The sequence below is a fragment of the Pseudoalteromonas sp. 2CM32C genome (assembly GCF_023161925.1).
Classification (GTDB): Bacteria; Pseudomonadota; Gammaproteobacteria; order Enterobacterales; family Alteromonadaceae; genus Pseudoalteromonas; species Pseudoalteromonas marina.
Genome location: NZ_JALNTI010000002.1, coordinates 461,370 through 519,040, shown reverse-complemented (window position 1 = coordinate 519,040; position 57,671 = coordinate 461,370). Strand labels below are relative to the sequence as shown.

At 37.8% G+C, this 57,671-nt stretch carries 50 protein-coding genes and 1 pseudogene (2 of these 51 cut by a window edge); 24 read left to right on the top strand and 27 right to left on the bottom strand.

Annotated elements, in window-relative coordinates; all coding sequences use genetic code 11:
• Both MTF67_RS06185 and MTF67_RS06180 read left to right on the top strand, forming a co-directional pair.
• Nucleotides 1-335, top strand: partial view of a hypothetical protein gene (locus MTF67_RS06185; protein ID WP_248519011.1) — the 3' portion only. It extends 280 nt beyond the left edge of the window; only the last 335 of its 615 coding nucleotides appear in the window; its start codon lies off the left edge, out of view; its stop codon occupies nt 333-335.
• Between the two features lie 268 nt (nt 336-603).
• Complete coding sequence (locus tag MTF67_RS06180; RefSeq protein WP_210798798.1) at nt 604-951, top strand: cupin domain-containing protein; 348 nt, start codon at nt 604-606, stop codon at nt 949-951.
• Between the two features lie 269 nt (nt 952-1,220).
• Here the strand turns inward: MTF67_RS06180 and MTF67_RS06175 are convergent, their stop codons facing one another.
• The 3 genes from MTF67_RS06175 to nhaR form a co-directional block, all read right to left on the bottom strand.
• A complete protein-coding gene (locus MTF67_RS06175) occupies nt 1,221-2,261 on the bottom strand; it encodes a methionine synthase (protein ID WP_248519010.1) in 1,041 nt (346 codons plus the stop codon).
• Nucleotides 2,262-2,292: 31 nt separating this feature from the next.
• Nucleotides 2,293-3,267 carry a DUF1852 domain-containing protein gene (locus MTF67_RS06170; RefSeq protein WP_248519009.1) on the bottom strand — a complete coding sequence of 325 codons (975 nt, stop codon included), beginning with the start codon at nt 3,265-3,267 and terminating at the stop codon, nt 2,293-2,295.
• A gap of 507 nt (nt 3,268-3,774) precedes the next feature.
• Nucleotides 3,775-4,668 carry a transcriptional activator NhaR gene (nhaR, locus tag MTF67_RS06165; protein WP_248519008.1) on the bottom strand — a complete coding sequence of 298 codons (894 nt, stop codon included), beginning with the start codon at nt 4,666-4,668 and terminating at the stop codon, nt 3,775-3,777.
• 109 nt (nt 4,669-4,777) lie between these two features.
• Between nhaR and MTF67_RS06160 the strand changes: the two genes are divergently transcribed.
• The 3 genes from MTF67_RS06160 (at nt 4,778) to MTF67_RS06150 (ending at nt 6,409) form a co-directional block, all read left to right on the top strand.
• On the top strand, nt 4,778-5,089 hold the full coding sequence (locus MTF67_RS06160; protein ID WP_006793253.1) for a hypothetical protein: 312 nt from the start codon (nt 4,778-4,780) through the stop codon (nt 5,087-5,089).
• A 437-nt stretch (nt 5,090-5,526) separates the two neighbouring features.
• Nucleotides 5,527-6,111, top strand: coding sequence for an alpha/beta fold hydrolase (locus MTF67_RS06155; RefSeq protein ID WP_248519007.1), 585 nt, complete (start codon nt 5,527-5,529; stop codon nt 6,109-6,111).
• A 7-nt stretch (nt 6,112-6,118) separates the two neighbouring features.
• Entirely contained in the window at nt 6,119-6,409 is a 291-nt protein-coding gene (locus tag MTF67_RS06150; RefSeq protein ID WP_248519006.1) for a hypothetical protein, read from the top strand.
• 167 nt (nt 6,410-6,576) lie between these two features.
• Here the strand turns inward: MTF67_RS06150 and MTF67_RS06145 are convergent, their stop codons facing one another.
• Nucleotides 6,577-8,913 carry a S9 family peptidase gene (locus MTF67_RS06145; protein ID WP_248519005.1) on the bottom strand — a complete coding sequence of 779 codons (2,337 nt, stop codon included), beginning with the start codon at nt 8,911-8,913 and terminating at the stop codon, nt 6,577-6,579.
• Nucleotides 8,914-9,047: 134 nt separating this feature from the next.
• Nucleotides 9,048-9,935 carry a LysR family transcriptional regulator gene (locus MTF67_RS06140; RefSeq protein ID WP_248519004.1) on the bottom strand — a complete coding sequence of 296 codons (888 nt, stop codon included), beginning with the start codon at nt 9,933-9,935 and terminating at the stop codon, nt 9,048-9,050.
• Between the two features lie 104 nt (nt 9,936-10,039).
• Between MTF67_RS06140 and MTF67_RS06135 the strand changes: the two genes are divergently transcribed.
• Nucleotides 10,040-10,903 carry an MBL fold metallo-hydrolase gene (locus MTF67_RS06135; protein ID WP_248519003.1) on the top strand — a complete coding sequence of 288 codons (864 nt, stop codon included), beginning with the start codon at nt 10,040-10,042 and terminating at the stop codon, nt 10,901-10,903.
• A 72-nt stretch (nt 10,904-10,975) separates the two neighbouring features.
• Here MTF67_RS06135 and MTF67_RS06130 read toward each other — a convergent pair whose 3' ends face one another.
• The 5 genes from MTF67_RS06130 to MTF67_RS06110 form a co-directional block, all read right to left on the bottom strand.
• Entirely contained in the window at nt 10,976-11,773 is a 798-nt protein-coding gene (locus tag MTF67_RS06130; protein WP_248519002.1) for a class III extradiol ring-cleavage dioxygenase, read from the bottom strand.
• Between the two features lie 104 nt (nt 11,774-11,877).
• Nucleotides 11,878-13,347, bottom strand: a complete 1,470-nt coding sequence (gene rmuC, locus MTF67_RS06125) for a DNA recombination protein RmuC (RefSeq protein ID WP_248519001.1) — start codon at nt 13,345-13,347, stop codon at nt 11,878-11,880.
• Nucleotides 13,348-14,012: 665 nt separating this feature from the next.
• Nucleotides 14,013-17,159: a DEAD/DEAH box helicase gene (locus MTF67_RS06120; protein ID WP_248519000.1), complete on the bottom strand. Its 3,147-nt coding sequence runs from the start codon at nt 17,157-17,159 to the stop codon at nt 14,013-14,015.
• A gap of 423 nt (nt 17,160-17,582) precedes the next feature.
• On the bottom strand, nt 17,583-18,545 hold the full coding sequence (locus MTF67_RS06115; RefSeq protein WP_248518999.1) for a transcriptional regulator: 963 nt from the start codon (nt 18,543-18,545) through the stop codon (nt 17,583-17,585).
• Nucleotides 18,546-18,560: 15 nt separating this feature from the next.
• A complete protein-coding gene (locus MTF67_RS06110; RefSeq protein ID WP_006793244.1) occupies nt 18,561-19,799 on the bottom strand; it encodes an AAA family ATPase in 1,239 nt (412 codons plus the stop codon).
• 775 nt (nt 19,800-20,574) lie between these two features.
• Here MTF67_RS06110 and MTF67_RS06105 point away from each other — a divergent pair.
• Complete coding sequence (locus MTF67_RS06105) at nt 20,575-21,789, top strand: hypothetical protein (protein ID WP_006793243.1); 1,215 nt, start codon at nt 20,575-20,577, stop codon at nt 21,787-21,789.
• A 63-nt stretch (nt 21,790-21,852) separates the two neighbouring features.
• Here the strand turns inward: MTF67_RS06105 and MTF67_RS06100 are convergent, their stop codons facing one another.
• Complete coding sequence (locus MTF67_RS06100) at nt 21,853-22,728, bottom strand: DNA replication terminus site-binding protein (RefSeq protein ID WP_039037341.1); 876 nt, start codon at nt 22,726-22,728, stop codon at nt 21,853-21,855.
• A gap of 582 nt (nt 22,729-23,310) precedes the next feature.
• Between MTF67_RS06100 and MTF67_RS06095 the strand changes: the two genes are divergently transcribed.
• On the top strand, nt 23,311-24,660 hold the full coding sequence (locus tag MTF67_RS06095) for a 3-deoxy-7-phosphoheptulonate synthase class II (protein WP_006793241.1): 1,350 nt from the start codon (nt 23,311-23,313) through the stop codon (nt 24,658-24,660).
• Nucleotides 24,661-24,725: 65 nt separating this feature from the next.
• Here MTF67_RS06095 and MTF67_RS06090 read toward each other — a convergent pair whose 3' ends face one another.
• The gene (locus MTF67_RS06090) at nt 24,726-25,535 is read right to left on the bottom strand and encodes a pyruvate, water dikinase regulatory protein (protein ID WP_006793240.1); all 810 of its coding nucleotides are present in this window, start codon (nt 25,533-25,535) and stop codon (nt 24,726-24,728) included.
• Between the two features lie 154 nt (nt 25,536-25,689).
• Between MTF67_RS06090 and ppsA the strand changes: the two genes are divergently transcribed.
• Nucleotides 25,690-28,062 (top strand): phosphoenolpyruvate synthase, encoded by a 2,373-nt coding sequence (gene ppsA, locus MTF67_RS06085; RefSeq protein WP_248518998.1) that lies wholly within the window; start codon nt 25,690-25,692, stop codon nt 28,060-28,062.
• A gap of 63 nt (nt 28,063-28,125) precedes the next feature.
• Here ppsA and MTF67_RS06080 read toward each other — a convergent pair whose 3' ends face one another.
• Nucleotides 28,126-28,338, bottom strand: coding sequence for a PGPGW domain-containing protein (locus MTF67_RS06080; RefSeq protein ID WP_008131796.1), 213 nt, complete (start codon nt 28,336-28,338; stop codon nt 28,126-28,128).
• A gap of 144 nt (nt 28,339-28,482) precedes the next feature.
• Here MTF67_RS06080 and MTF67_RS06075 point away from each other — a divergent pair, with 144 nt between their 5' ends.
• Nucleotides 28,483-31,530: an FAD-binding and (Fe-S)-binding domain-containing protein gene (locus MTF67_RS06075; RefSeq protein WP_248518997.1), complete on the top strand. Its 3,048-nt coding sequence runs from the start codon at nt 28,483-28,485 to the stop codon at nt 31,528-31,530.
• A 53-nt stretch (nt 31,531-31,583) separates the two neighbouring features.
• Here the strand turns inward: MTF67_RS06075 and MTF67_RS06070 are convergent, their stop codons facing one another.
• Together MTF67_RS06070 and MTF67_RS06065 are read right to left on the bottom strand one after the other, a co-directional pair.
• The gene (locus MTF67_RS06070; protein ID WP_248518996.1) at nt 31,584-32,780 is read right to left on the bottom strand and encodes a cation:proton antiporter; all 1,197 of its coding nucleotides are present in this window, start codon (nt 32,778-32,780) and stop codon (nt 31,584-31,586) included.
• Nucleotides 32,780-33,991, bottom strand: coding sequence for a site-specific integrase (locus MTF67_RS06065; RefSeq protein ID WP_248518995.1), 1,212 nt, complete (start codon nt 33,989-33,991; stop codon nt 32,780-32,782). Before MTF67_RS06065 ends, MTF67_RS06070 begins: the two co-directional genes overlap by 1 nt.
• 139 nt (nt 33,992-34,130) lie before the next feature.
• Here MTF67_RS06065 and MTF67_RS06060 point away from each other — a divergent pair, with 139 nt between their 5' ends.
• Nucleotides 34,131-34,694, top strand: a complete 564-nt coding sequence (locus tag MTF67_RS06060) for a YSC84-related protein (protein WP_006794784.1) — start codon at nt 34,131-34,133, stop codon at nt 34,692-34,694.
• Between the two features lie 152 nt (nt 34,695-34,846).
• Here MTF67_RS06060 and MTF67_RS06055 read toward each other — a convergent pair whose 3' ends face one another.
• The 5 genes from MTF67_RS06055 to MTF67_RS06035 all read right to left on the bottom strand — a co-directional run bounded on the left by MTF67_RS06055 (nt 34,847) and on the right by MTF67_RS06035 (nt 40,539).
• Complete coding sequence (locus MTF67_RS06055) at nt 34,847-35,605, bottom strand: hypothetical protein (RefSeq protein WP_248518994.1); 759 nt, start codon at nt 35,603-35,605, stop codon at nt 34,847-34,849.
• 259 nt (nt 35,606-35,864) lie between these two features.
• Nucleotides 35,865-36,896: a patatin-like phospholipase family protein gene (locus tag MTF67_RS06050; protein ID WP_248518993.1), complete on the bottom strand. Its 1,032-nt coding sequence runs from the start codon at nt 36,894-36,896 to the stop codon at nt 35,865-35,867.
• Nucleotides 36,897-37,035: 139 nt separating this feature from the next.
• Complete coding sequence (locus MTF67_RS06045; RefSeq protein WP_006794782.1) at nt 37,036-38,442, bottom strand: alanine/glycine:cation symporter family protein; 1,407 nt, start codon at nt 38,440-38,442, stop codon at nt 37,036-37,038.
• Nucleotides 38,443-38,560: 118 nt separating this feature from the next.
• On the bottom strand, nt 38,561-39,472 hold the full coding sequence (locus tag MTF67_RS06040; protein ID WP_248518992.1) for an arginine deiminase-related protein: 912 nt from the start codon (nt 39,470-39,472) through the stop codon (nt 38,561-38,563).
• Nucleotides 39,469-40,539 carry an ornithine cyclodeaminase gene (locus tag MTF67_RS06035; protein ID WP_248518991.1) on the bottom strand — a complete coding sequence of 357 codons (1,071 nt, stop codon included), beginning with the start codon at nt 40,537-40,539 and terminating at the stop codon, nt 39,469-39,471. Before MTF67_RS06035 ends, MTF67_RS06040 begins: the two co-directional genes overlap by 4 nt.
• Before the next feature lie 165 nt (nt 40,540-40,704).
• On the opposite strand from MTF67_RS06035, the gene MTF67_RS06030 reads away from it, so the two are divergent.
• The 3 genes from MTF67_RS06030 to MTF67_RS06020 all read left to right on the top strand — a co-directional run bounded on the left by MTF67_RS06030 (nt 40,705) and on the right by MTF67_RS06020 (nt 42,936).
• A complete protein-coding gene (locus MTF67_RS06030; RefSeq protein WP_010556171.1) occupies nt 40,705-41,136 on the top strand; it encodes an Lrp/AsnC family transcriptional regulator in 432 nt (143 codons plus the stop codon).
• A gap of 75 nt (nt 41,137-41,211) precedes the next feature.
• The gene (locus tag MTF67_RS06025; RefSeq protein ID WP_248518990.1) at nt 41,212-41,922 is read left to right on the top strand and encodes an AraC family transcriptional regulator; all 711 of its coding nucleotides are present in this window, start codon (nt 41,212-41,214) and stop codon (nt 41,920-41,922) included.
• Between the two features lie 150 nt (nt 41,923-42,072).
• Nucleotides 42,073-42,936, top strand: coding sequence for an EamA family transporter (locus MTF67_RS06020; RefSeq protein WP_248518989.1), 864 nt, complete (start codon nt 42,073-42,075; stop codon nt 42,934-42,936).
• Between the two features lie 66 nt (nt 42,937-43,002).
• Here MTF67_RS06020 and MTF67_RS06015 read toward each other — a convergent pair whose 3' ends face one another.
• Nucleotides 43,003-43,995, bottom strand: coding sequence for a patatin family protein (locus MTF67_RS06015; protein ID WP_006793500.1), 993 nt, complete (start codon nt 43,993-43,995; stop codon nt 43,003-43,005).
• A 328-nt stretch (nt 43,996-44,323) separates the two neighbouring features.
• Nucleotides 44,324-45,067, bottom strand: a complete 744-nt coding sequence (locus tag MTF67_RS06010; RefSeq protein ID WP_006793499.1) for a siderophore-interacting protein — start codon at nt 45,065-45,067, stop codon at nt 44,324-44,326.
• A 122-nt stretch (nt 45,068-45,189) separates the two neighbouring features.
• Here MTF67_RS06010 and MTF67_RS06005 point away from each other — a divergent pair, with 122 nt between their 5' ends.
• The 3 genes from MTF67_RS06005 to MTF67_RS05995 all read left to right on the top strand — a co-directional run bounded on the left by MTF67_RS06005 (nt 45,190) and on the right by MTF67_RS05995 (nt 47,356).
• The gene (locus tag MTF67_RS06005; RefSeq protein ID WP_008131764.1) at nt 45,190-45,609 is read left to right on the top strand and encodes a MarR family transcriptional regulator; all 420 of its coding nucleotides are present in this window, start codon (nt 45,190-45,192) and stop codon (nt 45,607-45,609) included.
• Between the two features lie 83 nt (nt 45,610-45,692).
• The gene (umuD, locus tag MTF67_RS06000; RefSeq protein WP_008131762.1) at nt 45,693-46,106 is read left to right on the top strand and encodes a translesion error-prone DNA polymerase V autoproteolytic subunit; all 414 of its coding nucleotides are present in this window, start codon (nt 45,693-45,695) and stop codon (nt 46,104-46,106) included.
• Nucleotides 46,094-47,356, top strand: a complete 1,263-nt coding sequence (locus MTF67_RS05995; RefSeq protein ID WP_203987597.1) for a Y-family DNA polymerase — start codon at nt 46,094-46,096, stop codon at nt 47,354-47,356. Before umuD ends, MTF67_RS05995 begins: the two co-directional genes overlap by 13 nt.
• Here MTF67_RS05995 and MTF67_RS05990 read toward each other — a convergent pair.
• The 5 genes from MTF67_RS05990 to MTF67_RS05970 all read right to left on the bottom strand — a co-directional run bounded on the left by MTF67_RS05990 (nt 47,351) and on the right by MTF67_RS05970 (nt 49,310).
• The gene (locus MTF67_RS05990) at nt 47,351-47,806 is read right to left on the bottom strand and encodes a hypothetical protein (RefSeq protein WP_039037356.1); all 456 of its coding nucleotides are present in this window, start codon (nt 47,804-47,806) and stop codon (nt 47,351-47,353) included. The genes MTF67_RS05995 and MTF67_RS05990 overlap by 6 nt on opposite strands.
• 226 nt (nt 47,807-48,032) lie before the next feature.
• The gene (locus MTF67_RS05985; protein WP_039037357.1) at nt 48,033-48,548 is read right to left on the bottom strand and encodes a DUF4240 domain-containing protein; all 516 of its coding nucleotides are present in this window, start codon (nt 48,546-48,548) and stop codon (nt 48,033-48,035) included.
• Nucleotides 48,548-48,739, bottom strand: coding sequence for a YwbE family protein (locus MTF67_RS05980; protein WP_006793492.1), 192 nt, complete (start codon nt 48,737-48,739; stop codon nt 48,548-48,550). Before MTF67_RS05980 ends, MTF67_RS05985 begins: the two co-directional genes overlap by 1 nt.
• A 68-nt stretch (nt 48,740-48,807) precedes the next feature.
• Nucleotides 48,808-49,089, bottom strand: coding sequence for a hypothetical protein (locus tag MTF67_RS05975; protein ID WP_248518988.1), 282 nt, complete (start codon nt 49,087-49,089; stop codon nt 48,808-48,810).
• 8 nt (nt 49,090-49,097) lie between these two features.
• The gene (locus tag MTF67_RS05970; RefSeq protein ID WP_039037359.1) at nt 49,098-49,310 is read right to left on the bottom strand and encodes a hypothetical protein; all 213 of its coding nucleotides are present in this window, start codon (nt 49,308-49,310) and stop codon (nt 49,098-49,100) included.
• A gap of 101 nt (nt 49,311-49,411) precedes the next feature.
• Here MTF67_RS05970 and MTF67_RS05965 point away from each other — a divergent pair.
• The 7 genes and pseudogenes from MTF67_RS05965 to MTF67_RS05935 form a co-directional block, all read left to right on the top strand.
• Nucleotides 49,412-49,978, top strand: a pseudogene (locus MTF67_RS05965) (ion transporter); the annotation flags it as partial.
• An 85-nt stretch (nt 49,979-50,063) separates the two neighbouring features.
• Nucleotides 50,064-51,173 carry a site-specific integrase gene (locus MTF67_RS05960; protein ID WP_248518987.1) on the top strand — a complete coding sequence of 370 codons (1,110 nt, stop codon included), beginning with the start codon at nt 50,064-50,066 and terminating at the stop codon, nt 51,171-51,173.
• The gene (locus tag MTF67_RS05955; protein WP_248518986.1) at nt 51,154-53,370 is read left to right on the top strand and encodes a hypothetical protein; all 2,217 of its coding nucleotides are present in this window, start codon (nt 51,154-51,156) and stop codon (nt 53,368-53,370) included. The genes MTF67_RS05960 and MTF67_RS05955 overlap by 20 nt, the downstream gene beginning before the upstream one ends.
• Nucleotides 53,348-55,216, top strand: coding sequence for a hypothetical protein (locus MTF67_RS05950; protein ID WP_248518985.1), 1,869 nt, complete (start codon nt 53,348-53,350; stop codon nt 55,214-55,216). The genes MTF67_RS05955 and MTF67_RS05950 overlap by 23 nt, the downstream gene beginning before the upstream one ends.
• Complete coding sequence (locus MTF67_RS05945; protein ID WP_248518984.1) at nt 55,209-55,826, top strand: hypothetical protein; 618 nt, start codon at nt 55,209-55,211, stop codon at nt 55,824-55,826. The genes MTF67_RS05950 and MTF67_RS05945 overlap by 8 nt, the downstream gene beginning before the upstream one ends.
• Before the next feature lie 11 nt (nt 55,827-55,837).
• On the top strand, nt 55,838-56,275 hold the full coding sequence (locus tag MTF67_RS05940; RefSeq protein ID WP_248518983.1) for a VPA1267 family protein: 438 nt from the start codon (nt 55,838-55,840) through the stop codon (nt 56,273-56,275).
• Nucleotides 56,272-57,671: the 5' portion of an AAA family ATPase gene (locus MTF67_RS05935; RefSeq protein ID WP_248518982.1), read on the top strand. The gene runs 757 nt beyond the window's last position; only the first 1,400 of its 2,157 coding nucleotides appear in the window; it begins with the start codon at nt 56,272-56,274; its stop codon lies off the right edge, out of view. Before MTF67_RS05940 ends, MTF67_RS05935 begins: the two co-directional genes overlap by 4 nt.

The following is a 57,671-nucleotide window of genomic DNA, read 5'->3' as shown; positions in this document are numbered from 1 at the left end:
ACAACTTGGTTTTGTCATGTAATTTGTGTAATAGTCCTGTTAAAAAAGGAAACTATGACACCGTCGAAGTAAAAAACGTCGATTATAACCTTTGTACATTTAAGATTGTACACCCTTATTTTGATGTGCACTCTTTGCACTATGCATGGACTAACAATCGTGAAAAAATTCTTATTCAAGGAATATCTGATAAAGGGCTAGAAAGTATCCGTGTATTTAAATTAGACTCACTAAGGCACTCAGAAGCAAGGACAAGAATAAAAGTAAATGCATATTTATTAACTATTCCTGGAGGAGCTGATCTTATTGCTAATGCGTTAAATTACAATCCATGAGTCAGGGTATAACAAGGCATTTAAACGGGACTAAAATTGTAGGTTACATCCCGCTTCGCTACACATTATAACCCACAATTTTAGTCCGCTTATTACGGCGTTGAGACTGTAGAATTAATCTTTTTAAAGAAAAACAGCCCGTTTCATAGGTTTCAAATACATTACCTGATGCCGTAAAAGTGCTTAGGTTCGATTACAGGAGCTAGTTTTTTTAATCGTTTTGGATGTTAGACTTATTCTACAGCCTCGTTATGTTCTAGGAGGAACTTTGACAACAGTATCTAAAGAAAATGCGGAACATTATCAGTGGGGCGAGCAGTGCGATGGTTGGCATTTGGTAAAGTCTAAGAATCTCAGTGTAATCCAAGAACGAGTACCTCCTGGTTGTAGTGAGGTGCGTCATCTACATAAGGAGTCAGAACAGTTTTTCTTTGTTTTATCTGGTTGTGCCATATTGGAAGTAAATGGTGAAACTTTTGAGCTAAAAGAGAATCATGGATTCCATGTGCCAAATAACACACCACATCAGTTAAGTAATCGTTCTCAAACAGATCTGCATTTTATCGTGACATCTGCTCCACCAAGTCACGGTGATCGCTTTGAAGTACGAGCATAACACTTAAGCGAGCGTTGCCGTTCTCTGTAAATGGGGTACTTTCAAATCGATAATACCTAGCGGCTCGGTTAGATTTAATTACTTTTGCTAGGTTTATTGCACTCAACCCAACTAATATTCAACTAACTTAAAACCTTTCCCCTATCACCTTTCACCTAAGACCTTTTGCCTTTAACCTCATTGTGTAAACCCCCATGACATTTTGATTAAAAAAACCACACCTCAACATGTGTTAAGGTGTGGCTTTTTTGCAGCAGCTATAACTAAAATTAAGCGACATTCGCTGCTAATAGTTCGTTACGTACTAGCTCTGCACCTTTGCTAAGAGCGTTGAGTTTGCCGTTTGCAATATCGCGGGGTAGGGGGGCCATGCCGCAGTTGGTGCATGGGTAGAGTTTGTCGGCATCTACATATTTAAGTGCTTCGCGTAGGGTGCTGGCCACCTCTTCAGGGGTTTCTATAGTGTTGGTGGCTACATCGATTGCGCCTACCATTATTTTTTTACCGCGTACGAGTTCTAGTAGCTCTATGGGTACATGTGAGTTTTGGCATTCTAGCGAAATAATATCAATATTCGATTTTTGCAGCTTAGGAAATACTTCTTCGTATTGTCGCCACTCGGTGCCGAGGGTTTTCTTCCAATCGGTGTTGGCCTTAATCCCGTAGCCATAACAAATATGCACGGCGGTTTCGCATTTTAACCCTTCTATAGCTCGCTCTAGGCAAGCTATGCCCCAGTCGTTTACCTCGTCAAAAAACACGTTAAAAGCGGGTTCATCAAATTGAATTATATCAACCCCAGCGGCTTCTAGCTCTTTGGCTTCTTGGTTGAGTATTTTAGCAAATTCCCATGCCAGTTTTTCACGGCTTTTATAGTGATCGTCATACAGGGTGTCGATCATGGTCATTGGCCCTGGCAATGCCCATTTAATTGGTTGGCTAGTTTGCTGGCGTAAAAACTTGGCGTCTTCAACAAATACCGATTTCGTGCGAGACACGGGGCCAACTACTGTGGGTACGCTGGCGTCGTAACGGTCGCGAATTTTAACTGTTTTACGGTTTTCAAAATCAACGCCATTTAAGTGCTCAATAAAAGTAGTTACAAAGTGTTGGCGGGTTTGTTCGCCATCGCTCACTATATCTACGCCTGCGGTTTGTTGCTCGTGCAGGGAAATACGCAGGGCGTCGTGTTTGCCATCAACCAGCTCACTACCTTGTAATTTCCACGGTGACCATAAGGTTTCGGGTTCGGCAAGCCATGACGGTTTTGGCAAGCTGCCTGCTGATGAAGTGGGTAATAGTTTTTTCATAATAAATGCTGCCTTAAATTTTGTTGTGTAATTAAGCAATATTTGCTGAGAACTGCTGCAGTACTGACTGATAAGGCTTAATAAAATGCTGCTCGGTAAATTTGCCTTGCTCAACCGCTAATTGACCTCGCTCTGCGCGGTCATACACAATTTGCGTTAACGAATGGTCGTCATTTTTTAAATTCGGTTTGTAACGGCTACCTGCGGCGGCATTAGCGTTATAAATTTCTGGACGATAAATTTTTTGAAACGTTTCCATAGTGCTAATAGTGCTAATTAGTTCAAGGTTGCTGTAGTCGTTAAGTAGGTCATCAAAAAAGTAAAACGCTAACGGTGCAACGCTGTTTGGTGGCATAAAGTAGCGCACTTGTAGGCCCATTTTTTTAAAGTATTGCTCTGTTAACGACGACTCATTAGGCTGATACTCTACGCCCAAGATAGGGTGTAGATTTTCGGTTTGCTGATAGGTTTTGTTATCAGACACGCTTAAACAAATAACCGGTGGCTTTTTAAAGTGCTGTTTATAGGTATTTGAGCTTACAAAGCATTTAAACAACTTGCCGTGTAAGTCACCAAAGTTATCAGGGATACTAAATTGCGGTTTGCTTTTGTTATGCTCAAGCAATAACACACTAAAATCGTAGTCGCGCACATACGATGAAAAGTTATTACCCACCATGCCTTCAATTCGCTCGTTGGTTTGGCGGTCAATAATATTGGTTTTTAATACCTCAATTGACGGAAATGCCTGACCACTGCCTGCAATGTCTAAATCAACCGAAATGATCTCGAGCTCAATCTCGTAACGATCCCCTTGTGGGTTATCCCAACTGGCCAGTGCATTAAAACGATTGTTGATCATTTTTAGGGTATTACGCAGGTTTTGTTGGCGGCTTTCACCCCTAGCTAAATTAGCGAAATTGGTTGTAATACGTGTGTTATTTGACGGATGGTAGTTTTCATCCAAGTTAGTGCTTTTAATAATAAATGTAAGATCAGTGCTCATAGCCGTATCCTTTCAATTTGAGTGGTTACTGCTTTTATTAACTGGTTGTTAAACCGACATAACGGTTAAGCAGTAGTGATGCTTTGCTGAGTTAATGAATTTATACGCGGTATGCAGCATGAAGAAAAACGGGTTTATTTCAGGTAAAACATGAGACAGATTCACGCTTGAGTGAATTCATTAAGTTAGCAATATTGATTAGTTGCTGATGAGGGGTGCAATCCAATTTAGACGTCCAGATCTCTATTTAATAAAGTAAGCTATGCAGTTTATTCATATAAAACCTGAATAATATTCAATGCTTTTAGAATGTGCTTATCGTTTGTACTGGTAGATCTGCTATTTAATAAAGTCTAATTAATTTAATGACTTAAAAGTCACAACCCACGTTAAAAATTTAATATAAAGCTAAATGAGGAAATGTTTATTTTTTAAATACAATTTAGTATTTAAAAATAGGGCGCTTAATTAAACGCATTGATAACCACATGACGAGTAGCGCTAAGCTTACGTTGTTTGAGCATGCTTTATAAATTCATCGTAAATACTGTCTTGAATAAGCCTGTCGGGCGTAAAGGCATAATAATGCTGATAAACATTTTCAATTGTACCAATATAATTAACGTCGTAGTGACGCTCTACTTCGGCTCTTACCGAAATAGGCGCAGGGAATATGCCAAACCCTTGCTCACCTAACGACTTCATTAATGCGCTGTCGTCAACATGGCCAGCTATTGTCATTTCAATCTTGTGTTCTTGCAGCCAATAATACATAGCACGCGCAACGGGGCTTTCTTTTGCAGGCAGCACTAAAGGCTTGTTATTTAAAGATTGCGGAAACTGCTTATGTAACTGCGAATGCCATGTTTTGTTTCCAAAAAGAGCGATTTGGCTTTTGCCTATTTCATGGCAAAACGCCTTAAGCGATAAAGTGGTATCGAGCGGTTTATCGGCTAACACTAAATCAAGCTTATGAATCGCCATTTGTGCAAGCAGTTCATCTTGTTGGCCATCAATACAGTGTAAGTTGGTAATACGGTCGTTATTAATTAAAGGGGCTAGCCACTTTGACACCAGTGATTTGGGCAACACATCTGAAATACCGACCTTTAACGTTCGTGAATAGTGCGTGGTATCGCCTTGCGTGGTTTCGAGCCATTCGTGAGCAATAGCAAACATATCATTGGTGTATTGCTGGGTTACATGGCCAAATTCCGTTAACTGTAGGCCTCGCCCTTGGCGAACAAACAGTGGTTTTCCTAGTCGTTGCTCTAAGTTAGTAATTTGTGAGCTGACCGTTTGCGGCGTTAAATTAAGTATTTTACTCGCCGCTGCAATACTGCCATGCTTACTTACCTGCCAAAAATAATATAAGTGATTGTAGTTGATGTTGGTAATCATTCGAAAATACCTGTCTTAAAGTAAGAAATAATCAGCTTTTTCCTTTGACTCTAAGTTAGTAGATTACAGTCATGCCTGCAACATAGGTACTATTAAAAGGTGTAATTGCATGAAGCTGAAACTTACAGTTAAAAACAAGATAATTAACGCAAGTGAAAAGATGTCGCTTTTAAAGCTGATCAAAACACAATTGGCAAAACATGCTTTAAATATTCGTAAAGTGGAGATTCAAATAAATGATCTTTCGAGTGATCGCCACGGCACTTTACAGCAGTGCAAAATTAATATTCTTTTACCTGGGCTACCCAGTATTAATGTAAATACAAAAGGACGAAGTATGCTGCAAGCGATAAAGCGGGCACTTAAAAGTTTGCAGCACATTCTCGTTAATAAGTATCAACCTTCGCAACCAAGCAGTTAATATCGCACTTGTAGTAGCAAGGATGCTACTTTTTTAATACCTCTCTAATTCCAAGCTGTGTTTAGTATTAAACGATTCAATTATTACCTATTGAGCAGTATTCTTGTTCCTTTAATCTTTAAATCCAGCTGTAACCCCCCCACTATTTTGATTAAAAAGAGAGTGAAATTTCAGCCCCTAAATCCATAAAAACTAGATAAAAAAGTAACTCAAAGTCATAATTAAGCACTAAATTTGGGTTTAGATTAATAAGAAAGTGTCTACCTAATGCCAAACAGATTTATTTACTTGAGAAAATTGAGGTAGATAGAAGATACTGTTAAGGTACTTTGAAATAATAAAAAATGCCTAACTAACGGCTAAAACCTCCTCCACCTCATAGGGCGTTATCTGCTTAATTAAAGTATTAATATTCAAATTTAACTAATGAAGCGAAAATGGAAAATTTCACCAAACTACTAGCAGTTACACTTTATATATTTTCTTTGTCTGGCTGTACTTCAATTGGCAGTTACGTCATGTCAAACCCCGGTATCTATCTTTCTGAAGCACAGTTTATAAAAACAAAACCTAGTGACATTGGCTTTGAAAAACAAAAGTTTTGCTCTTTTAGTACCACTCAATGCATTACATACCTGGCTGCTGAACCTTATCAAGCAGCCGAATTTTCTCAAGAGAGTTCTGTTTATTACAACCTTCATGCAACTGGTAATAATGTAGAAAATACAATTTCACACAGAATGACACCAGATACATTTAATCGTTTTAAAGGCACTGCTTTATTACTTCATGGCTATGGAGGCAGTAAAGAAGCAATGATGGCTTCAGCTATCTATTTTAGAGCGCTTGGTATGAACGTTATTATTCCAGATCTTTTTGGCCATGGTGAATCAACTGAAGCATTTGTATTTGCAACAAAAGAGCACGGCATTTTAAATGAACTGCTTGCTGAACCACTTTTAAATCAAACAAATAACCCGACTGTTGTAGTCGGCCATTCTATGGGAGCACTTACCTTATAAATCGCCTTTGCTTAGTCATTTTTTTCATAGCGAGATTGATAATATTGTTAACCAAGCAATGTTTGAGGCAGGAGTAACCATTCAAGAAACAAATTTATTGCCTAAATTAACTGAGACTAAAAAGCCTGTATTGGTAATTAACTCAGATGTTGACTCTCTATCCCCCCCGGCTTACTTTTCATCTATACAAAATGAGTTAGTAAAAAAAATAACTTTTAATGCCCGCTCTCATTCAAGTTTAATGGTGTTTGATCGTGATGATGTTATCGAAATAGAAAACTGGCTAATAACATGGTGAGCCTTCGCTATTTTAGATGACCTTGAGTGTATAAGTCATTTTTTATTATTGTCGGGTTTTGTTGCACTCTACCCAACTTACGCTTTGTAAACCCCCGCACCATTTTGATTAAAAAGCCGCACACTAATAATTAGTGTTCGGCTTTAGTATTTTACTTTTTAAAGCGATTACTTGGTTAGTAAGTGCTTTTCAAAAAAGTCAGCCATCATAGTATGGTAATGCAAGGTAGTGCCTTTGCCTTCACGTAAGCTATGTGAGCGGTTTGGGTATGAGAAAAACTCAAACTGCTTATTGTGCTTTACAAGCTCGTCAATTAATCGCTCTGAACCTTGATAATGCACGTTATCATCGCCCGTACCGTGAATAAGCAACAGCTTACCAGTTAGGTTTTTAGCAAAGGTAATCGGCGAGGTGTTATCGTAACTCTCTGGGTCTGTATTTGGGTTGCCCGCATAACGCTCTTGGTAAATGGTGTCGTACAAACGAATGTCTGGCACGGGTGCTGAGGCAATGCCCACTTTAAATTTATCACCGTGGCGGAATAACAAGTTAAGGGTTGAACTACCGCCCCCAGAATGTCCCCATACGCCAACACGGTCGGTGTCTATTACACCCCAGCGTTTAGCCATAGCATCTAGGGCGTCTACTTGGTCTTGTACGGTAATTGAGCCAATTTTTTTATAAATCGATTTGCGCCAATCGCGGCCTTTTGGTGCACGTGTGCCACGGTTATCAACCGATGCCACAATAAAGCCTTTTTGCGTTAACAGTGATTTATACAAGTAACTGTTGCCTTCCCAGCGGTCTTGCACAGTAGAGCCCCATGGTTCGCCGTATACGTAAAACACAATTGGGTATTTTTTACTTTTATCCATGTTCTCTGGGAACATAATGTAGCCGTCAAGCTCGGTGCCATCTTGTGCACTTACTTTAAAAAACTCATGCTTTGGTAAGCTTTGCTCAGCCAGCTTTTGTTTAAGCTTTGTATTTTCAACTAAGGTTTTTACATTACTATGATCGCTTACTTTAATGATCTCTTTAGTCGGTGGCGTACCAAATTTAGAGTAAGTGTGCATAGCCCATGAGGCATCTTTTGACATGTAGTAGCTGTTTGAGCCCTCAAACTCAGCAGGTGTTACCCGTACCGGTTTGCTGCTGCCATCAAGCGGTGTGCTGTATAAATAACGCTGACCAGGATCGTTTGGCGAGGCAATAAAATACATCACGTTTTTGTCTTCATTAATGCTCAGCATATCAATAATGTCGTAATTGCCTGGGGTTAGGTCGATAATAGTTTTGCCATCGCGCGATACACGATAAAGATGACGCCAACCGTCGCGCTCACTGTGCCAAATAAAAAACTCGCCGTCTTTTGACCAGTTTGCTTTATAAAACCATTCTATAAACGCATCGTCTTTGTCTTCTAAAATTTTAGTTAGTTGCTGCTTTTGCCAATCAAACAACCACACTTTGTTATGGCTTTGTGGGCGGTTTAAGTCTTGAATCATTAATTCCTTGCCAGTGCCTGCCCAGCTAATACGCGGAATATAACGGTCGCGGTTATCGCCTTCAAGCTCAGCCCAACGGGTTTGTTTATCAGCAAGGCTTACCACACCAACACGCACGGCAGAGTTGGTTTCACCCGCTTTAGGATATGGGAATTTTTTAAGGGTAGGGTACAGATCATCAGTGTTGTTGATCATAGTGAAAAATTTAACGTCACTGGTATCAAGCTGCCAATAGGCAATTGATTTGTTGTCGGGGCTCCAACGAAAACCATCTGCAATAGTAAACTCTTCTTCGTATACCCAATCAAAATTACCGTTAACAATAGTGGCGTTACCATCGGTTGTGAGCGCAGTCACTTTGTTGCTGCCAACCGCTTGCATATAAATATTGTTATCGCGCACGTAGGCTACTTTTGAGCTATCTGGCGAGAACTTAGCAAACATTAACGTAGTTGGCTCAACGTCCTTACCACCAAGTTGCTGTAATTGGTTAGTCTCAAGGTTAAGTAACCAAAAGTCGCCTCTGCTGCGTGAGCGCCAAACTTGCTCGCTGTTGGTAAATACCATCAGCCATTTACCGTCTTTTGACCATTGGTAACTTTCGATTGCAAATGGCTCGTCTGCGCCCTCTGGCAATAGCTTTTCAAACTCAACTAATACTTTACGGCCTGTGCCGTCAGCATTGTAAAATACAATGTCGTTGCCTTTTACGCCGTGCTCTTTTTCGTCATCGGCGTTGTTATCGTCTGCTTTTTCTTTTTCGCTTTCGCGCTCTTCAAGTACGGTATAGCCGGTACCATCGTCTAGCCACTTAAAGTAAGTGCTTCGCTGGGTTTTAAATTCTTTATCTTTATAAATTTGCGCTAGGCTTAATGGGTTATTCACGGTGCTCATCGCTGCATTATTGTTGGTTGTTATGCTGGTACTTGAACATGCTTGCAAGCCTAAGCCCGCAACAATGGCCAGTGCCAAGCCCGATATTTTGATCAGATTCATTGTTATTGTTCCTTGGGTCTGCTGACCTTTATAGATTAAGGCGCTTATTACATTTACTGTAACAAAATAACCTACACAATATCAGCATGCTTAACGCACAAAGCTATGGTTTAAACCCAAACTTTTATAATTAATTACCATGCTGGATTTTTAAATTCATCACTGAGCGTGTCGATTAGTGCTCTTACTGTTGCCGATAAATGCTGACGAGAAGGGTAAAGCACATATATTTTCATTGGGTTTAATGTCCATGGCGCTAATACACGCTGCAAGCGACCATCAAGTATATATTGATTTGCCAAATACGTAGGCTGTACTGAAATACCACCACCGGCTATGGCTGCATGAAGTAATGTGGTGGCCTCGTTTGCACTTAAATTGCATTTAACATCAACAGATTGAAACTCATCCCCGTTGTGTAAATGCCAAATATATCGGTCGAAGTTTTTATAGCCTAAACACTGATGAGCGCTTAACTGTTGTGGTATCGTTATTGGCGGATAATCAGCAAGGTAGTCGGCTGAGGCCACTAATATAGATTCACACTCGGCAATAGGTTTACCTATTAAAGATGGATCAGGATTGGCTGCAATACGTATTGCCAAATCAACACGTTGCTCTATTAGATCTGTGGTTGAGTCTTCAAGATCTATGTCTATTTGCACGTTAGGATGACGTTTCATAAAGCGTGTAAATATAGGGGCTAATTGCGCAAAACCTAACGACATACTGGTCGCTACTCGTATTTTACCTGACAACTGTTGCTGGCTTTTTGTTTGTTCAACTAAACGGTTAGCCTGTGCTAACCATTGCTCTATTTCGGGTAAACAGGCCTCGCCGGCGGTGGTAAGCGTTACTTTACGGGTAGTGCGATGCAATAAGCGCGTATTTAACCAGGCCTCTGCCGACTCAATATGACGAGTAACCATAGGGCGTGACATTTCAAGCCGATCGGCAGTGGCAGTAAAACTGCCTGAGTAGGCAACATCCACAAAAACCTGCGCTGCGGTAAGTTTATCCATAGTATTTGCACGATTTATGAAACAATGATGCTAATTATTGGTTGTTTTTCTGAACATATCAAACCTTTATTATGCTCGCATTAGCAACCAATGATGAGAATACTATGAACCTACGCACTCTTTTACTAAGCACACTATTAGCCAGCAATATCGCTATTGCAGACGAAACCCCACTAACCCTTGATGTGTATAACGCTGACAGCAATAGCTTTCATGTTAATGCCACGCTGGTTTATGGCCGTACCGATGCAATTTTAATTGATAGCGGATTTACCAAAGCAGATGCATTGCGCATTGCCGCCAAAGTAATTGACTCTGGTAAACAACTAAAAACTATTTTTATTAGCCAAGCCGATCCTGATTACTACTTTGGCGCTGAAGTGTTACAGCAGTTTTTTCCTGACGTAGAGATTATAACCACACCGGCAGTGCACCAAAAAATAGCAGCAAAGCTTAAAGGCAAACTTGCTTTTTGGACGCCAAAAATGGGTGAAAACGCACCTAAAAACCCCGTCGTACCTAAGATATTTAATGGTAATAGCTTAAAAATAGAAGGCCATACCATTGAAATTCGTGGTACAGAGGGTGAGCATAATCATCGTCCTTATTTATGGATACCTGATAATAAAGCTATTTTAGGAAATGTGGCTGTATACGCTAATGTTCATTTATGGATGGCCGATGCACAAACTCAAGCAGAGCAAAATGCATGGGCAAAGCAACTTAATGAAATGAAAGCACTCAACCCTGACGTGGTGATCCCTGGGCATATGAAAGCAGGCACTCAATTAGATGCTGCAAATATTGATTTTTCAATCCAGTATTTAAAGGATTTTGCACACGCTAAGCAAAGTAGTAATAGCAGTAAACTGCTGATAGATAAAATGACAAACACATACCCAGAGGCTGTATTACCTATGGCTCTTAGCATTGGCGCTAAAGTTCATAAAGGTGAAATGAAATGGTAATTGCCGCTTAACCGCTGCAATAAATGCAGTAGTACCAAAAAACACGCCTAGTAAAGTCTGGCGTGTTTTTTATTATTGCCACAAATACATACTGGCTCGCTTATTAGCAATATTTAATTCAAATACCTCAGTGCTGGAACACATAGCAGCGCCATAGCATACATGTAGTGGTAACAAGTGCTCTTCTCTGGGGTGATTAAAGCGTGCAGCTGGAGCTTGCTGCCATGCTAATAATTGCTGTTCACGCTGATGCTCGGTTAATGTTTGATCTGCGACTGTGCTTACCAGCCAATTTTCAAATGCCAGGTTTTGCTGATTAACATCGCTTGATTGGGTAACACCAAAAGCGCGCATATTATGGAAGGTAAAGCCTGAGCCTATAATTAATAAGTTATCATAATCAATACTTTGCAGCGCTTTACCAATTTCAACATGCAACAGCGGATCAAGACTTGGATGCAAGGATATTTGCACACAGGGAATGTCGGCCTCTGGGTACATAATTTTTAACGGCACAAACATCCCGTGATCAAAACCACGCTGAAAATCGAGTTTTGAGTCAATATTACGTGTTGCGAGCGCTTGCTGTACTAAATTAGCAAGTTGCGGCTGGCCAGCACAAGGGTAAGTTAATTGATACGCCTGCTCAGGAAAACCGTAGTAATCGTAAATAAGCGGCGGTGAAGAGTGCGCGGTTATACTAATTAGTTGAGCTTCCCAATGCGCGCTGACCATTAAAATAGCAGAGGGCTTTGGGATTGTAGCGGCAACCTGTTCTAAGCAAGCTCGCATTTCTGCATGGTTGGCATCACCTAGTAATGGCATTGGGCCGCCGCCATGAGAAATGAAAAAAACGGTTGGGCGTTGCATGTGGTTAATCCTAAAGGACAGGTATTATTATAGTGCCTGCGCCGTTAGTAAATAACTAGCCACATAAACGCACAACCTCAGTGCGCAAATATTATGTGCGGTGATTATTCATCTAGCTCTAAGTGAGCACGTTCAACGCTTTCTTGAGGTAATTCTTTTTGCACCGATACACCCAGCTCTTTAAACTCTGAGGCTTGTTTAATTAAGTTACCTTTACCCCGGTAAAGCTGAGAAAAGGCCTTGTCGTAACTTTCTTTTGCTCGGTCTAATTGTTTACCAACACCTTCCATGCTGAGTAAAAAGCCATTTAATTTGTTGTAGAAGCGCTCTGCACGATTTGCCAGCTCCTTTGAATATTTAGTTTGCTCTTCAAAACGCCACAGCTGTTTAACAATATTTAAACTGGTTAACAGCGTAGTGGGAGTAGCGACCAGAATGTTTTTTTCTATCGCTTGTTGATAAATATCACTTTGATATTTAAGCGCCTCTACAAAGGCTGACTCTATAGGTACGAACATAATGACAACCTCAGGTGAATTTAACCCAGGGAGGCGGTCATATGACTTACTGGCTAGTTCGTTTATTCGAGCCGTAACTGCATTTACATGCTCTTTAATAGCTTGATTAGCATCAAGTTCATTTTCAGCATTTACATAACGGGTGTAGGCATTAAGGGATGTTTTTGCATCTATAACTAAATGACGCTCTTGTGGTAAATACACTACAACATCTGGGCGCAAACGACCATCCTCGGTATTAAACGACACTTCGCGTTTGTAATCGGTACCTGCGCGTAAGCCTGCGCTATCAAGCACGTTTTCAAGCATGAGTTCGCCCCAGTTACCTTGGGTTTTCTTTTGCCCTTGTAAGGCGTTACTTAGCTTATCGGCTTGCTCTGTGATGGATTGGCTTTTGGCTTGTAAATGTAAAAGCTCAGTTTTTAATTGTGCACGCTGTTTTAAGTCCTCAACATGAATTGATTCCATTTTATCTCTAAAGCCTTTTAACTCACCTTGAACGGGTTTAAGCAGTTGTTCAATACTTTCTTGGTTAGTCACTTTAAAGCTTTGGGTTTTTTCATCGAGGATTTTATTGGCTAAATTTTCAAACTCTTTTTTAAGTACGTTTTTACTTTCTTCTATTTGAGCTAACTGCTCAGTAAAGCTTTGCTGCTTTTGCTCAAGCATAGTTCGCATGGAGTTAAGCTCTACATCGCGTTGATTATATTGTGCACGCAACTGCGTTATTTCGGTTTCGGCTTTTTGCCAAAACTGATTGTATTGCATGCTTTGTTTTTCTTGTTCACTGCAACGAGTTTTAAAATGCTGCGCTTCGTCGCGCTGTTCTTGGTGGCTATGCTCAAGCAACTCATGTTCATCTTGTAAGGCGCTAAGTTGCTCAGCTTTGTTATCGAACTGACTTTGTAATAAAGAGAGTTGCTGTTGTTGCTCGTTAATTGTTTTTTTTAATTTTCTGCGAGGCAAAACACCAATAACACTATAAAGCACAACACCTGCCGTAAACCCTGCAGCTGTGCTTACCCAATCAATTTGGGTGAGTATTTGAGTAATCATAAAATAAACTTATAAAATTTATGGACATGCCATCATAACGAATAAGTTTGAGTAGAAGTAGGGGGTAACAAATAACAGCCATAAAAAAAGCCAGTTCAAATGAACTGGCTCAACCATTACTAAATAAGTAACACAACAGGGGAATCAACATGAAACTTGAATTAACTGCAATTAATCAACAAGCACAATAGTAGACGCCCTGTTTTGAATTAAGTTCATTAAAAGATCTAATTATTTTAAAAAACTGATCTTTGGCAAATAAAGCATTAAACGGTAAAAATTAAACATAAAAAAAGCCAGTTCAAAATGAACTGGCTTGATCATTACTAAATAAGTAACTAAATGGGGGGGAATCAACATGAAAACTTGTGTTAACTGCAATTAATCAACAAGCATAATAGTAGACGACCTGAGTTCAAATAAGTTCAAAAAAAAGATCAAATTAATTTAAATAACTTTAGCCCGACTAATAAGCAACTAAACACTAAAAACAGGCATAAAAAAAGCCAGTTCAAAATGAACTGGCTTAATCATTACTAAAAATTAGTAACTAAATAGGGAATCAACATGAAAACTTGTGTTAACTGCAATTAATCAACAAGCATAATAGTAGACGCCCTGCATTTAAATAAGTTCAAAAAAGATCGCACTAATTTTAAAATAAATTAATTTTTTATAAGTGACAGCATTTGTTGCTCATCGAACTGTGTAAAGCTCATTGATTTATCGGTAAATAATGCATCAACAAGTGCTTGTTTGTCTTCTTGCATTTTAAATACTTTTTGTTCAATTGAATGACTCATAATCAACTTATAAACAAAAACTGGGTTAGTTTGTCCAATACGATAGGCACGATCGGTGGCTTGTTTTTCTACTGCGGGGTTCCACCATGGATCGAAATGAATAACCGTATCGGCTTGCGTTAAATTAAGCCCAGTGCCGCCTGCTTTTAAGCTAATTAAAAAAACAGACGTTTTGCCACTGGTAAACTCATCTATAACTTTATCGCGATGGCGAGTTTGGCCTGTTAATAAACTAAAGTTAATGTCCAATTCAGTTAATTGCTTTGCAATTAAATCTAACGCTGATGTAAATTGGCTAAATATAATTACTTTACGCCCCAAACTTAGCATTAAAGGGAGGTGAGTAGATAACCATTCTAATTTGGCAGACCCGGCTTGTGTATCAGGTTCAATGAGCTTTGGATGACAACAAATTTGTCTTAGCTTCAGTAAAGCCTCTAAAAAGGCAAGTTTACTTTTTTGAACGCCTTGCTCAGCAAATAGATCTATGAGCTTTTCTTCAAGGGCACGTGTTATCCCTTGATACATTTCTTTTTGTTTGGGCTCAAACTCAAACTCTTTAGTTATTTCTGTTTTTTGCGGCAGTTCTTGCGCCACTTGTGCTTTTGTTCGGCGCAGTATAAACGGCATTATGAGTGCTTTTAATTGCTCTGCACGCTGCATGTCGGCCTCACGCTCAATAGGCGTTTGAAAATGTTGTTTAAAATGAGCCTGAGAGCCTAAAAGAGAGGGCATAGCAAAGTCGAGTAAAGACTTGAGTTCAAGCAAGTTGTTTTCGATTGGGGTACCGCTTAAGCACAATTTAAAATCAGCATTAAGTCGTTTTACCAATCGAGATACTTGCGCCGTGTCATTTTTAATATATTGCGCTTCGTCTAGCACTATGTTTTCAAAAAAAAGCGGTGAATAATAAGCTATATCACGTTTTAACAAAGGGTAAGTAGTCAGTATGCACTGCGCTTGCGCTAGGTGTTGCAGTGGCTCGTTACGATTAGACCCAAATATAGTAGTTACCTTTAATCCTTTGGTAAATTTAAGTATTTCGTTTTGCCAGTTACTCACTAAACTGGTTGGACACACGATTAGTGTAGGACCTGCCTGCGGACGATTGTACGTACTCGTTAAAAACGCAATGACCTGCAGTGTTTTACCCAACCCCATATCGTCAGCTAAAATGCCACCAAGTTTGTGGCGTTTTAAAAAACTAAGCCAATCAACACCTTGCTGTTGATACTCTCTAAGTTCGACAGACTCATTTAAACCATGCAGCGATACGCTCGGCATTGTTTTATGTGTACTGTTAAGCTCCTCAAGATAGAGCTCGAGTGAATCGTCGTGCAGCTCAACATTAATTGCAGTGTGTTTTACAAGTTCTGGCAAGTACGAAAGGGGTATATTAAATTCGTCACGTGTTTTTACAAACTCAAAACGTTGCTTAAAATCAGACAAAACGTTCATGGCTGACTTATTAATAACACCAAATTGGCGGCCAACAGGGTAGTAATGAAATAACTGACTTTGTCGATTTAACGATTGATAAAGTGAATCTTCGTTGCTAAAAAGTTGTGAAAGCTTGCTGCTGTTAATAAGCACTTTACAGTGCATTTGATGCCCTGCAGCTCTATTCGCAATCAATGTAACTTCACTTTGCGGATTGGCGATATCCATCTTACCAATAGTTACTTTCCAACCATGCTCTTTAAAGCTCGGAAATACCTCGTAAGTTAACCAGTGCAAATGAATTGCTGATTGCTTATTAAAAGTAAACTCACTTTGTAAACCCCCTTTACAAAACTCAAAACCTAAATTAACAAGCTCATTGGTTACTGTGTTTTCAAACGCGCTGTTAATTAAATTATTTGGCGCTGTACCTGCGGGGTAATGTTTATTTTTATACTTAAATGATAAAGATAGCCTTAAACCAGCCTCTTCCATAGAAACTTTAATTACTGCATTACTTGCTGTATGCGGTAAAACAGATTGCGTATTGGTGGGATGGGGAATAACACCCGCACCAAAGTTATCTGCAAGCTGTTTATAAATACGGTCGAAATTAGGGCTGTGTATTGCAGGCATGGTTTGTAAGTGGGCTATTTCATCGCCACTTAACGGTGTGCGTATACGGCCAACTTTTAAGTGGTCAAGGTCAAGGTATGTAGGAGGTGTAGTTTTGAGTACCGCCCAATTTTTACTTTGTTCTAAATTAACGACTAATTTTGTAAGCTCTTTTTCTTGTTGCCAATTAAAACTAAGCGCCTGGCCACTTTGAGGCTTTATTGCAGTTCGAGAACGATGCAAAAATAAGCGCTCGGTTGCAATCAACTGCTGTAACGCGCTAAACCCCCATTGACCTTTTAACTCAAGACTACCAACTGCATTTTGTGAACGGATCCAACTATAAAGTCTAAAGTCGCTTTCAAGTAAATCATTTGGCGTTATAAAGCTATTTAATTGCTGGTCTGTTAGATTGCGCCCTAAGGTATAATTTTGGTCTTTGTCGAAATTAGCTATTTTAGGAGATATAAATACTTTTTTATTTTCAACACTTAATACAAAAAGTAGGACTTGAGACGGTGTTGTTGATTCGGTACTTTTAAGTGTACTTAATTCACTGAACCAATCATTTATAAAATAGTCTTCGCCATACTCACCGGAGTGCTCAATTTTAAGCTTTAACAAAATGGCTGCTAGGTGTAGGCATTTTGATTTGATATTACAGGTACAGTGGGTATCAACAGAATAACCTGTTGGTAATTTACTGATCTCGATTCGCTGATTATAAGAGGCGCCGGTATCACTTTGAACGGTTGAGTCTATCACCGAAAAATCACTGTTATGTTCTAACCAGGCGATTTTACCATTTTTATAATACGCTTTACCCTTTGCCAACACGTTTGGCTTAAACAGTTTATTTATAAAACGCTCAGAAAGAGGAAACTGAGTAGCCTGCTCATTTTTAATTTCTTCAAAAATAGCCAGTAAATCATTTTTTGATAAGTTAGCAGACATGTCACTCAAAGGATTAATTTTTTAAAATAATTTTCCCAGTATATGCCTTATAAGCGCTGAGCTAAAGCACTATTCACAGTAATGTAAACTGGTTGGAGTTGATAGGTTAGTAAAAATTCGGTTTATGATGGTAAACGGTAGCGTAATAAAAAACGAACAGTAACCCACAAATAACAAACAAAATATAAACACCTTACGCACAACGTAGGGGCTTTACAGATCATAATTTTACTAAGAGATAAGCTAATGACAGAAAAAATACAGGGAAGTGGAAAATAGTTAGTAAAAAAATGATCTCATTAATGCTATTTAAGTAAAATCGCTATGACAACACGAACATGGATCAAATTTTTACTAACTAGACAGACTGCTAGATCATAGTTTAACTAACTGATAGAACCTAACAGATCGTTATTTTACTAACTAATTAAATGCACTTAATAACTTGGTCAACTGCTCTAAACGTTTGTCGGTCATTACTTTATTATTAATTTTAATCGACACATCGCCACTTTTTAAGTTTCGTTGCAACATTACATACTCGTTTTCCAACACAGCTTCTTTCTTTGAAGGGGCTTGAGGTTCAGCAGTCAATAACTTAGTGATAGCCATAGCACGCTTGTCGTCACTTGTGATGGCGTTTACCTCAGTGTTACTAGCGACATTAGCTACTAAATGGTTAAAGCTCTCAGCATCGCGCTCCTTGGCAATAACAAGCTTTTTAGCGACTTCTCTACCAACGTGATTTGCTGTAGGGTACAAAGCAATAACAGAAGACGGTATTTGCTCATACGCTTTTATTGCATCTGCAATTGCTGTGTGGGATACACCTTCAATGGCTGCAATTTCGCGATACGATCCTTTTTTACCTTGTTCTAGAAGTTCGTTTTTGGTTTGTTGATAAGCTTGACCTAATTCCCACAAGCTGGGTGCTATATATTGGTCAGACGAAACAGCTAAAATTTTAGCATCTTGCTCTGTGAAATCGCTTGAACTTAAAACAAGATAATCTGCATTACCTAAAATACACGCCATTCTGCGGCGAGAACCAGCGAGTACTAAACTTATATCTCCTTGCTCCCAAAGCAGAGCGGGATGCTGATTTCGTCCGTCTTCACGAATAGCAGGAAGAATATCCGACACCGATTTTTCGTTTAAAAGCGACTGAACACGACGGTTTTTGCCATAAACATGAGTCGTTTTTTCAATATCAGCATGTGAGATTACTTTACAAACAAGGGTAATTTGTCGCGAAGAATCACTCGGTGCTGGCATTTTAATTACATCGCCAGCATTAGCTTGTTCTAAAAGCGCATCAAGGCTGCTATTTCCTACAGCTGTTGCAAATGGGTCTAAGCGGGTGTCGTTTTTACGTTTTTTAGCCATTATTATTTAACATCCTTACTTAGGTGTATTTAATTTTGATTGAGTAGACTGCCAATTGGATCTGATCAGCATTTCAAGTTCGTCAACAACATCTTTAATATTTTCTTGTGCTCGCATAAGAGATTCGCGACTTGCTAAACTGTCTGATGCTTTTTGATCAAAAATGGTATTGAACGATGATGAGCTCGCCGTGATAGCAGAACTGTGGTTAATTGGGTAACTCATTACTTGGCGACCAAAAGCACTACGTACATCTTTAACAATATCACGTTGTGAATGGTTACCTTTTACGTAATTAGTAACTAAAAACTGCATAAAGTCCCAACCTTCATGGCCAAGTGCGGCAACAGTATGATAAATCTCACCTAAACGTTTTAAATATTTATTATTAGCATCAAAATCAACAGCTTCTGGATGAACAGGAATTAACATAGCTGTAGATGCCATTAATGCATTATAAAACATAAAGTTAAGGGTAGGGGCAGTGTCGATTAGTAATATGTCGAACTCGTCTTTTACCGGATCAATTACCTTTTCGAGTAATTTGTGATAATGACGTGTTTCTTCATAATTTGATGTGTCTTTGAGTAAAGTTGCGGTTTCGTGTTCAAAGTAAAAATCATCCATACCCGAAGGTAAAACACGAATATTAGGAATATGTGTTGGTAAAAATGAACTTGAAACAAATTCTGGCCAGGTTTCACCGTCGTCTAAGTCGATACAATCGCGCATTAGATCCCCAACAGTAATGGGATCGTGTTCACTCGATGGGAAAAAACTAGATGAAGAACCTTGAGGGTCTAAATCTATAATCCCAATTCGGTATCGCTTAATATTAGTAGTGGCAAGTGCCGCTGCAATATTAACCATACTCGTTGTTTTGCCACAGCCCCCTTTGAGTGAATTAATAACAATAACTTGTAGTTTATCACTATCAGAACGGTGATCTGGCTTTATGTCCATAATATCTGCCATTGCAAATATATTAACCAATGTGTAAGCATAATGGCCGTTAGCGCCCCGTTTGATATTCAAATCGTCAAAGTCGCCATTATCATGACGACGTTTTAGTGTACGATTGTTACATCCTAATAAATCAGCGGCTGCTTTTTGGGTGTATGTTCTTAATTCTTTTTCTTCTGATTTAAGATGAGCGCGATAATGTTGAATACGTCCTTCTAATGACTTTTCAGCAACTTCGGCAGTTGCTTTTAAAAGTCGATAGGTATCAAGCGCATTATTGTTAATTGACATACTTTCCTTCCTCAAAGTTAAGCAATTAGTATAATGTCCATTCAAATACCTGTAAACAACTATTTATGACGACATGTGTTTTAAAAAGAAGACATCATAATATAAATTTACACCTTTAATATTGCTTAGTATAAATAAAGAAGTTTAAAGGTGGTTAAATATATAAGGTAGTAAAGGTTAAGAGGTTAAAAGTGTAGTTTAACTATATGATAAATATAAATAAACTATAAAAAGTTAGATCAGCATTATACGTGGTTAAGATCAGATCTTTAATAACTAACAGATCAGCATTTTATTAACTGCTAAATAAATTTTATAGTTATACACAGCTTACCCTTAAGGTTATAAACAAATAGGTCGATTAAGATCATGCTTTTACTAAGTAAATTAGAATGTTATGCACCGTTCAATGTAGAAAAAGCAGTAATCAATTGGTATAGATCTGATCTGTAGTAAGTACAGATCAGATCTATGCTAACTAACTAAGTCCTTATCCACAGGCTAGTATGAAAAAGAGCAAATTTGTCGTGCTTTGCAGTCTAAATTTAGCATAGCAGTGGACAAATTTATAACTGAGTTAGTAAAAATGAGATTTGAAATGCACGTGTTAGTATAATATTGATCTTAAATTAAAGAAAAATGCTAGTACTTAGTATAAAACTGATCTGAGTAGATTAATTAGAGCCAGATCACTTTTATACTAACTTAAACATTTAACTTTTTTTGTTTTATGTGTTGTTATTAGCTGTCGCAATAATAAATGGAAATAAGAACAATGAGCCGAAAGGTCAACATCTCGGTAGATAACTTGCCTGATACACTAAGAGGCCAAATTCACGGGGTGGAAAGTGCAATTGATAATGAAAGTTTAGCACTATTTACAGATAACAAAGATGTTCGCATTTCTATTGAGAATGCAGCTCATGGTTTACGTGCCTATTCAAATACATTTAATCATTACGATTTATGGGGACGTTTTGTTCGATCGGGTCATAAAAAACTTCCATTAGAAGAAGCGCCTAAAAAAACAATCATTACACGTAAAATATCAGAAAAAGTAGATGGTATTTTATACGATGGCGAGATAAAAATAACACCCGCCGTTGTTAGTACCCGCAAAGACGGTGAAGATATTGAATACCTAGTATGGCCATCAGATAGAGAAGAAAAAGTAGAACGAGCTCTTATCCGTTTAGCCTCAAAAGGTAAAATAGTAAAAATAAATTTTAAGTCCGGTATTCAATATGCCGTTGTTTTTTCGATGAACGAATTAGCACAAGAACTTAAAGCCGTTGGTCAGTCCATGCCATATCCTGCAATTAAAGAATCACTTGAAGCACTTCAAGGGTCAAAACTTTCATTTAAATACTCTGCAACAGATACTAAAAATTCAGATATTGATGATTCATTCTACGAGTCAAATATGAATTTTTTATCGTCTTTGCATTTTAGTGGGAAAAAAGGTCAGGGCGGTAATGTTAAATGTGTTGCCTGTTTAAATGCTTTCGTTCATAACATGATCGATAACTTAGAATATAAAGGTTATTATTTTAACAGTGCCCAAGAACTAAAGCGTGGTTTATCACGTTGGATGATGCTGCGTTTGTATCACTTATGGCGCTACGCGGCACCGGGTAAAACATATCATTTTAGATTACTTTCTATTATGGAAAAATATGGTTCGATATACTCAACCGACAACATAACAGAAAACAAATTAAAAGCATTACGTCGTGATATGACAACTACCATGAAAGACCTTATAGAAAAGGGTGCCATTTCAGAATACAGCATTACCAATGTTAAAGACGATAAGACCGGTAATATTATAGATTACACCTATGAAATGCATCCGTCAGATCAGTTTTGTGATGAAATACTTACATTGAATAAGCATAACAAACGTATAGAGATTCAAGGCGGTAAACGCATAGTTGAAAATGCCGTTTTAATAGATGAAGATAAAATAGAAGAAATAGTCGAAAAATAGTTTTTTATTTATCTTTGTTATACAAATACTAAAAGGCCACTAAATGTGGCCTTTTTAACATAATTAATTTGTTACTTGTTCAAGGTAAAGCCTATCAACCAGGAAATCATAATCTCGTTTTCGAGGATGACTATCTGGCTTTTCATAATCTGGTAAGGTTCCTATTTTAACATCGGGCTCTGGGTTTATTAATATAAATGGTAATGCAGCACTAACGTGGTAACGATTTTGTGCAGTGTATCTGATATTTACTTGAGGACTAACTCGAGTAGGGCGTCTTATTCTTAGTTTTTCCTTTTCACCTAAGCTAGCAATCCTCATTTGTTCTTGAGCGACTAGAGATTGCCACTTTTGCTGATCGATCATTCTTGGATTTGTATAACCTGCAGATTTACTCAACATTTCAAGAGCCATCTTTTTAGTGAGGGTTTTAGTTGCATGTTTGTGCATCCATGTAAATCTAACAGAAAAAGGAGATTCACTCTCACTGTGTATTTTTCTGTATGCAGCTAAAGTAATTAAATTTGGTACTGCATTATGAACAGCTTCAAAACGAGCGTCGTTGTTATCAATACTTAGAATACATTCCTTAAATGCTGCTTTAGCTTTATTAACCTGATTAATCCTATCATTGAGTGCCTGTTTATTAGCATTTTTTATAACTAACAAACCAGGGTGCCTTTTAAGTACTCGGCTACTTAACCCTGACTTTGTATACATATCAGTAAATGAATTAAGAATAGCTCGTAGAGCATTATCTCCTGTTAGTTTTGAAACGGGTATACTTTGCGGGACATTATTTTCTTCACTAGTAAGAACCTCAGGCAATTTATAGTATTCAGCTTTTGAGTATTCACATTGTTTGAGTTCATCAATTAACAATGAGGTAAGCTCACTCATTAAATCAAACTGACTTCTTATTTTTATTTTAGAGACCATCACACACCAAGAACACATCTTACTTTAACTAGGAATAATACTAATCTTTTGCTTTGATAGCTAGTTTTTAATAAATCCTTTGGTGTTGAGATTAACATTCATTGGAAAATAGTATGATGTGTTCTTTGCTATTTAACATATAAGCTATTCTTTATATTAGATATTATTAATGTTATGGGTGGGCTGCTTAAACTTGGTTGTGCTCCCTTAGCATATATAAATATAAATACAATCAACATGATTATAATTTTTAAAATTTAACTGTAAAGTTTAGATTACAATTGATATGAATTTAGTATGATGTGTTCCTTCTTATTCTGTATATAATATCTGGTATTAAGCTTAGTGTTCTCGAACTCTTTGAAATTAACATTTACAGGTGTAATCAATTGATAATAAATGGTTTTAATAATAGTTTGATTAAGCTAATTTATGAAATATACACATATGGAAAGTTGTTAATTGGTGTTTATAACTAGCCCATAACAAAATAATTAGTAAATAGTGAATTTAGTACTTGAACAGAGGTACGTGCATACGTTAATTTCAGTACATCAGGTAAAGTAGGAATGAGGAAAGAATATGCAATCGTGGAACCCAAATAGCTGGAGAGAGCTGCCAATACTGCAGCAGCCACAATACCCAGATCAAGACGTGTTAAAATCTGTTGAAGGCCAATTAAAAACTGCACCCCCATTAGTTTTTGCAGAAGAAACTCGTAGTTTATTTAAGCAACTTGAAGATGTATGTGAAGGCCGTGCATTTTTACTCCAAGGTGGAGACTGTGCAGAATCGTTTAGTGATTTTAATGCAGCAAACATTCGCGACACATTTAAAACAATTTTACAAATGGCTGTGGTTTTAACCTACGGCGGTAAATGCCCAGTTGTAAAAATTGCCCGTATGGCTGGACAGTATGCAAAACCCCGTTCTGCTGATTTAGAAACTATTGACGGTGTTTCACTTCCATCATACCGTGGCGACATAATTAACAACATAGACTTCACAGCTGAAGCCCGCATACCCGATCCGCAACGTTTAATGACGGCTTACCACCATAGTGCAGCTACATTAAACTTACTACGTGCATTTGCACAAGGTGGCCTTGCAGATTTACACCAGGTCAATCGCTGGAACATGGGGTTTGTAGCCGCCAATCCTCAAAAGCAAAAGTACCAACAGCTTGCTGATAAAATTCAAGATGCATTAGAGTTTATGGAAGTGTGCGGTATTAATTCTACTATAGCACCAAGCCTTAAAGAGACAGATCTCTACACATCTCACGAAGCATTGTTACTGGGCTATGAAGAAGCACTAACACGACGCGATCACTTATCAGGCGACTGGTATGACTGTTCAGCGCATTTTGTTTGGATCGGTGAACGTACACGTCAATTAGACCATGCACACATTGAGTTTTTTAAAGGAATTAAAAACCCAATTGGTGTAAAAGTAGGTCCTGGTATGGACCCAGATGAATTAATCCGCCTAATTGATGCATTAAATCCTGACAATATTCCAGGACGATTAACCTTAATTACACGCATGGGGGCAGATGTACTGCCAGAGAAATTACCAGCACTCGTACGTAAAGTACAACAAGAAGGGCGTAAGGTAATTTGGAGTTCAGACCCAATGCATGGCAATACTGAAAAAGCGACCTCTGGATACAAAACGCGTAATTTTGACAATATAATGCGCGAAATCAGCCAGTTTTTCTCTGTTCACAAAGCAGAAGGTTCGTATGCAGGTGGCGTTCATCTAGAAATGACAGGTCAGCACGTTACAGAGTGTACCGGCGGAGCATATGGTCTATCAGACGACGATTTAGCACAACGCTACAAAACACAGTGTGACCCACGTCTTAATGCAGACCAAGTATTAGAGCTAGGGTTTTTAGTTGCTGATTTATTAAAAGACGCACGTAAATAAAATTTCGAACATATAAAAAAAGCCGCTTAACAGCGGCTTTTTTGTGGCGTAAATATTTAACTAAGTTAGTACTTACGACGCTCTAAATCCGTATCCATTAATATTTTTGCAGAAATTTCTTCAACAGAATGGTGGGTTGAATTGAAGTAGGCAATTTTATGACGCTTGTAAAGCATTTCAACCTCACGTACTTCAATACGACACTGCCTTATAGATGCATATTTAGAGTTGGCCATTCGACGATGCCTAATTGCAGCAAGTCTCTCTGGGTCAATAGTTAAACCAAACAATTTATGTTTATAAGGTACTAAACATTTAGGCAAGCCTTCGCTTTCTAAATCTTCTTCGGTAATAGGGTAGTTTGCTGCTTTAATGCCATATTGCAACGCTAAATATAAGCTCGTTGGGGTTTTACCACTTCGGCTCACACCTATTAAAATAATATCAGCCTCGGAAAAGTTTTTGATATTGCCGCCGTCGTCATTCATTAAAGCATAATTCACCGCGTCTATTCTAAAGTCATAACTTTTTTCATGTATAGAGTGTGTACGATGCATTTTTGGTACAGGCGCCACCTGTAATTCTTTTTCAATTTTTTCGCTATACGTGGTCAAAAAATCATATGGGATAGCATCCGCTGACTTTATGATTTCGCTCAAACTATGATTAACAAATGTAAAAAACACAAAGGGCTTTTCACCCGTTTTCGCAGCTGTTGCATTTATTAAAGCTTTAATTTCGTGTGCTTTTTCTTCTGTTTCTACGAAAGGAATAGTTTTGTGATTAAAATCGATTGGAAACAAAGATAACGTTGCATGCCCAAACACTTCTGATGTAATTGCTGTTCCATCAGATATATAAAATGCAGTTCTCATAATTAACCTTTTTGTTACTTTTAATCCCTAAAATGGGTTACTCACGGTTTACGCGAGGACTGTTGCCAGTGTAGAATGAAGGTGGCCTTTATAAAAGGTTTTCTTTCTTAACTCTCACAGTTTCAACTACAATTTGTTTTTTGGAGAAAGACCCGTGCAAGAATACGTTCTCTGGTATCAAGAGCTTGGTATGCAAGATGTTCCTCGAGTTGGCGGTAAGAACGCCTCTCTTGGTGAAATGATCTCTAACCTAGCTAACGCTGGTGTACAAGTACCGGGTGGTTTCGCAACAACCGCCGATGCTTTTAATGAGTTTTTAGACCAATCAGGACTCAATGCCAAAATTCATGACATCTTAGATACTCTCGATGTTGATGATGTAAATACACTCGCCAAAGTAGGTGCCGATATCCGCCAGTGGATAATCGATACACCATTCCAACCAAATTTAGACCAAGCCATTCGCGATGCATACAGCCAACTTCATGGCGATACATCAGCTGATGTGTCATTTGCTGTACGTTCATCAGCAACCGCTGAAGATATGCCAGACGCATCTTTTGCAGGCCAACAAGAAACATTTTTAAATGTTGTTGGTATCGATTCGGTTATGGTTGCTATAAAGCATGTATTTGCATCTTTGTTTAACGACCGCGCAATTTCTTATCGTGTTCACCAAGGTTACGATCATCGTGGTGTTGCATTATCAGCAGGCATACAGCGTATGGTACGCTCTGATAAATCAGCATCTGGCGTTATGTTCAGTATCGACACTGAATCTGGCTTTGAAGATGTTGTATTTGTAACCTCGAGCTACGGTTTAGGTGAAATGGTTGTACAGGGTGCTGTTAACCCAGACGAATTTTATGTACATAAACCAACATTACTGAAAAATAAGCCATCTGTAGTACGTCGTAATATTGGCTCTAAAGCCATTCAAATGATTTATTCAAACGACAAAGCACATGGTAAACAAGTAGAAATAGTTGACGTAAACCCTGAACTTTCTAACAAATTTTCGATTACAGATGAAGAAGTACAAGACCTTGCCAAGCAAGCTGTAATCATTGAAAAGCATTACGGTCGTCCTATGGACATCGAATGGGCAAAAGACGGCAACGACGGCAAACTATATATAGTACAAGCTCGTCCAGAAACTGTGCGTTCAAACGAAGATACAAATGTAATGGAGCGTTTTCAGTTAAACGGTTCAAGTAACGTTGTTGTAGAAGGTCGTGCAATTGGTCATAAAATTGGTAGCGGTGTTGTTCGTGTTCTTGACTCGATTGATGAAATGGATCAAGTGCAAGTTGGTGATATTTTAGTCACCGACATGACCGACCCAGACTGGGAACCTATCATGAAGCGTGCAGCAGCGATTGTTACAAATCGTGGTGGCCGCACATGTCACGCAGCAATCATTGCCCGTGAACTGGGCATCCCTGCAGTTGTAGGATGTGGCAATGCAACCGACTTAATCAAAGCTGGTCAAGAAGTCACTGTATCATGTGCCGAAGGCGATACTGGTTTCATTTACGAAGGTATTTTAGATTTTGAAGTGCTTACTTCACGTGTTGACGAAATGCCAAACCTACCAATGAAAGTAATGATGAACGTGGGTAACCCGGACCGCGCATTCGACTTTGCACGTTTGCCGCACTCAGGTGTTGGCCTTGCACGTGTTGAATTCATCATCAACCGTATGATTGGCGTGCATCCAAAAGCATTATTAAATTTCGACGCACAAACAGATGCCCTTAAAGAAGAAATAACCGACATGATTGCTGGTTACGATTCACCAGTAGAGTTTTATATTTCAAAACTTGTTGAAGGTATTTCAACGCTAGGTTGTGCGTTTGCTCCCGAGCGAGTAATTGTTCGTATGTCTGATTTTAAATCAAACGAATACGCTAACTTAGTGGGCGGCCAACAATACGAACCTGAAGAAGAAAACCCAATGATTGGTTTTCGTGGTGCAGCACGTTATATATCTGAAGACTTCCGCGACTGTTTTGCACTAGAGTGTGAAGCAATCAAGCGTGTACGCAATACTATGGACATGACTAACATTGAGATCATGATTCCATTCGTACGTACACTTGAAGAAGGTAAACGCGTAATTGAATTACTAGAAGAGCATGGCCTAAAACGTGGCGAAAATGGTCTTAAAGTAATTATGATGTGTGAGCTGCCGTCAAATGCATTACTTGCCGAAGAGTTCTTAGAGCACTTTGACGGTTTTTCAATTGGATCTAACGATTTAACACAGTTAACACTAGGTTTAGACCGAGATTCTGGTTTAATTGCTCATTTGTTTGACGAGCGTGACCCAGCAATTAAAAAGCTTCTTTCTATGGCAATTCAAACAGCCAAAGCAAAAGGAAAATATGTAGGTATTTGTGGACAAGGTCCTTCAGATCACGAAGACTTTGCTGCATGGTTAGTTGACCAAGGTATAGACTCTGTATCATTAAACCCAGATACAGTAATCGAAACTTGGTTATACTTAGCTAAAAAATTAGCTTAGTAACCTGATATAGCTATGTAAAAGCCAGCATATATTGCTGGCTTTTTTGTTGGTCAATTTATTTTAACTGCGTGCTAATTTTTTATCTAAATACTGACACGATTTAGTCAGTGCTTTTTGGCAAAGGGTCAAATAATAACGCGCTTTTGGGTAATAAAACGAATAACACAATAAACCAGCCATAAAAAATATAAGTGATGGACCAGGTACAACCGCAAATATTAATCCTAATAAAATAAATAACGCACCCATGATCTGTAATACAATTTTTTTCATATAAATGACCTCTCATGTAGTTAACTTGATTATAATTACAGCAGCGCTTAAATCGACTAAAAGAGTGTTACAAACTGTAAATTCTTCAATTTCTATTAGCAATCAGCATGATATAATTAACCAAATGTCTAAAAGTATGCCGTTATGATCGCAACAATTACTCAGCAAGATGCCGCGTCAGACCTTGTCGCAAATTACCTAAATACATTACAAAAGCAAGGCTTTACCGGTGATACAGATGCAAGTTATGCAACACGTATTACCGCTTCAACCGATAACAGTATTTACCAGCAATTGCCTCAAGGTGTCATTTTTCCAAAAAATGAAAAAGACATTCAACTTGCTTTGCAAACTGCATCACGGGACCCTTTTTTATCATTAACATTTGGACCTCGCGGTGGTGGAACTGGCACTAATGGTCAGTCATTAACACCAGGTATCGTTGTTGATTTATCGCGCTACATGCGTGAAATTCTCGAAATTAATATCGAAGAAGGGTGGGTTCGGGTTCAAACTGGCGTAATAAAAGATCAGCTAAATGACTTTTTAAGGCCTTATGGATTTTTCTTTTCTCCCGACTTATCTACCAGTAATCGTGCAACTATAGGCGGTATGATCAGCACCGATGCTTCAGGGCAAGGTTCACTTGTTTACGGTAAAACAAGCGATCATGTTTTAGGCCTTACAACCTATTTAGTAGACGGTACACCAATGAGTACCGCTCCAATAAATGTCGAAAAAGCAAAAATAATTGCAGAGCAAGACACGCTAGTTGGCACAATATATAAAACTGTACTTAATATAGCCATCGATGAACGTGATGCTATTTTAAATAAGTTTCCTCGGTTAAATCGTTTTTTAACCGGCTATGACTTAGAGCACGTCCTAAGTGATGACTTACTTACTTTTGATATGAGCCGTTTAATAACAGGTTCAGAAGGTTCACTAGGTATTGTCACCGAGGCAAAATTAAACCTTACACCGATTGCCGAATTTAAAACACTTATAAATATTAAGTACGATAGCTTTGATTCAGCACTTCGACACTCTCCATTTTTGGTTGATGCCCGTGCAACTTCAGTTGAAACTGTCGATAGCAAAGTATTAAACCTTGCTCGCGAAGATATCATTTGGCATTCAGTATCGGACTTAATAACCGATGTGCCAAATAAAAATATGCAAGGGCTCAACATGGTTGAGTTTAATGCAGTATCACCCGATGATATAGAAGACAAAGTAGACACGCTTTGTAAATTATTAGATGAATGTGTAGCCAACCAAACCAATGGTGTAATAGGCTACCAGCTAACAAATGATAAAAGTGACATTTTAAAAATTTACGCAATGCGTAAAAAGTCAGTTGGTTTACTTGGAAATGTAAAAGGCAGCCAAAAGCCATTGGCCTTTGCAGAAGATACTGCAGTACCGCCTGAAAATTTAGCCGACTATATCGTTGAGTTTAGAGCCTTACTCGACAGTCATAATTTACAATATGGTATGTTTGGCCATGTTGATGCCGGTGTTTTACATGTAAGACCCGCACTGGATATGTGCGATCCTGAACAAGAAAAACTTTTACGTACCATTTCAGACGAAGTGGTTAAACTCACAGCTAAGTACGGCGGTTTAATGTGGGGCGAACATGGTAAAGGGTACCGCAGTGAATATGGACCTGAGTTTTTTGGTGAACATTTATTTACCCAACTGCGCATAATCAAAACAGCGTTCGACCCATACAACCGAATAAACCCAGGAAAAATATGCACACCTATCGATAGTGAAGACTCACTAGTTAGTGTTGATGGGCAGAAAAGATCGTGGTTCGACAAACAAATTTCCATCGACGTTAAAACGAGTTTTAACAACGCCATGACCTGTAACGGAAATGGTATTTGTTTTAATTATGATGAAAACTCGCCAATGTGTCCGTCGTATAAGGTAACCGGCGATCGCCGTAACTCACCAAAAGGGCGAGCCAGTTTAATGCGTGAATGGCTACGCCTTCAAGAATCTAAAAACATAGATCTACTGGGTGTAGAAAAAGAATTAAATAAAGGTGAAGTAATTACCTGGTGGGAAAGGTTTGTACATAGCCGCGAAAAAAAGAAAGGCCTTTACGATTTTTCACACGAAGTAAAAGCATCTATGGATGAATGTTTAGCCTGTAAAGCATGTACAACTGCTTGCCCTATTAAAGTGGATGTACCTACTTTTCGTGCCCGCTTTTTAAATTATTATCACAGTTATTATGCGCGACCACTCAAAGATTACTTAGTGGGTAACATTGAAAGTAGCGCGCCACTTATGGCTAAATTCGGTAAAATAATAAATCCAATTGTTAAAACAAAATTTGTTAGCAGCGTAATTAAAAGCACGGTGGGTTATGTTGATACACCACAACTGAGCATTCCGTCATTAGCAAAACGGATAAACAAAGCACAGCAATTTAATGTTGAATTTTTAAATAATTTAACCGCCGAACAACAAAGTGAATACGTTTTAATAGTTCAAGACCCGTTCACTAGCTTTTATGAAGCCGAACTAGTTGAAAGTTTTATAACCTTAATTGCTCAACTTGGTAAAAAACCAATGTTGTTACCCTTTAAACCCAATGGTAAACCGCAACATGTAAAAGGTTTTTTGCACGAATTTAAAGTAACTGCCAAAAATGCCGCAGAATTTTTAAATCAACTAAACGATATTAATGCGCCACTAGTGGGATTAGATGCGTCTTTGGTTATGTGTTATCGCGATGAATACAACACAATTTTAGAAAATAACCGCGGCGATTTTAACGTACAACTTGCTCACGAATGGTTAGAAACGCAATCTTTTAAAGGGCTAACTGCAAATAATAATAATGAAACTGAATTTACATTATTAAGTCACTGCACAGAAACTACATCTTTGCCAAAAGCAGCTAATGTTTGGAAAACTATATTTACTGATATCGGACTAACTTTAAATACAACTAATACCGGTTGCTGTGGTATGGCGGGTACTTACGGACATGAAGCACAAAATCAAGATAACTCACGCGCACTTTACGAAATGAGTTGGAAACCCATAGTTGAAAAAACTAAATCAGAGCAACTTTTGTCAACTGGATTTTCGTGTCGTAGCCAAGTAAAACGCTATGAAAAGTTTAAGCCTAAACATCCTATCGAATTACTTGCCCATGTACTAAGTTAAAATTTTTTAAATATATTTAAAAGGCGTAACTTAAATTTAGTTACGCCTTTTTTTTACTTTACATTTTTAAAACTATCAGCAATCGGTTTTGTACTAATGCCATGAATAAATACACTAAACAAAATTGTAGTCATGGCAATGCTCGCAATCTGAAATTTATTTTCTATTTGCTCATCAATCACCATAAGCGTAAATACAATTGAGGCCAATCCTCTTGGCCCAAACCATGCAAAAGTAAAACGCTCTTTTAAATTTAAAGATGTAAAAAGTAATGACAACATTACAGGTATAATTCTTATCAATGTAGTACTTAATAATGCATACGTTACTATTTCAAAATTTAATTTTGGCAAGACTAAATAAGCACATGCATAACCGAATAAGCACCAAATCATCAGAGACGTAAAGTCAGCAATATGTTCTGAATCTTCTATTAATTCAGTACGCACTGTTTTAGTTGAAAACTTATCAAACAGTAAACCCGCTACAAACACAGCAATAAAACCACTGCCATGCAAATATTGGGTAACAGAAAATACCGCCATTGCAAAACCTAATAACAAAAATGGGCTAGTGTTTTGAGCAAAGTAATGCCGCTTCATTGCAAAATTTAAACTCGGAATAAAAATCGAAATACTCGTTATAGCAACAAGTAATGCAATACCTAACTCTCTTGAAAATACACTCACTACATGATAGGTTGTAATTGCCGACTCAGGATTTTTTGCCAATAAAATAAATATTAAAAATACGGGTACACATAATCCATCATTTAATCCGCTTTCGGTATTGATACCTTCACGAATTTTTTCGGGCACTTCACTGCTTGATAGTAATCCTTTGCTAAGTGCTGCATCTGTTGGCGTTAAAATAATAGCAATTAATGCCGCTTGAATTAACGAAAGCTCAGCAAACAAAAATAAACCAACTGCAATTCCCAGTAATAATGTTAAGGGGAGGGCAACAAATAATAATAAGCCAGGATATTGAAAACTATGCCTTAATACACTTAGTTTAGATTTAGCCGCATCCGAAAATAAAAATATACTCAAAGTTAATTCTATAAACGGCAGTAATAAATCAACGCCCGCTTTTAACTCACCACCATTATTAGGCACTAAATTGGCTAATGTAATACCGCCAATAACAAAAAACATTGGGCCAGTTACTTCTGTTTTTTCTAGTTGGCGAAGCGTCAACGAATATATTAAAAACAAAGCGCCTATAAACGCTATCACTAAGTAGGTCATTAAATTTTCCTTTTAGCTCCAGATTTTGCTCGCTCTTTAATATTTGTTTGAATATAAATTTGATCGGTGGTAGCAATTTTTGCATGTCCTAAATCTTCAGATAAATGCTTAAGTGGCCGCGTTTGCGCATCGTGTGTTGCTCCCGTATGGCGCAGCCAATGGGCAGTTGCTGCACCTAATTGCTCAGCATCATCTTTAAAACCATCATCCAACAATGATTGTTGCGCATAATCAAAACTTTGTTGAACTAATCGCCTAATTTGCCTAACAGTCATACCACCTTGGCCTCTAATTTTATGAACCAGTGGCTCGGCTTCATCAACGCGGGGAAGGGCAGGCAGCCCTCGGTATAATCGGTAACGTTTTAAATATTCAACAAAATCATCACTTAACGTAACATCTCTTAGCTTGTTACCTTTTCCCATTATTCGTAAAAACCAAAAGCCGTCGTTATCTTGCCAAAAGTGAGACATAACCGGTGACCACTGAGGTCGCTCAGATAATTCAGAAATTCTTAAATATAATCCCTTTAAACACGCTAGGGTAAATAAGTTTCGTTCTAAATCTGGGTTTTGTTCACATAAATCGCGAGTCACTCCAAACACATACTCCCATTGTATATCGCTTAATGTGTCTGGGATCTGAATTTGAGATTGCACAACTAAATACGGGCTATTTTTTTTCACTACTGGTACAAAGTTAGCAAACGTTTTTTCTTCAAGTAATGAAAATTTATAAAATACATTAAGCGCTGTGAACATAGCCGACAATGTTTGTTGGCTAGCCGTAGATTCTTTAAGCATAAAAGGGCGCCAATTTTGATTTAATCGGCGAATCCCTTGCTCATCTTTATAACGCCACTGAACAGAAGTCGATGCCCACTTTTTATCGGGTTCAACCATAAAATCAACATAGGCTTCAATATCTTCACGTTTTAATTCGAATACTGACTTTTCGGCAATTAACCACGACCATAAATAAAATCGTTCAAGTTCGTTTCTAAATCGACTGTATGTTGCTTCTGATTTTCGGCCATAGACATATAAAAATTGATATAAAAATTTAAGATCCGATTCTGATTCAGTTACAGTCAAGGCAACTTGCTGTATAAAGGTTGCAAGTTCTGGGTATTCCGATTTAAGAGTACCGTCATCAAGATGAGCAATTTGATATCTTAATTGTTTTAACGTATCGACCAACGCAACAAGCATAGTATATAAATATTCAATTAAATAAGTTAGTTACAGAATAACCTTTAAGTCCGATACTGTCTAGTATTGGACATAGCAAATAACTGTTTATTTTAGACTATGCTTAAATGGCCATGCCAAACCTTATTAAGGAAAAGTTATGAAACAAGTTAGTATATTATTTTTACTTACACTCTCGTTAATACTCACAGGTTGTGCGACTACTGGTAGTGCATCTCCTAGTGAAAAACGTTCTTTAGTACAAAGTATGAAAAGTAACACACTCAGTAAACTTTATACTAAAAAGCCAGATGTTAAAACGCAAATAGCAAACTCTGCTGGTTATGCTGTTTTTGATAACGCGAATGTTAACGTTATTCTTGCTAGTTTTGGTGGTGGTTATGGCGTAGTAAAAAATAACCTAACAGGTAAATCTACTTACATGAACATGGGTGAAGCTGGTTTAGGGTTAGGTTTAGGCGTTAAAGATTTTAATGTAGTTATGGTTTTTCATACTCAAGCAGCAGTAAATAGATTTATTGAACACGGTTGGGCATTTGGTGGGAACGCAGATGCTGCAGCAAAATACGAAGATAAAGGTGGAGCATTGGTGGCCGAAGCCATTGCAGACCAAGTTACTGTCTATTCTGTAACCGAAAATGGACTTGCTCTACAAGCTGTTCTAAAAGGAACTAAATTTTGGGTAGATTCTGAGCTAAATTAACCGTTAATAACTCTCCTAAAAGCGGGCTGATTTATATAATCACGCTCGCTTTATTATTAACATCACAATTTAACATAACGTAATTTATGGGTTGTTCTATAATTCCTAAATGATGGACCATATCATGTAAAACTTCTTAAAAATCATTAGTATTATTTTGTTTCAAGTTTTTTAAATATTTCTGGGATCATTCTTTCACTAAAACCTCCCAAAACTGAAAGTATAGTTAAACTATAAATATTGTCATTCGAAAAACTAAGCGCTAATCCAGACTTTGATATTATATAAATTAATCCTCCTGCAATACTTCCCATTATTGCAGTAAATAATGCTTGAAGAATTATATATTTATTATCTAACATTGTGTCCAGTATTACTTTATCGTTTCTTTGCATTACAGAGAATAGCGAACCAATGCAACCACATGAAATGCACATGAATATTGCTTTTAGGTTTAGGTCTGTAAAAAAATACAAACTGGTACTTAAGGAGCTTATAAGAAATGTGAATAAAACCGAATAAAGTATAAAAATACATTTAATATGAAAATGTGTTTTTAAATTTTTAATTCTTTCCTCAATCTGTAAATATGCATTATCACAGTCACTGATAGTTTGAGAGTTAAGTGCGGTAAAAAAAACATTGCATAAACTTACTTTTATATTACTAGCGACTCGATCTGGCAAATCATTAGGTATTATTTCTCGCAATTCATGAAACTTAACAGCCGCTCTATCGACAATATCACCATTTTTATAGTTATATTCCCAAGAAATTTCTCCATTGCTAGTTTCAAAAACAATAGAGTTTGGTGCTGAGCAAAATATCCTTTTTATAACATCACCAGATAATGAATTATCACCATGCTTGTAGTTCGTTTTATCCGTTATAGTTTTAATTGTAGGTTCCATTAATTTCCTTTAACCGCTATCCATTACTCGTGCATATTACTCTATATCAAAGTTTTTATATTTTTAACCTATAAAATCACATTGTCATTATTATATACTGAATATTTACAAATGAAATTGTAATACCTGAAATTATACTTTTCATTAACCCTTACTAAATTAACTAACTTTACAAGTAGTCTTGATTTAAAACACCAACAAGTAATTTTGTTTCGTTCATAAGTTTAAGTGGTTATTAATGTAAATCTGTTACATATGTTTAAATAGAAATCTCAGCATTTAATTTCTTATCAAATACTTCAGCCAATTTTTCAGTTTCACTAAACACGGTGTTCCAATATTTAATACGCGTGTCGGCATCAAGATCGGTAAAGTCGTTTCTGTCTGGGATTTTTCCGTAAGGTAAGCCGGCTACAAATTCTTTTGATGGGGTGATCATTACCACGTTGTCGTAATTTTGTGATGCTACTTTGCGTTTTAAGTTTTTATCAAACCACCCTGCTTTTGGGTCGCTGTTAAAATGTGGATATAAAATTAAGCCAGGGTTATTAATTTTTACATCAAAGTGGTAATCAATTATTCCGCCATCGCGATACATACCTTGTGGCGAGCCTGCAATATTTTTTATACCTTGCATAACAAGCGGTATAGAGCCGGATGCAAGTAAGGCATCTTTTAAATTTGTTTGGTTAAGTGCTATATTTTGCGTTTTAAAATTATAACTGTCGGTTATTGATAAATTACTATTTGGCGCGCCAAAAATAAAACGCTCGTATTGCGAGCCTAATAATTTTCGGTTTACGCGGTTTAGCATGTAACTTTTTGATAAACCTAAAAGCTGAATTAATTTATTTTCGCTGGCAATAAAGCCATTAGATTTAGCGACTATAAAATGTGCTTTAAATACGGGGTTATTTATTATTTCGGTCACGCCATTATCGCCAAATACATCTTCAAGTAATGCGCGGGCTTTAATTGTAATTTCAGCAGGTGTTGGTTTATTACTTGAATAACGCGTTTGCGAATACGATGTTGCTAAACGCTCAATGGCGGCAACCGGGTCGTTTTGTGCAAAACACGCAGAGCGAAATGCGCCAGCTGATGAGCCAATTAAATTAAGCGGTTGGGTTCGGTTTTTAAAAAATTCACCAAAAATATATTTGTCTAATCCAAATAAAGTAAACCATTTAGGCCCACCACTTGCGCCTAAAAATGAAGTAAATAGCTCAGGCTTAAAGCCTTGCTCGTTTATTATTTTTGCTGCGTTCTTCCCTGCGACAATGTCGATCATGTCTGTATTTTTACCTTTTATATATGTATTTTAAACTCTTTAACGCGCTACAAATGTGAATAATTATGCAAAATTAAAAAGCGGTTTTATGCTGCCATAAAACCGCTATTTGTAGTTAAAGTTAGCTAAAATACATGAATTAATCCCAAATGCCGTCTTCGCATTTTCCCTGAACTTTTACATCTTTTACTTTAAATTCGGGTTCTATACCTTTGTCTCTTTGCGTGTGGTAATCGTGCGTTACAGACAAAATAGTAGGCGTTAACAGTATGATAGCGATTACGTTAACGACTGTCATTAACCCTAACGCAATATCCGCTAAATCCCATACTTCTTTTAATGTAGCCGATGCGCCCCACAACATCATTGATAAATATAGTAAGGTGTAAATACCACGCCCTACTTTGTTATCAAGCTTAAATAGATGTAAGTTACTTTCAGCGTAGGCGTAGTTAGCTACCACCGAAGTAAAGGCAAATAACGTAATGGCTGCAGCTACAAAGTATACGCCACCTTGCGCCAAATGCGCGGTCATAGCGCTTTGCGTTAAACGTATGCCTTCCATTTCGCCGCTTATGTCTATATCAGCTAATAAAATAACAACGGCTGTACAACTACACAGTACGATTGTATCGAAAAACACACCAAGCATTTGTATGTAGCCCTGTGTTACAGGGTGATTAGGAATAGGGCTAGCACTTGCACTGGCATGCGGAACACTCCCTGCGCCCGCTTCGTTAGAATATAAACCGCGTTGAATACCATTTTTAATGGCAGCCCCCATCGCACCTGCGCCCGCTTCTTGTAATCCAAAGGCTGACAAAAATATATCTTTGAGCATGGCCGGTACTTGAGTAAAGTTTATAACGGTAATAATAACGGCGGCTAATACAAAAATAATGCCCATAATGGGCACTACGCGCTCGGCAAACCGGGCAATAGCTTTAAAGCCGCCTAATATAATTGAGCCTGCAAGGACTGTAATAACAATACCGGAGTAAAACGTGGGTACTTCAAATGCGTAGTTTAGGGCATCAGTAATCGTATTGGTTTGCATTGCGCTAAAAGTAAACCCGTACCCTAAAAATAAGCACGCGGCAAATACAATTGCAAAGGCACGGCTTCCCAGTCCTTGTTGAATATAATACGCAGGGCCACCTCTAAATTCGCCGTTACTATCGCGAATTTTATACACTTGGCCTAATATACTTTCTGCAAATCCGGTTGCCATGCCCAATATAGCAATGACCCACATCCAAAATATTGCACCACTGCCACCAAGCGATATAGCGACTGCAACACCGGCTAAATTACCAGTACCTACCCGAGCACAAAGCCCTGTACACAATGCCTGAAATGACGAAATATCGTTTTTATTACATTTACTGCTGCCTTTTAATAGGCTAAACATATGCTTAAATTTAACTATTTGAATTGCTTTTAAACGCACAGAAAACCATACGCCGGTGAAAAGTAAAATATAAATGAGTACCTGACCTTCTCCCCACAAAAGGTTATTCACACTTTTTACTACCGTATCGAACATTGCGGATTCCTTATTATATTTTTATAGTTATGCGCTTTAACATAGGCATTTTAAAATGTACTGGCAACGCTTAATATTTTATACGTAATAAAGGCAACCATGTTGCCTTTAGCTTTTGTTATTTGCTTTGTAAATGTACCCCTGCAATCATACATCTTACTGAACCACCAGCAGATTCAATGGTAGGTATGGGCAAAGGGACCAGTTTAGCCGTTTTTTGTATTGCAATAATTTGCTCGGCTGTTAGCGCATCATAAGCTGTTTGTGACAGCGCTAAAATTCGCCCATTTTTACCTTGTAATTCAATGGCATTCCCGCAAAAGTTATTTATTTGCTCAACCGACAAATCAATTACTTCGTGATGGCTTTGTAAAAAATGCCCTACCAGCTCACTGCGTTGGTCTTCAGGCACCATATTTAAGCCAATCATTACAAACTTGCTAGCCACACACATTAGTACATTAGTGTGATACACCGCTATACCTTGCTCGTCAGTTGCGTTAAACACAACCGGCTTAAACGAAAGTAAATTACACACCGTATTAACGACCGACCTTGTTGTGCGTTTAGATTCTACCGCGTAGGCAAGTTTATATTGGTGATCGAGCACCAGTGATCCGGTACCTTCCAAAAATGAATTTTCTTTCGCTAAATGCGCATAATCAGTCACTACCGCCACTTTATAGTGATCCGTTAAAAAATCAATTATATCTTTACGATATTCTAATCTTCTGTTTTCAACAAACATTGGGTAAATAATTAATTGCCCATTTTGATGGGTAGAAAACCAGTTGTTTGGAAAAACCGAGTCGGGTGTGTGTGTTTGCTCATCTTCAAATAAATGAACGGTTACACCTTCGCTTTGTAGTAACTCAACCGCGTGGGTCACCTCTTTAAATGCTTGCTCGCTTTCATTTTTTACTTCACACTCGCTTTGAAATGCATTGTCGAGCATGGTTTGTGGATTAGAAGTAAAGTGATGCGGACGAACCATAACAACCGCGCTCGGTGCTTGTTGTGTTAGGCTCATGCTGCACTCTCTTTATCTTTATGCGGTATTTCAAGAACTGAAAATAAATTGCGCGGGTCGCCTTGCTGAGTGATCAGGTCAAGTATTTCGTATTCTCCTGACTTAATAAGCTGCTCGCGAATATACACTAACGCGCTAAAGTCTTCGCTTGCAAAGCCTACACCGTCAAAAATAGTAAGCTCTTTTTCGCATGTACGACCAAGGTGCTGTTTATTAATTACTTTATGAAATTCGGTTACAGCAAAACACCTGCTCATTTGTTGAATTTCGCCCTCTACTCTAGTTTGTGGTTCGTACTCTACAAATACATTAGCACGCTCCAACAACGCTGAATCAAGCTCAGTTTTTCCAGGGCAATCGCCACCAATCGCATTAATATGAACACCTTGTGGGATCATATCGTTTGTTAAAATGGTTGCGTTGGTTTTATCGGCCGTGCATGTGGTAATTATGTGCGCGCCCTTTATTGCTTCCTCTACACTTTTACAGATAGTCACGGTTAAGCCTTTATTGCTTAAGTTATTAAATGCTTTTTGAGAAGCTGCTTCGTCTATATCGTATAAACGAATGTGTGTAATACCTAATACCGCTTTAAATGCTAAAGCCTGAAATTCTGACTGAGCCCCATTACCAATCAGAGTTAAGGTTGTTGAGTTTTTTGGTGCTAAATAAGTAGCCACCAGCGCTGATGTTGCAGCAGTGCGTAGTGCGGTTAATAGGCACATTTCGCTAATCATTGCTGGGTAGCCGCTATCAACATCTGACAAAATACCAAATGCCGCAACCGTTTGAAGTTCCTTAAACGTGTTTTTTGGATGGCCATTGACATATTTACAACTAAACATTTTTCCATCACTTACCGGCATAAGCTCTATTACACCATCCGGAGAGTGAGCTGCATAACGCGGCGATTTATCAAACTCATGCCACCGAGCAAAATCCTGTTTTAACGTGTTAGTTAGGCTAACTAATACGTTTTCTATTCCTAATGTATTTATTAGCTTAGCCATAGCTTGAACACTTACAAATGGAACGCCTTGTTTTGGCTCTGCTATAAAATGACTCATGACTACCTCTGTAATAATAATATGAACTAATTAAAATAAGTTTATCGACTACAGATGCCATTTAATATGGCAATACTTTATACAAATAGTAGTAATTTTTATCAATTTGCTATGCATAAATGTAAAGTTTTAGTATTTTGTATGAAATTAATTAGAGGTAAGCGAATGATCCCTTACATTTACGACTCATTAGATAACGCCTTAATAGCCGAATTAAGAAAAGATGGCCGTGCTTCTATTTCAGCCCTAGCCGATGTTTTAAAGGTGTCGCGCGGTACAGTACAAAATCGTTTAGACCGTTTAGTTTCATCGGGCGCGATATTAGGCTTTACCGTGCGTGTACACGAACACATAGAAACCGAAGCTGTAAGAGCAATAATGATGGTGGAAGTGGTGGGTAAATCTACATCGCAGGTAATTAAAACTCTGCGGGGCATACCAGAGCTCACTAAATTGCATACCACTAACGGCGCTTGGGATTTAGTAGCAGAAATACAGGCGGCAAATTTAGGTGAGTTTGATGGCGTACTCAGGCAAGTGCGCGAAATAGAAGGCATTTTAAATAGCGAAACCAGTATATTATTGTCATCTACTTAGGTTTTATTAACGCTATGTTTTACTTAAAGTATTTAAGGCAATACTCGATTTATTTATTAGGTAATGGAGTAGGCAATGAATAAGCTTTCTATTCGGTATTATTCGCAAGATATAAAGTGCCACCAGCATAATTACCATCAACTTGTTTTACCCTTACACGGTGAAATTTTCATAACGTTAAATAATGACTTTAAAACAACGGTGAGTACGGGCAGTTGTATCGTTATAGAGAAAAACGTAGTGCATGCTTTTACAGCCGATGAAGCCGCGCGTTTTATTGTGGCAGATTTAGACGCGCTTCCTGATAACCTTGTTAACCTTTTATGCCCTAAAATCCCAATAGATAGCCGTTTATTAAGTTACTTACAGTTTATAGAGCAGCAACTGCTCGTTGTTAACGATGAAAAGCTTACTAATTCAACTTTTGATTTATTTTACTTATTACTTTGTGAGCAAAGCAGCCACAGTAATATTGATAAGCGAATAGATAATGTAATAACCATTGTTAAGCAAAATTTAGCCTACCCCTACACGTTAAAAGAGCTGGCCGATATAGCCTGTTTAAGCGTTACGCAATTTAAAACTGTGTTTAAAAAAAGTACCACTATGAGTGCACTGCAATATTTAACTATGTTGAGAATGCAGCACGCTCGCGCCCTTTTAACCCATTCAGACTTACCGATTGCTTTAGTAGGCGAGCGCATTGGTTATAGCGATGCCTCTGCGTTTAGCCGCCGGTTTAATTTATACTTTGGACAGCCACCTAAGGCGTTTGCAAAGCAGTAATATAGATAACCTAAACACGAGATAATAAAGCAAGCTCAAGCAGAGCGTAGGTTAAATAGCGTCAGAGCAAACAATAACACCGTCTTTTTAGCACATTTTTAAAAGCCTATATTGATACACTCAGTACATAGTATTTACGGAGGGTAATTAATGGCAACACACATAGGGTTTTTAGCAATATTTTCGTGGGGGCTTTTAGCATTACTAGGTAATTTAACCAAAGCGATCCCGGCTTTTCAGTTACTTTTTATGTGCTTTGCACTCTCTTTTATTATTTTATTAGTAAAACGTTTTGCTACAAAACAGCCATTATTAACCCCTCCAAAGCTTTCTAAAAAACAAATTGTAATAGGTGTTACCGGCTTATTTGGTTTTCACTTTTGTTATTTTATGGCTTTAAAATACGGCCCTTTAATAGAGGTAAGCTTAATTGTGTACCTTTGGCCATTATTACTGGGTGTATTTGTGGCTACCCCTGGGTCTAAATTTAAAGCAATATTGGGCGGATTACTGGGATTTTTAGGCACGCTTAGTTTAATTACCGATGGCAGTGGGTTATCTATCAATAGTGAGTATTACTTAGGGTATTTTTTTGCAGGTTGCTGCGCAGTATTGTGGTCTAGTTATTCTTATTTAATGTCGCAATTTAATAGCCATGTAGATGACATAGGCTGGCTTTCACTTATTGTGGCTGTGCTTGCCCTTTGTGCACATTTTTATTTTGAAACAACCGTTACTAGTTTGTCTGTTTCACAATGGCTAGGCGCTATTTTATTAGGATTAGGCCCAGTGGGAGGTGCATTTTATTTATGGGATCATGGTTTAAAATTTGGTAACCGCTCTCTATTAGCCTCGTTAAGTTTTTTAACGCCGGTGCTTTCTACTTTTATTTTAATACTCGCCTCGCAGGCTCCCTTTAGTTGGTCAGTATTTATTGCTTTAGCACTTATTTTATTAGGCGCGGCAATTAGCAATAAAAAGCCATCGATAAATCTAAAAAAAGCATCGCTTTAATTTTGCCAAGGCACTTTACTAAGGCTTAAACTTAAGTGGTAATTTAAGTTTAAGCCTTAATCACAGCTACATGGCGTAGCTGTGTGCGTAATCTACAATACGTGCATTTTGGCTTTTTAAGTATTCACGGCCTGCTTTTACACCAAGCTTATGATCTTTACGTAGATCGTCGTTTGTACTGCCTAATAATTTGCTGTGCAGTGTTTCGTCTGCAAAAATTTGTATAATTTCTACATCACTTGGCGGGTTTGCCATAAAGTTTAGCTCGTCTAAGTAAGCTTGTTCGTGCTGAATTAGGTAGTCGAGTGTTTTTGGGCAGTAACCGGCAGCTGTAGCAAGCGATCTAAGCTTTTGAACCCATGCAGATTGCGCTTGAAAATCAGCATCTACCGTTCTAATAACCACAATTTTACGTGCCCCACGGTTATACGCTTCGCGTACTGGTAATGGTGCTGCTAGCCCACCATCAAGAAAAAAATCTTCTTGGGCTTTGTTTATTTGCGTGGTTTCGTTAGCTGCTTGCGCATTTAACCAAGGCGTTAATTTAACACCTTGTTTGTATAAAAATGGTAAAGCACTTGACGCTTTTAATAGCTCTCTCCATTGATGCTCTTCACCCGTTGGTGATAAGTAATACGCTTTTCTGTCTCGTGCGTTTGTAGCAGTAATAAGTAACTCACGTTCACCTAAAGACGTTTTAGCTGTTTTAAAGTCAATCGCTCTATTTACTTCTTTTGTTTTATCAAAGTACCAGTCTAAATCAACAATGTGTTTTCCCATTAGGCCGCGACCTAGCTGAAAAAAACGTTTATTACGAGACAGCCCTCTAATTAGGCGTTTAGCGTAACCTTTTTGACGTGCTAAGTAACTTGTTAAGTTTTGTGAACCTGCCGACGTGCCAATAAATAAATCGAATGGGTCGTAGTTTTGCTCTAACCACGCATCAAGCACACCTGCGGTGAAAATCCCTCGCTGCCCGCCACCTTCAGCAATTAACGCAACCTTAGGCTGTGCTATTTTAGTTACTGAAGAAGCTATTGCGCTGTTTAGAGAGTTCACGGTGTACCTGCCTTTAATTTAATAATGTTTGTTTCAATGAATACATTTTATAGAATTAAAGCAATGCCTTAAAATTGATTGTTTAAATCAGTTTGATTGATAAAATAGAACGAAAAACTATCCATTAGTACACTTAGCTAATAATGATCAATGCGTTTTCCTGATTTTAAATATTTAGGCATCACATCAATTAATTTAAATTGTAAATTACTGATTGATGCCACTACTTTAGCAAGCCTTAGGTGTACGCTTGCTTAACTAAAATAAAAATGAGTGTTGACGAGTGTATTAAATAGCTAAGTAACCTATTTTACTTAGCTATAAAGAATTAAGCCGTTTGTTTATTAGCTTGGCGCTCTAACTTGTAGTTTTCTGAATTTAAGCCTTTTTTCCAGTAACCTGATGCCACTATGTTGCCCCTTGGTATTGAATGCGTGTTAGTTAATGCTGCTTTAAGATCTCGCACTAGCCCAGCTTCAAGTGCCATAAATACAATAGGTGGCTGTTCATAATGCTGTAGTGTGGTTAATGCATTAGCCATCTCAACCTCTGGCGTTGTAGTTATTAACCAAGTGACCTGGCGCGTTGAATCTAAGCTGATTATATCCGCATCAGTCGGGGCATGAATAAACGCGTCAATTTTGGCGTTTATTGGCAATTGCTTAATGTAGCCTTTTATAGCGTTTACTGAGGTCAAATCGCCCATCAATATATAACGAGGGTGGGTAAAATTATCTAGCTTTTTAGGACCGGGGCCTGCAATAGCCAGTTCATCACCTACTTTAGCGGCTTTAGCCCAGTTAGTTGCAGGGCCTTGGTGCATATTAATAACAAAATCGAGCGTAATTGCACCATTACTTTTATTTACATTTTGTATTGTGTACGAACGCATACACGCCGTTTTTAAATTGAAGTCGGCCACACCGTTTTTTGGAATAAGCACTTTTACATAACTGCCAATGTGATCGGAAGTTAAATCTGTAAACTCTTCAGAGCCTAAAACTATACGTTGTAAATGCGGGGTTATTTGCTGTGTGCTTAATACTGTTGCTTTGCGTACTTTTTTTGCCATATAAATTAACCTCATTGATTAAAAATCACTGCTTTATAAAGCAGACATTGCACAACGCCCCATTGGTTGATAAAATCAACTATATAGATTTAATTGACTTTGTCAACTATTTGGAATGTATTATGAACACCTCTTTAGCCAATACGCTATTTATGTTAATGCAAAACTACCGGGTAACCATACGCGAAGCCATTAATGCCAGCGAGCTCGGTTTAAATGCAATGCATGTACGTTGCTTACATATTATTGCAAGTACTTCGCAGTGCACAGCAAACGACATTGTGAATAAAACCCAACGAGATAAGGCTCAAATAGCGCGGCTTGTAAAAGAACTTATAGCTTTAAAGCTTATAAATAAGTGTGCCAGCGAACACGATAAGCGCTGTTTTATTTTAACGTTTACCGATCAGGGTGCCGTGCTTTTTGAAAAATTACTGGCCGCTGAAAAACATGTAAACGATCAAATGTGTAAAACGTTAAACCCCAATCAAATCAATGACTTTTTAAACACTGCTCAGCAAATGATCAAAAATATGCAATGATCTTCACTTCATTACTTGGCATAAGTTAAACAAAACACATATACTGTACACTTATACAGTATATGTGTTTTGGTTGTTTATTTATGTTTGTTATTCCTATTTATATAGAAGCAGGTATTTGCGGGTTTGAATCTCCTGCCGCACAATACACTGAGCTTGGCGTTTCCCTTGATGAGCTATTAATAAAGCACCCTGATGCCACTTTTATTGGTATTGCGTCGGGTAGCTCTATGCAAGAAGTAGGGATTTTTGAGGGTGATTTACTCGTAGTCGACCGAGCAGAGCACGCTAAAGATGGCGATGTAATTGTGGCTAATTTAAATGGCTTATTTGTGTGTAAGCTACTTGATAAAACAAACGCTCGATTACTATCGGCTTCGCCTGTATATCAACCCGTTAATATTACGCCTAGCGATGAGTTTCAGCTTGAAGGCGTAGTCAGTTTGTCAATTCGGATGCATCGCCAAAGCCCTGAGTTACTTTCATGTATGCCTTAGTCGATGCCGTGGCGTTTTATGCCAGCGCCGAGAAAGTATTTGATCCCGCCATTCGTTCAAAACCTGTGGTTGTGCTCACTAATAACGACGGCTGCGTATGTGCGGTATGCCCTATTGCGCGACGTTTAAATATTCCTAAATTTGGCCCTTATTTTAAAGTTAAGCAGTTATTAGAACAAAACAATGTGGTTGTACGCTCTAGTAACTATGAACTATACGCTAATTTAAGCGACCGAATGATGAGTGTGATTGGCCGCTTTTGTGACACCCAGCATATTTACAGTATTGATGAATCGTTTTTGCACTTTAGCGGCTACGAAAACGTTGTAAAAGATTGGCATACTTACGGGCACCTTATTAGACGAACCGTATGGCGAGAAACAAAACTCCCCGTTGGCGTGGGGTTTGGGCCAACGCCTACACTTGCAAAAGCGGCAAATCATGCAGCTAAAAAATTAACAGGCTTTGACGGTGTTGCTGTCATAAATGACGAAGCAAGCCGGCGAGCTATTTTACAGCGCATGGACTGCCAAGATGTATGGGGAATTGGCAAGCGCTTAGCTAAAAAGCTAAAAATAATGAACATAAACACCGCATGGCAACTTGCCCAACAAAACCCAAAAACTATGCGCCGCGCTTTTAGTGTGGTGGTAGAGCGCACAGTAAGCGAGCTTAATGGCTTAGTATGTTTAAACTGGGATGATGTACGCCAAGATAAACGCGAAATTTACTCAACTCGCAGCTTTGGAGAGCGTATTTATGAACCAACCGCTCTTAAAACCGCTTTAATTAACCATGTCACTATTGTGGGCAAAAAACTAAGAGCCCAAAAGTCGCTAACAAAGCAATTATATATTTTTGCATCTAGCTCATCTCATGAAGATGTATTTTATAAAAAGTCTTATATGTATCAGTTTAGTATGCCAACAAACGATACTTGCGTTATGGCCAATGCGGTGTCTGAGGTGTTTGAAAAAATTTACCAACCTGGCGTGCGGTTTTATAAATGTGGTGTAGGTGCACTAGAACTCACCGCTGAGCAATTTCAGCAAAGTGACTTATTTGCACCACAACAAGATAACCCAAAGTTAATGGGCTGTTTAGATGCTATTAATACCCGATACGGCAAGGGTATGTTGGGCTTAGCAAGTAGTAAATTAAACGATCGCTGGCATATGAACAGAGATTTTTTATCGCCTCAGTACACAACCCGCTGGCGAGATATACCAAAAATAAAATGCGATTTATAGACGCTTTAATTCAAACTTGCACTGAACACTTGGTGAGCTTAATGTATAAATAAGCATGTCGTTAGGTAAAAAACGAATGCTTTGTCGAATTGTTTTTTCGTTTACAGGATCCTCACAACGGCTCATTCGTAAACCATTATCAAGCCCATCACTTTTATATTTTAACGAACTAGTAATAAAGCAAAAGTTTGGCTTTTGTATAGTTTGAGTTCCGTTATGTAATGAGCCAAACACAATTTGTTCACCCAGCTTAAACCCCTCACTTGGGTTACTTGCATTAATTAAACTCAAGTCACTGTTTACGCATAACCCTGAATTAGCAGAAACCACCTTATATGTACCAAGTTTTGATTTTAAAAGGGGTATAAAGCGTGCCTTATTGCTTGGCTCAGCGGCTACGTGGACGCTGACAAAAACAAACATGAATAAAGTCAATTTGATGTGTTTCATTAAGTAAACGTATCCTTATGCGTTAATTATTTTTTTAGTTCGTATACTAAATGGCTTAACTTTATTACATAGCTAAATATAACAGAGATTTACTACTAGAAGACAAGGCTATATAAAAAGAAAAAACTAAATTAAGGCATGTAATTATTTATCACATTTTGAGATACGTTATCGAACAATAAAACGATTTAAAATAATGCGCTAAATAAGCGCATTACTATAAGATTTACTGCCAATATTTTGAGAATAATTGTGGGTAGGCTTGTTTTAAAAATTTTGCTTTGTCTTTAAAGCGTTTTCCTGCGGGTTGATCGCCTGATGGCACGAAGGGTAATTCATCCTCGTTGCGCTCTTCATATAATAAGCCGGCGATGAGGTCATACTCGTCAATGTATGGGTAAGGCTGTTCATTTAAGTGATAAACAGGTGTACATAATGCAATGGAGTCGGCATTAACGAGCGCGTTATCAAACACTGTTTTACCGCGTGAAATAAGCCAACATCTAAACTCACTAAAACCATATTCGTCATTGCAGCCTGCCATAACAAATGCAGCGCCAAATAAATCCCATGTAAAACATTTACGCATATTTATGCCAAAAAACTTATCAAATGCAATAAGTTGCTGATCGTCTAAATTGCTTAGATTTGCTTTAAGGTGGTCGCTTACACTTTGCGGATCAAGGCCTAAGTCGGGTGTAGTCACTAATTCCCAAAAAGCCTGCTCTGATAACGCTGCCATTATAAAATCTCTTTTACTCGGCCAACTTGGCCATCTTCTAATCTCACTTTAATACCATGCGGGTGGTTTGGTGATTTAGTTAATAAACGCTCTACCACGCCTTCCGTTAATGTACCACTTCTTTGATCTTCTTTTAAAACAATATTAACTACAGTGCCTGGTGATATTTGCGAACGAGAAGGAACAGCCATTATTTAAACCCTAAATATAATTTTTTTAATTATAACGCCCAACTGCAGGCAAACCAACAAAACCCATTTTAATTGGCAAAAAACACGATATGTGACGGTTTTATCGTCAATTTAATACCCGTTAGTTGAGTAATAATTATAGATTTAAGGTGTTCAATCTCAGAGTCAGCGTTATTAAGCGCTATAGTATCTTCAAAATAGCAGTTAACTTTTAAGGTGTTAGCTTCGTTATTTAAATCGACAGTGTGAGTAAGGTATGCAAAATCGGTCACTGAGTCTTTTATAGACTCACAGGCTTTAATCAGCGCTGCGCGTATTTGTTTGTCTCGTTGTTTTTGTGTTTTAGTCATGAGGAGGATTATTTACTTTTTTCTGCTTGTTGTTTTTTAAATTCTTCGTAATTTGAGTCTTGCTCTTTAAGGCACTCATAATATTCTTTATCGGCTTTGTAATTACATTCGTTAAGGCGGGCTGATTGCAATTGTTCAAAGCGTGCGTCAGAACTACACCCGGCTAAGATAGGTAATCCGATTATAAATGCAGCACACACTTTTAATTTATTAATAACCATTAAATTTCCTTACACTATTGCGTTTAAAAAGACGTTAAATTGTGCCGAATATATTGTATATTAGCGCCATAAAAATCTTCGTATTTACAGGACCACTTATTATGATGTCGCAGTTACAAGCTTTGTTTCAGCGTATAGACAAAAGCAAGATATTTCAATCATTTGTTATAGCTGTCATTATTGTTTCTGCCCTTACTGTAGGCGCTCATACCTATAGTCTTCATCCTACGGTTGAGCTTGCACTTAACTGGATGGATATTGGCATAACCGCATTCTTTTTAATTGAGCTGATTATTCGCTTTGTTGCAAGCAAAGGCATAAAAGACTTCTTTTCAAAGGGCTGGAATATATTCGACACCATTATTGTATTGGGTAGTTTATACCCCGCTGCGGGCTCTACAATGCTAATAGCGCGTTTACTACGTATATTTAGAGTGCTCAGGTTAGTGTCGATGATTCCTGAACTTAGACTACTCGTTAACTCCTTGCTTAAAGCAATCCCTCAAATGGGCTACATAGCTCTGCTTATGTTTGTTATTTTTTATATTTACGCCGCTATGGGCAGTATGATGTTTGCTGACATTAACCCCGTGCTTTGGCAAGATGTGTCTATTTCAATGCTAACGCTATTTAGAATAGCGACCTTTGAAGATTGGACCGATTATGAAATATTCACTTATTTCGCTTCTTTGTTGACACTTTTAATCACTCCAACTACACTGTCAACAAATATGATATTTTATAAATATTCTTATGGCTGTTATAAAGGTTTCAAAGGTTCAATACAGTGGTTTAAATTTCAAATCGTTTGCACTTATAGATAATAACGGTGATATTCGAATAGCCCCTTCATTATTTCTTGCCAATTTATCTCTTAATGGTCATTCTCAAGAAACAATTTCAAACTACTCATATCGGTTAGATAATTTTCTCAAGGTTCTTGATGATGCAAAGCTAGATTTTATTAATGTCGAGCAATTACATATCGACATATATTTAAACAAATATTTAAACAATCACTTAGATTTAGAGTTTTCATCAATTCAAGGCCATATAGCTTGTTTAACCAGGTTCTTTAAATACCTATATGAGTTTGGGTTTACTTCTCGCCCTAACGATTTTATATATCGTGTCACAGATAACGATACCGGCTATCAAATAAAAGCTAAAACCAGAAAAAAAATAAAACTTATTGAACATTATCTAACGCGGGAAAGATTTGATGAATTGCTTTGTTATGTAGACTCCAGTGATGATTTCATCAATGAAAGAAACGAATTAATTCTTCACATCGGCTTTCATATGGGGCTAAGAGCTAGTGAAGTAGTTGATAAAAGAAATCTTATATTAACAAAACTTATAAACAAATATACGGGCTTTGTAGTTGATAAAATCGATATTATTGGTAAAGGAGAAAAACTACGTCAAGTTTTAGTTCCGCCTAAACTTAAATCAAAAATTCAGTCATTTGTAGATGGTAGAAGAAAAAAAATACCTGGAAATCTACTTATCTGTGCTAAAGATGGCAGCCCTCTAAACAAAAGTTTCGCATCAAGTGTTTTTAGAAAAGTTGCATCAGCGTCTAGAAAGCCATATTTAAAGTCTCGAACATTTCATTCACTTAGACATACCTTTGCAACTAACTGTGTTATTGAATGCCATAAAAATGGCCATGACCCATGGACTGTATTACCAGACAGAATGGGTCATGCAAAAAAGGAAACCACCCTTTTATATGTTTTCTTTGAGGCTGTTTTGAATAGTCGCCATTCGCTAATTAAAAAACTGTCTGTCAAACACAAAAGCATATTTACAAAAAATAAAAATATCAGCCAAGGAATTGATGTTGGAATTCTCTCTTAAAGAAGCAATTAAAAATGCAGGTAAAGTTTCTGCGATAAAAAGGACTGATGAGTTTGTATTTATTGCTGAATCTTTAGTGAATGATTCAAAGACAACTAAAAGAATTGAGTTGCCCTCCGACATGAAAGGCAATGTGGTACTCAACGCATATTGCTTATTCTCAGGCTCTCCGGATTTCATCAATTTATCTGCATCAAGTCAAAAGCAGTATGCTGCAACTTTGAATCGCCTAGTGGAATTCTTTAAGAAACACGATGGTGCTAGTACAAGTGATGACAAGGTGATTTCTGTTCATTATTTATATTATTCAAGTAAAACGCTAAACCGTTCGCGAGAGGCGACTGTAGGAGACATTTCACGCGTAAAATGTGCCCTAAAATACGCATGCGATCATAAGTTTCATTTCAAAAAAGACGCAGATAGGCTTGAAGTTATTTTTCAAGATATTCCAAAATTTGGTAAGTCTGTATCTCAGCCAAAACCAACACTGATGAAGGTGTTTCAATCTGACTTTACTGATACTGAAATTATCGAGTCACTTAGGCATGTACTGACTTGGTTTTGTCTTTATATGAAAGACATAAGAACCAAGTTTTTACTAAAAAACGAAGATTTAGCCAAGCAAATATTCCATGATTGTGATGATGGTAAGAGTGTTTGGCAAAATAATGTGATGAAGATGACGCACAACGGTGGGCTGGGAAATACTATCGCTAATAGGGTTAATGGCTATTACTTAAGAGCTATGTTGGACACGAAAGATCCATTACTCAATGAGATGTTGTTGATGTCCCAAAGAGAGTTTGCTAGAAGGTACTCTAAAAGTGAACGCTTCACTCCAGCTCAAGTACAGAGCGAGTTAGAAGCAATGTTTACAACAGAGAGTAGTTTAAAAAGAGCTCAAAATGATATCGACAGGACGAACTTTACCCGTCCCAGATATAGGTCCATTCTTGTACCTAATAAAACATTTAATGGCATGAGGCAGTCAGTTTTTCCAATTGGCTTTATGTTCACTAGTTCTTTGTCAGAGCGAAGAGCGTTAAGTTGGTTGATGGCTTCAGATAGGGTTCAGTCATCTGGATTTGATAGATTAACATTGGAGGATGGTTTTTTATTTGATGGTGTTGATGAGTCTGGTGCAGCATCAAAACTACAAATCAAATTTCCCAAAATAAGGAGTAAAAGTCGAGAGTTCCTATCCCCAATTTACGCTAAAGGTGAAGATTTGCTTTTTGATGTATACATGCATTTATACCAGCTCAGAATACAATCAGAGTCAATATTTGCAATCCAAGAAAGGCCAGGATTTGCAATGCCTACAAAAAGTAATGTGCTTTACAACCGACCTTTGAGCACTTTATCTCAAACAACTGCCTTACCTCTTTGTGCGCTGGGACTAAAGGGAACCCAGATCAATAAGTTCTGTAGAGAGAATGTTGCAAATTCTGAACCTTTCCTTTCGATACTTGAGCAGTCTACTGAGTCAGGAACAGCGTACTTCAAGATTAAAAATAAAAAAACTGGGGAAGCCAACTTTTGTGATTATAAATCGATTACTATGGATTTGATTGCCCAAACAAGAGCTGTTTTGGAGGGTGAGGAATCAGATGACGAGCATGTATCAGCTGAATCATCAGCACATAGTCTCGATACACATAAAAACGTATATATAGATCGCTCCGACATATCACAAAAAACGGATGCCGATATCCATAATTTTGCCAGCAAGGTTGGGGGTGAGTTATATAAATTAGCGAAAGAAATGGGCGAATTAAAAAGAAATGAGCCTAATTATCACCGATCTAGGGTCATGGAAAAGTTAGAGCTGTCGACACCATCAGTTAAAAATTTAAGTGGCTCATCTGAGTTAACCAAAATGCTCAGCATAGCCAAGAAGAGTAGATTAGGGGTTAGTCTTTTTGATGAACTTAGAACTTTTAATGACAAAATAATTATCGACCATCCTTTATGTGCTGCACTGATTATAAAAACACGAAAACATATTGAAAACATTCGTAACCAACTAGAAAAAGGCTCTCCAAAAGTAAAGGTTGCAAATACACACTTAATTTATCTTAATTCTCTTTTAGATGGCTTCCATAGCAAAACAGTCAAGGAAGGAGAAGAAATTGCTCACTCATTAAAACTACCTGTTAATAAGGATTTATTACATGAATGTAATTCTGGTCAGTGATATTAAAGAAGAGGACTTACTGCCAGAAGATGGGTTTGCAGAAATAAACACCATGAAATGCAGGGCTTGGAGCTTTTATGATTCAGAAAATTTAGAAGAGACCACTTTGAATTGGGATAGCTTGAACTATCCAAGACACACTGAAATCACTTTTAAGGAGGTGTTAAGAGCTCTCCATGGAGCCAGTGTGCGAGTTTCTGGTCCTCTATATGGTCGGACCAAAACAATTAAAAATAGGGTTTCAGCCCTTAAAAAAATCTTTAATAGCAAGACGAAACTATTTGGCCCAGACACATTATTTGGAACCTTGTCACTCAATAATTTTGCTTCGATCGTACAAGATATCGCAACAAAACATAATGGTGAACTCTGGACTGGAGGAACGGTAGAGCAAGTAATTGCCATCCTAAAACAAATGAAAGACTATTCTCGTCAGGAAAAAATAACTGACGGAATAGTGTGTGACTTCCCTAAGAAAAAAATAACCGACTGTTTCCTTAAAGCGTACGTTGAAAGTAAAGGGGTATGCTACAACGAATGGTTAACTAGAGGAACCTGGCATAATTTACCTATAGATGTGGCACTTCTTTTTCTTAACGACATGCTGGAAATTATGGAATCGCCTACGGCTAATTTTTTGGTTGACTATTTTAAGTTTCAACGTTCTCAATATAGTGTTGTTGTAAGTGATTTTTCCAAACCAGGAGCATTTAAGCAGGTATTCCTAGTGGCCGTAGAGGAAGTAGTTAGTAACCCTAGTGCCAGTACGAAGTCCAATATTCATCGATTAGCAAAATTATTCTCTGATCACGGTTTTATGGATCAAGAAAACGATGATATTCACTTTTACCCTGGAATGTTTACTGATGAAGGAGCTGTTATCAAAGGAGCTTGCCTTGTTGTTTTTACCATTTTATCAGGGGGCAGAATTTCTGAAGTAAACTCAGTTAGATTTGCTGGCATGGAAGTAAAAAATAATGAAGCTTTCTTTTACAGTAGGCTTAAGAAAAATGACCATGGCATGGGTAGGAAGCGGTCTTGTAGTAAAGAAGCCCTTAAAGCTATTAATATAGCCTCGAATATTAGTTACTTACCACCACAAGAGGACGTCTCGCCATTTAGTTCAACGCATATTCCTTCTATTCAAAAAGCACTTAAAAAACAAAAAAGACATTTACCAAGCGCTGATACGACAGCTAAAAGAATTACCCGAATTTATGAGCGTTGGGCTGAAGGTAATTCTGAAATTGATGGAATTCCAGAGACAAGCTCTCCTCATGCCTTGCGTCATATTTTTGCTGCCATTGCCCTCTATCGATTTAAAGGTAATGTTAGAGAATCTATTCGGAGACATTTTGGCCATTCCAGTGAATCAAGTTTTACTAAGTCATATGTAAAAAATAAACTCGATGAAGAAATAATATCTGCCACTGAATCAAGTTATTTTAAAGAGCTGGCAAATGAAATTAGTTCAGATGATTCCGAGTTTTATGCTGCTGTTATCAAGCGTATTAGAGAAAGGGTCAGTGAAGAGCATGTCTTTAAGTCTGTAGATGAAGTTGGTGACTATATCGCTGAACAAGCTTTAGACACCATAATCATAACAGGCCATGAATTTGGATATTCAGTTTCATGGCTAGAAGATGAGGCTATTACAACAGACCTTCATCATTTATCACCAGACTCTGATTCTGCTGAAATTGTAAGAATTGGCATTCATCATCAAAACCTAATTGAGAACATAAGTGACCCATTTGTTAGAGAAGCATCATTAAATATTGTTTCAATTTGCGAGTATATGCTGGAAGAGTTAGAAGTTAATCTTGAAGAGTTAAACTATGAGTAAATTTCAGTTAGATAATTTTATTTCTAAAACCGGGAATGTTGAAAAAAGCGATCCTTTTCCAGACTTCATTGAAAGCGAACTTAAAGACAACTTAATTGGTTGGTTATCTAGTGCGACTGACAAACAGTCTAAAAGCCTGAACGTCGTGCTTGAAACCTATCACGAAATAATAAGTAAAATAGAGAAGAAAATTGATTTAAAAATAAATGAAAGAAAAATTATTCTCTCTAGAGTTGCTGAAATCGCCAGAGTTGATAAAAGTAATCTAACAGAAAGAAGAACCCCTGAGTTATGTGCTTTAGTGCGCGAACTTAATATTGAGATCCAAAGGTTATGGAAACTAACATCTAGAAAATCCAAGACCACTCAGTTAACAAAAAATGAATTAGCACAAGAGCTGACAAGAGTAAAAAGGGAACTGGCCAACGAGAGAGATAAAAATATAGGAAAGATACTTACAGCTCTCTTAAACAATAGTATTTACAGTGAAAAAAAGACTCTTGCAGATAAAAATGCACAACTGGAAAATGAAGTTATAGAGCTACAAAAGCAAAATGCTCAGCTTAAGGTTTTGCTGAAAAGCCACAACTTAAAAATTGTGAAAAACTAAGGCAGTAATTCATGGCTAATGGACAACAAAAAGCACAGCAAACACTCGAAGCTTTTGAACTGTGGGTTTCGACTCAATCCAATCACGATTTCACTCAGCTAATCTACAGAGGGCAACTCAATCGCGGCGAAATAGCCAAAGCCATCGGTTGTGGTAAATCAGCTCTCAACCAGAACCCAGCGCTTAAAACAGCTCTTGGTAACTTGGAAGATAGGCTTCGCGAGGAAGGCGTCTTACCTCCCTTAACTACAAAAGCCGAAGAAAATAACGGCAAGCCAAAGCAATACGATAACACCTCCCATAAAAAGCATCTTGAGTCGAAAAGACTATCAGCTCTTGAAGCCGAAAATATCGAGCTGAAAGCTAAAATCAAAGAATTAGAATCTAAGCTTGAGCGTTTTGGTGAGTTATCCGACACCATGTATGAAATGGGGTTTATGCCACGATGAATACAGAGTTTTTTCGAGTAACTAGCATACGGTTTGATAACGCTAAACATGTCATTTTCATGGGCATACCGCTCAAAAAAAATAGCTATAAAATGAACAGTGGCAAGTACACCGTTTCTGTCAAAGCTTTTCCCGATAGCCTCCCCGTGAACCCAGCCATTGGTCAACATTGGGAAGTTAAAGGTGTAAAAACCTTAAGTGAGTATGAGAACAATGGTTATGTCATGAAACAGCATGTTTTTGACTCACCGATTGAAGTAAAATGCTCTCTTCCTGAAAGTGGTGAACAGCTCATCAACTTCATAGCTAACGAAAAAGACTTCATAGGTATCGGTGAAAGTAAAGCCAGGAAGTTGTGGAATGCGTTGGGGAGTGATTTTCATCAGCTTGCTAAGAAAGACACAACAGAATCGAGAAGTAGGTTTAGCGGCCTTCTGAGCGAAGTGTCCATCAACGCACTTTATAAAGGCTATGCTAAATATACTAATTTAAGTGCATGTAACTGGATGTCAGAACAGAATATACCTTTTTCTATTCAACAGCGTTTGCTTAAGTATCATAACGAAAACTCAATCACTGCCATTAAGGATAATCCGTATCTATTGATCGGTTTTGGCATGTCATTTGAAAATGCGGATAGACTCGCTATTAACATCCTCGATCGTGAAGAAGACGAACCAAAACGCCTAAGCGCAGCGTTAGAAGTTGCAATCCGCAAACAAATAGAACTGGGCCATACTTTTACAAAACAGAACGAACTTAAACCAAAACTTATGGCTATTTTGAATAACCAAGAGTTGTGCTCAAAAGCATTAAAAGCTGGGCATAATAAAGCTCAGTATATTTTAAATCCTAAATTAGGCACATATCATCCAACCGCACAGCTATTGATGGAAAATGTCGTTGCTAAACGCCTAATAAAACTAGCTAGCCAAAACAATTTACGTGATGAATATACTAACTCAGCATATTGCTTTGCCGTAAACCAACTGCCTTATGCGTTAACAAAAAAACAAATTGAAGCAATTACAACATGTTTGGACAATGCAGTAAGTTGTATAACAGGTGGAGCCGGAACCGGAAAAACAACTGTTCTCAGAACAGCACTTAGGGCTTACCATAAATTAGGATATGAAATTCACGCTGTGGCACTGAGCGGGAGAGCAGCAATGCGGCTTCATGAATCAATCGGGTTTTTGACTTCAACCATTGCTAAACTATTTCGTGAAGCGCCTATAGAACCCAGTGATGAACAACCAAAACATCTACTTGTTATTGATGAAGCCAGCATGATTGACTTACCCACTATGTACCGCTTGGTTAATCATGTTCACCCAACGGTTCATATAATCTTCACTGGTGATCCTGATCAACTTCCACCGATAGGCTGCGGTAA

Coding starts and splice junctions, on each gene's coding strand:
- MTF67_RS06035 (WP_248518991.1), bottom strand. CDS start 40,539: ATGAGTCATTTTATAGCAGAGCCAAAACAAGGCGTTCCATTTGTAAGT.
- MTF67_RS06050 (WP_248518993.1), bottom strand. CDS start 36,896: ATGATCGACATTGTCGCAGGGAAGAACGCAGCAAAAATAATAAACGAG.
- MTF67_RS05980 (WP_006793492.1), bottom strand. CDS start 48,739: ATGGCTGTTCCTTCTCGTTCGCAAATATCACCAGGCACTGTAGTTAAT.
- MTF67_RS06100 (WP_039037341.1), bottom strand. CDS start 22,728: ATGGTCTCTAAAATAAAAATAAGAAGTCAGTTTGATTTAATGAGTGAG.
- MTF67_RS05950 (WP_248518985.1), top strand. CDS start 53,348: ATGAATGTAATTCTGGTCAGTGATATTAAAGAAGAGGACTTACTGCCA.
- MTF67_RS05995 (WP_203987597.1), top strand. CDS start 46,094: ATGTATGCCTTAGTCGATGCCGTGGCGTTTTATGCCAGCGCCGAGAAA.
- MTF67_RS05940 (WP_248518983.1), top strand. CDS start 55,838: ATGGCTAATGGACAACAAAAAGCACAGCAAACACTCGAAGCTTTTGAA.
- MTF67_RS06110 (WP_006793244.1), bottom strand. CDS start 19,799: ATGTCAATTAACAATAATGCGCTTGATACCTATCGACTTTTAAAAGCA.
- MTF67_RS06160 (WP_006793253.1), top strand. CDS start 4,778: ATGAAGCTGAAACTTACAGTTAAAAACAAGATAATTAACGCAAGTGAA.
- MTF67_RS05975 (WP_248518988.1), bottom strand. CDS start 49,089: ATGACTAAAACACAAAAACAACGAGACAAACAAATACGCGCAGCGCTG.
- MTF67_RS06005 (WP_008131764.1), top strand. CDS start 45,190: ATGAACACCTCTTTAGCCAATACGCTATTTATGTTAATGCAAAACTAC.
- MTF67_RS06020 (WP_248518989.1), top strand. CDS start 42,073: ATGGCAACACACATAGGGTTTTTAGCAATATTTTCGTGGGGGCTTTTA.
- MTF67_RS06070 (WP_248518996.1), bottom strand. CDS start 32,780: ATGACCTACTTAGTGATAGCGTTTATAGGCGCTTTGTTTTTAATATAT.
- nhaR (WP_248519008.1), bottom strand. CDS start 4,668: ATGATTACCAACATCAACTACAATCACTTATATTATTTTTGGCAGGTA.
- MTF67_RS06135 (WP_248519003.1), top strand. CDS start 10,040: ATGAACCTACGCACTCTTTTACTAAGCACACTATTAGCCAGCAATATC.
- MTF67_RS06175 (WP_248519010.1), bottom strand. CDS start 2,261: ATGAAAAAACTATTACCCACTTCATCAGCAGGCAGCTTGCCAAAACCG.
- MTF67_RS06155 (WP_248519007.1), top strand. CDS start 5,527: ATGGAAAATTTCACCAAACTACTAGCAGTTACACTTTATATATTTTCT.
- MTF67_RS06025 (WP_248518990.1), top strand. CDS start 41,212: ATGAATAAGCTTTCTATTCGGTATTATTCGCAAGATATAAAGTGCCAC.
- MTF67_RS06090 (WP_006793240.1), bottom strand. CDS start 25,535: ATGAGAACTGCATTTTATATATCTGATGGAACAGCAATTACATCAGAA.
- MTF67_RS05985 (WP_039037357.1), bottom strand. CDS start 48,548: ATGGCAGCGTTATCAGAGCAGGCTTTTTGGGAATTAGTGACTACACCC.
- MTF67_RS06095 (WP_006793241.1), top strand. CDS start 23,311: ATGCAATCGTGGAACCCAAATAGCTGGAGAGAGCTGCCAATACTGCAG.
- MTF67_RS06105 (WP_006793243.1), top strand. CDS start 20,575: ATGAGCCGAAAGGTCAACATCTCGGTAGATAACTTGCCTGATACACTA.
- MTF67_RS06040 (WP_248518992.1), bottom strand. CDS start 39,472: ATGAGCCTAACACAACAAGCACCGAGCGCGGTTGTTATGGTTCGTCCG.
- umuD (WP_008131762.1), top strand. CDS start 45,693: ATGTTTGTTATTCCTATTTATATAGAAGCAGGTATTTGCGGGTTTGAA.
- MTF67_RS06140 (WP_248519004.1), bottom strand. CDS start 9,935: ATGGATAAACTTACCGCAGCGCAGGTTTTTGTGGATGTTGCCTACTCA.
- MTF67_RS06130 (WP_248519002.1), bottom strand. CDS start 11,773: ATGCAACGCCCAACCGTTTTTTTCATTTCTCATGGCGGCGGCCCAATG.
- MTF67_RS05955 (WP_248518986.1), top strand. CDS start 51,154: ATGTTGGAATTCTCTCTTAAAGAAGCAATTAAAAATGCAGGTAAAGTT.
- MTF67_RS05960 (WP_248518987.1), top strand. CDS start 50,064: ATGGCTGTTATAAAGGTTTCAAAGGTTCAATACAGTGGTTTAAATTTC.
- MTF67_RS05990 (WP_039037356.1), bottom strand. CDS start 47,806: ATGAAACACATCAAATTGACTTTATTCATGTTTGTTTTTGTCAGCGTC.
- MTF67_RS06115 (WP_248518999.1), bottom strand. CDS start 18,545: ATGGCTAAAAAACGTAAAAACGACACCCGCTTAGACCCATTTGCAACA.
- MTF67_RS06170 (WP_248519009.1), bottom strand. CDS start 3,267: ATGAGCACTGATCTTACATTTATTATTAAAAGCACTAACTTGGATGAA.
- MTF67_RS06030 (WP_010556171.1), top strand. CDS start 40,705: ATGATCCCTTACATTTACGACTCATTAGATAACGCCTTAATAGCCGAA.
- MTF67_RS06080 (WP_008131796.1), bottom strand. CDS start 28,338: ATGAAAAAAATTGTATTACAGATCATGGGTGCGTTATTTATTTTATTA.
- MTF67_RS06145 (WP_248519005.1), bottom strand. CDS start 8,913: ATGAATCTGATCAAAATATCGGGCTTGGCACTGGCCATTGTTGCGGGC.
- rmuC (WP_248519001.1), bottom strand. CDS start 13,347: ATGATTACTCAAATACTCACCCAAATTGATTGGGTAAGCACAGCTGCA.
- MTF67_RS06055 (WP_248518994.1), bottom strand. CDS start 35,605: ATGGAACCTACAATTAAAACTATAACGGATAAAACGAACTACAAGCAT.
- MTF67_RS06045 (WP_006794782.1), bottom strand. CDS start 38,442: ATGTTCGATACGGTAGTAAAAAGTGTGAATAACCTTTTGTGGGGAGAA.
- MTF67_RS06120 (WP_248519000.1), bottom strand. CDS start 17,159: ATGTCTGCTAACTTATCAAAAAATGATTTACTGGCTATTTTTGAAGAA.
- MTF67_RS06010 (WP_006793499.1), bottom strand. CDS start 45,067: ATGGCAAAAAAAGTACGCAAAGCAACAGTATTAAGCACACAGCAAATA.
- MTF67_RS06075 (WP_248518997.1), top strand. CDS start 28,483: ATGATCGCAACAATTACTCAGCAAGATGCCGCGTCAGACCTTGTCGCA.
- MTF67_RS06065 (WP_248518995.1), bottom strand. CDS start 33,991: ATGCTTGTTGCGTTGGTCGATACGTTAAAACAATTAAGATATCAAATT.
- MTF67_RS05945 (WP_248518984.1), top strand. CDS start 55,209: ATGAGTAAATTTCAGTTAGATAATTTTATTTCTAAAACCGGGAATGTT.
- MTF67_RS05970 (WP_039037359.1), bottom strand. CDS start 49,310: ATGGTTATTAATAAATTAAAAGTGTGTGCTGCATTTATAATCGGATTA.
- MTF67_RS06060 (WP_006794784.1), top strand. CDS start 34,131: ATGAAACAAGTTAGTATATTATTTTTACTTACACTCTCGTTAATACTC.